The 57,671-nt window shown below is 63.2% G+C and carries 50 protein-coding genes and 1 pseudogene (2 of these 51 cut by a window edge); 18 read left to right on the top strand and 33 right to left on the bottom strand.

What is annotated here, in order from left to right; genetic code table 11:
* The 4 genes from LRK53_RS10415 to LRK53_RS10400 form a co-directional block, all read left to right on the top strand.
* Positions 1–335, top strand: the 3' end of a protein-coding gene (locus LRK53_RS10415; protein ID WP_231378296.1) for a tyrosine-type recombinase/integrase. Its footprint begins 679 nt before the window's first position; only the last 335 of its 1,014 coding nucleotides appear in the window; its start codon lies beyond the left edge, outside the window; it ends in the stop codon at positions 333–335.
* A gap of 306 nt (positions 336–641) precedes the next feature.
* Entirely contained in the window at positions 642–938 is a 297-nt protein-coding gene (locus tag LRK53_RS10410; protein WP_027489496.1) for a type II toxin-antitoxin system RelE/ParE family toxin, read from the top strand.
* 20 nt (positions 939–958) lie between these two features.
* Positions 959–2,074 (top strand): HigA family addiction module antitoxin, encoded by a 1,116-nt coding sequence (locus tag LRK53_RS10405; protein WP_027489495.1) that lies wholly within the window; start codon positions 959–961, stop codon positions 2,072–2,074.
* Between the two features lie 11 nt (positions 2,075–2,085).
* Positions 2,086–2,565, top strand: a complete 480-nt coding sequence (locus LRK53_RS10400) for a hypothetical protein (protein ID WP_027489494.1) — start codon at positions 2,086–2,088, stop codon at positions 2,563–2,565.
* A gap of 69 nt (positions 2,566–2,634) precedes the next feature.
* Here LRK53_RS10400 and LRK53_RS10395 read toward each other — a convergent pair whose 3' ends face one another.
* The gene (locus LRK53_RS10395) at positions 2,635–2,928 is read right to left on the bottom strand and encodes a hypothetical protein (protein WP_027489493.1); all 294 of its coding nucleotides are present in this window, start codon (positions 2,926–2,928) and stop codon (positions 2,635–2,637) included.
* Between the two features lie 90 nt (positions 2,929–3,018).
* On the opposite strand from LRK53_RS10395, the gene LRK53_RS10390 reads away from it, so the two are divergent.
* Positions 3,019–3,636, top strand: a complete 618-nt coding sequence (locus LRK53_RS10390) for a cation efflux transmembrane domain-containing protein (protein WP_051257489.1) — start codon at positions 3,019–3,021, stop codon at positions 3,634–3,636.
* A 137-nt stretch (positions 3,637–3,773) separates the two neighbouring features.
* Positions 3,774–3,971: a hypothetical protein gene (locus LRK53_RS10385; RefSeq protein WP_235642053.1), complete on the top strand. Its 198-nt coding sequence runs from the start codon at positions 3,774–3,776 to the stop codon at positions 3,969–3,971.
* 209 nt (positions 3,972–4,180) lie between these two features.
* On the opposite strand, the gene LRK53_RS10380 is transcribed toward LRK53_RS10385, so the two are convergent.
* The 3 genes and pseudogenes from LRK53_RS10380 to LRK53_RS10370 form a co-directional block, all read right to left on the bottom strand.
* Positions 4,181–4,702, bottom strand: a complete 522-nt coding sequence (locus LRK53_RS10380; protein WP_235642052.1) for a hypothetical protein — start codon at positions 4,700–4,702, stop codon at positions 4,181–4,183.
* A 137-nt stretch (positions 4,703–4,839) separates the two neighbouring features.
* Positions 4,840–5,259: pseudogene (locus tag LRK53_RS10375) on the bottom strand (Tn3 family transposase); the annotation flags it as partial.
* A gap of 238 nt (positions 5,260–5,497) precedes the next feature.
* Positions 5,498–6,436, bottom strand: coding sequence for a DNA-binding protein (locus LRK53_RS10370; RefSeq protein ID WP_235642051.1), 939 nt, complete (start codon positions 6,434–6,436; stop codon positions 5,498–5,500).
* A 108-nt stretch (positions 6,437–6,544) separates the two neighbouring features.
* Here LRK53_RS10370 and LRK53_RS10365 point away from each other — a divergent pair, with 108 nt between their 5' ends.
* Positions 6,545–7,678, top strand: coding sequence for a site-specific integrase (locus tag LRK53_RS10365; RefSeq protein WP_027492012.1), 1,134 nt, complete (start codon positions 6,545–6,547; stop codon positions 7,676–7,678).
* A gap of 165 nt (positions 7,679–7,843) precedes the next feature.
* Here the strand turns inward: LRK53_RS10365 and LRK53_RS10360 are convergent, their stop codons facing one another.
* Complete coding sequence (locus LRK53_RS10360) at positions 7,844–8,743, bottom strand: LysR substrate-binding domain-containing protein (protein WP_235642050.1); 900 nt, start codon at positions 8,741–8,743, stop codon at positions 7,844–7,846.
* 208 nt (positions 8,744–8,951) lie between these two features.
* Here LRK53_RS10360 and LRK53_RS10355 point away from each other — a divergent pair, with 208 nt between their 5' ends.
* Positions 8,952–12,059 carry an efflux RND transporter permease subunit gene (locus LRK53_RS10355; RefSeq protein WP_235642049.1) on the top strand — a complete coding sequence of 1,036 codons (3,108 nt, stop codon included), beginning with the start codon at positions 8,952–8,954 and terminating at the stop codon, positions 12,057–12,059.
* A gap of 302 nt (positions 12,060–12,361) precedes the next feature.
* On the opposite strand, the gene LRK53_RS10350 is transcribed toward LRK53_RS10355, so the two are convergent.
* The 24 genes from LRK53_RS10350 to LRK53_RS10235 all read right to left on the bottom strand — a co-directional run bounded on the left by LRK53_RS10350 (position 12,362) and on the right by LRK53_RS10235 (position 42,194).
* Positions 12,362–15,295, bottom strand: a complete 2,934-nt coding sequence (locus LRK53_RS10350) for a Tn3 family transposase (RefSeq protein ID WP_027492011.1) — start codon at positions 15,293–15,295, stop codon at positions 12,362–12,364.
* A 144-nt stretch (positions 15,296–15,439) separates the two neighbouring features.
* Positions 15,440–17,800, bottom strand: coding sequence for a P-loop NTPase family protein (locus LRK53_RS10345; protein WP_235642048.1), 2,361 nt, complete (start codon positions 17,798–17,800; stop codon positions 15,440–15,442).
* Between the two features lie 160 nt (positions 17,801–17,960).
* Positions 17,961–18,533, bottom strand: coding sequence for a hypothetical protein (locus tag LRK53_RS10340; RefSeq protein ID WP_027492005.1), 573 nt, complete (start codon positions 18,531–18,533; stop codon positions 17,961–17,963).
* Between the two features lie 50 nt (positions 18,534–18,583).
* Entirely contained in the window at positions 18,584–19,084 is a 501-nt protein-coding gene (locus LRK53_RS10335) for a hypothetical protein (RefSeq protein WP_027492004.1), read from the bottom strand.
* A 46-nt stretch (positions 19,085–19,130) separates the two neighbouring features.
* The gene (locus tag LRK53_RS10330) at positions 19,131–20,039 is read right to left on the bottom strand and encodes a restriction endonuclease (protein ID WP_081666561.1); all 909 of its coding nucleotides are present in this window, start codon (positions 20,037–20,039) and stop codon (positions 19,131–19,133) included.
* Between the two features lie 479 nt (positions 20,040–20,518).
* Complete coding sequence (locus LRK53_RS10325; protein WP_185754591.1) at positions 20,519–21,502, bottom strand: phospholipase D family protein; 984 nt, start codon at positions 21,500–21,502, stop codon at positions 20,519–20,521.
* 432 nt (positions 21,503–21,934) lie between these two features.
* Positions 21,935–23,023 (bottom strand): hypothetical protein, encoded by a 1,089-nt coding sequence (locus tag LRK53_RS10320; RefSeq protein WP_185754590.1) that lies wholly within the window; start codon positions 23,021–23,023, stop codon positions 21,935–21,937.
* Between the two features lie 617 nt (positions 23,024–23,640).
* Positions 23,641–24,231, bottom strand: a complete 591-nt coding sequence (locus tag LRK53_RS10315) for a 2-hydroxychromene-2-carboxylate isomerase (RefSeq protein WP_027492000.1) — start codon at positions 24,229–24,231, stop codon at positions 23,641–23,643.
* 257 nt (positions 24,232–24,488) lie between these two features.
* Positions 24,489–25,847: a DUF1329 domain-containing protein gene (locus LRK53_RS10310; RefSeq protein ID WP_027491999.1), complete on the bottom strand. Its 1,359-nt coding sequence runs from the start codon at positions 25,845–25,847 to the stop codon at positions 24,489–24,491.
* A 46-nt stretch (positions 25,848–25,893) separates the two neighbouring features.
* Positions 25,894–27,930, bottom strand: coding sequence for a DUF1302 family protein (locus LRK53_RS10305; protein ID WP_037089195.1), 2,037 nt, complete (start codon positions 27,928–27,930; stop codon positions 25,894–25,896).
* A gap of 70 nt (positions 27,931–28,000) precedes the next feature.
* Positions 28,001–30,454, bottom strand: coding sequence for an efflux RND transporter permease subunit (locus LRK53_RS10300; RefSeq protein ID WP_051257511.1), 2,454 nt, complete (start codon positions 30,452–30,454; stop codon positions 28,001–28,003).
* An 11-nt stretch (positions 30,455–30,465) separates the two neighbouring features.
* Complete coding sequence (locus LRK53_RS10295) at positions 30,466–31,437, bottom strand: WD40/YVTN/BNR-like repeat-containing protein (protein WP_185754589.1); 972 nt, start codon at positions 31,435–31,437, stop codon at positions 30,466–30,468.
* A gap of 92 nt (positions 31,438–31,529) precedes the next feature.
* Complete coding sequence (gene dmpG, locus LRK53_RS10290; RefSeq protein ID WP_027491997.1) at positions 31,530–32,576, bottom strand: 4-hydroxy-2-oxovalerate aldolase; 1,047 nt, start codon at positions 32,574–32,576, stop codon at positions 31,530–31,532.
* A gap of 10 nt (positions 32,577–32,586) precedes the next feature.
* On the bottom strand, positions 32,587–33,492 hold the full coding sequence (locus tag LRK53_RS10285) for an acetaldehyde dehydrogenase (acetylating) (RefSeq protein WP_027491996.1): 906 nt from the start codon (positions 33,490–33,492) through the stop codon (positions 32,587–32,589).
* A gap of 20 nt (positions 33,493–33,512) precedes the next feature.
* Complete coding sequence (gene dmpH / locus LRK53_RS10280; RefSeq protein WP_027491995.1) at positions 33,513–34,301, bottom strand: 2-oxo-3-hexenedioate decarboxylase; 789 nt, start codon at positions 34,299–34,301, stop codon at positions 33,513–33,515.
* A 13-nt stretch (positions 34,302–34,314) separates the two neighbouring features.
* Positions 34,315–35,103, bottom strand: a complete 789-nt coding sequence (gene dmpE, locus LRK53_RS10275; RefSeq protein ID WP_304412565.1) for a 2-oxopent-4-enoate hydratase — start codon at positions 35,101–35,103, stop codon at positions 34,315–34,317.
* Between the two features lie 4 nt (positions 35,104–35,107).
* Positions 35,108–35,950, bottom strand: a complete 843-nt coding sequence (locus LRK53_RS10270) for an alpha/beta fold hydrolase (RefSeq protein ID WP_027491993.1) — start codon at positions 35,948–35,950, stop codon at positions 35,108–35,110.
* Positions 35,951–35,970: 20 nt separating this feature from the next.
* Complete coding sequence (locus LRK53_RS10265) at positions 35,971–37,428, bottom strand: 2-hydroxymuconic semialdehyde dehydrogenase (protein WP_027491992.1); 1,458 nt, start codon at positions 37,426–37,428, stop codon at positions 35,971–35,973.
* Positions 37,425–37,913: a GlcG/HbpS family heme-binding protein gene (locus LRK53_RS10260; RefSeq protein WP_235642047.1), complete on the bottom strand. Its 489-nt coding sequence runs from the start codon at positions 37,911–37,913 to the stop codon at positions 37,425–37,427. Before LRK53_RS10260 ends, LRK53_RS10265 begins: the two co-directional genes overlap by 4 nt.
* Positions 37,913–38,848, bottom strand: coding sequence for a catechol 2,3-dioxygenase (locus LRK53_RS10255; RefSeq protein WP_235642046.1), 936 nt, complete (start codon positions 38,846–38,848; stop codon positions 37,913–37,915). The genes LRK53_RS10260 and LRK53_RS10255 overlap by 1 nt, the downstream gene beginning before the upstream one ends.
* 5 nt (positions 38,849–38,853) lie before the next feature.
* Positions 38,854–39,279 carry a 2Fe-2S iron-sulfur cluster-binding protein gene (locus tag LRK53_RS10250; RefSeq protein ID WP_051257509.1) on the bottom strand — a complete coding sequence of 142 codons (426 nt, stop codon included), beginning with the start codon at positions 39,277–39,279 and terminating at the stop codon, positions 38,854–38,856.
* 9 nt (positions 39,280–39,288) lie between these two features.
* A complete protein-coding gene (locus LRK53_RS10245; RefSeq protein WP_221174182.1) occupies positions 39,289–39,978 on the bottom strand; it encodes an FAD-binding oxidoreductase in 690 nt (229 codons plus the stop codon).
* Positions 39,979–40,237: 259 nt separating this feature from the next.
* Complete coding sequence (locus LRK53_RS10240) at positions 40,238–40,858, bottom strand: SEC-C domain-containing protein (RefSeq protein WP_235642045.1); 621 nt, start codon at positions 40,856–40,858, stop codon at positions 40,238–40,240.
* Between the two features lie 331 nt (positions 40,859–41,189).
* Positions 41,190–42,194 (bottom strand): DNA-binding protein, encoded by a 1,005-nt coding sequence (locus LRK53_RS10235; protein ID WP_081666560.1) that lies wholly within the window; start codon positions 42,192–42,194, stop codon positions 41,190–41,192.
* Between the two features lie 169 nt (positions 42,195–42,363).
* On the opposite strand from LRK53_RS10235, the gene LRK53_RS10230 reads away from it, so the two are divergent.
* Both LRK53_RS10230 and nudE read left to right on the top strand, forming a co-directional pair.
* Complete coding sequence (locus LRK53_RS10230) at positions 42,364–43,527, top strand: tyrosine-type recombinase/integrase (RefSeq protein ID WP_027491985.1); 1,164 nt, start codon at positions 42,364–42,366, stop codon at positions 43,525–43,527.
* Positions 43,528–43,640: 113 nt separating this feature from the next.
* The gene (nudE, locus tag LRK53_RS10225; protein WP_051257507.1) at positions 43,641–44,150 is read left to right on the top strand and encodes an ADP compounds hydrolase NudE; all 510 of its coding nucleotides are present in this window, start codon (positions 43,641–43,643) and stop codon (positions 44,148–44,150) included.
* 168 nt (positions 44,151–44,318) lie between these two features.
* On the opposite strand, the gene LRK53_RS10220 is transcribed toward nudE, so the two are convergent.
* From LRK53_RS10220 to LRK53_RS10205, 4 genes are all read right to left on the bottom strand, one after another.
* The gene (locus LRK53_RS10220; protein ID WP_235642044.1) at positions 44,319–45,542 is read right to left on the bottom strand and encodes an MFS transporter; all 1,224 of its coding nucleotides are present in this window, start codon (positions 45,540–45,542) and stop codon (positions 44,319–44,321) included.
* A 72-nt stretch (positions 45,543–45,614) separates the two neighbouring features.
* Entirely contained in the window at positions 45,615–46,784 is a 1,170-nt protein-coding gene (gene cfa / locus LRK53_RS10215; protein ID WP_027491982.1) for a cyclopropane fatty acyl phospholipid synthase, read from the bottom strand.
* A 122-nt stretch (positions 46,785–46,906) separates the two neighbouring features.
* The gene (locus LRK53_RS10210; RefSeq protein ID WP_027491981.1) at positions 46,907–47,761 is read right to left on the bottom strand and encodes a universal stress protein; all 855 of its coding nucleotides are present in this window, start codon (positions 47,759–47,761) and stop codon (positions 46,907–46,909) included.
* 11 nt (positions 47,762–47,772) lie between these two features.
* Entirely contained in the window at positions 47,773–49,254 is a 1,482-nt protein-coding gene (locus LRK53_RS10205) for a SulP family inorganic anion transporter (RefSeq protein ID WP_081666558.1), read from the bottom strand.
* Between the two features lie 540 nt (positions 49,255–49,794).
* On the opposite strand from LRK53_RS10205, the gene LRK53_RS10200 reads away from it, so the two are divergent.
* The 8 genes from LRK53_RS10200 to LRK53_RS10165 all read left to right on the top strand — a co-directional run.
* Positions 49,795–50,145, top strand: a complete 351-nt coding sequence (locus LRK53_RS10200) for a TraR/DksA family transcriptional regulator (RefSeq protein WP_037089193.1) — start codon at positions 49,795–49,797, stop codon at positions 50,143–50,145.
* Positions 50,146–50,209: 64 nt separating this feature from the next.
* Complete coding sequence (gene pnp, locus LRK53_RS10195) at positions 50,210–52,321, top strand: polyribonucleotide nucleotidyltransferase (protein ID WP_027491979.1); 2,112 nt, start codon at positions 50,210–50,212, stop codon at positions 52,319–52,321.
* Positions 52,322–52,331: 10 nt separating this feature from the next.
* Entirely contained in the window at positions 52,332–53,954 is a 1,623-nt protein-coding gene (gene groL, locus LRK53_RS10190) for a chaperonin GroEL (protein WP_027491978.1), read from the top strand.
* Complete coding sequence (locus LRK53_RS10185) at positions 53,947–54,357, top strand: TraR/DksA family transcriptional regulator (RefSeq protein WP_221174181.1); 411 nt, start codon at positions 53,947–53,949, stop codon at positions 54,355–54,357. Before groL ends, LRK53_RS10185 begins: the two co-directional genes overlap by 8 nt.
* A gap of 52 nt (positions 54,358–54,409) precedes the next feature.
* Positions 54,410–56,020 carry a peptide chain release factor 3 gene (locus tag LRK53_RS10180; protein ID WP_027491977.1) on the top strand — a complete coding sequence of 537 codons (1,611 nt, stop codon included), beginning with the start codon at positions 54,410–54,412 and terminating at the stop codon, positions 56,018–56,020.
* A complete protein-coding gene (locus tag LRK53_RS10175; protein WP_081666557.1) occupies positions 56,013–56,219 on the top strand; it encodes a DUF3606 domain-containing protein in 207 nt (68 codons plus the stop codon). The genes LRK53_RS10180 and LRK53_RS10175 overlap by 8 nt, the downstream gene beginning before the upstream one ends.
* A 36-nt stretch (positions 56,220–56,255) precedes the next feature.
* Positions 56,256–56,477, top strand: a complete 222-nt coding sequence (locus tag LRK53_RS10170) for a hypothetical protein (protein ID WP_235642043.1) — start codon at positions 56,256–56,258, stop codon at positions 56,475–56,477.
* A 130-nt stretch (positions 56,478–56,607) separates the two neighbouring features.
* Positions 56,608–57,671, top strand: the 5' end (the start) of a protein-coding gene (locus LRK53_RS10165; protein ID WP_027491976.1) for a Tn3 family transposase. Its footprint extends 1,894 nt past the window's final position; 1,064 of the gene's 2,958 nt are visible here — the first part of the coding sequence; the start codon lies at positions 56,608–56,610; its stop codon lies beyond the right edge, outside the window.

The following is a 57,671-nucleotide window of genomic DNA, read 5'->3' as shown; positions in this document are numbered from 1 at the left end:
TGGTGCTCGCCCTAGAGGCCTGGATCGAGGCCGTGCAGCTCACCGAGGGCGCTCTCTTCCGCCGGGTATACCGCAACGGTCGCGCCGGCGCCGCGCTCACGCCGGATCAGGTGGCCCGTATTGTCCAGCGGCGCGCGACGCTCGCAGAGCTGCCGGGCGATTGGGCGGCGCACAGCCTGCGCTCAGGCTTTGTGACGGAAGCCGGCCGTCAGGGCGTGCCGCTGGGTGAGGTGATGGCGATGACCGAGCACCGCAGTGTGGGCACAGTGATGGGGTATTTTCAGGCGGGGGCGCTGCTCAGCAGCCGTGCCACCGATCTGCTGGCAAAAAAATGAGGTCAATGCCGGTTCGACGACAGGTGGAGAGTCGGCAGGAATTCATCCAAAAATCGGCAATTCGGCTTCTAAGTTACCGTTTGTAGGAACATTTCAGTTGCCTAGTAGTTCATTCTCGGGCAATTGTGCAGCAGCCTGCTGCACAATTCAGGCGCCCCAGTGACGGTTCATCGGCCTACGGCACTACTTTTCTGGATCGCGGCCTTGCCTGCTCGTCACATACTGCGGTGACATGAAATGACTGCTATTACACTTAGTGTGGTAAGGTCATTGACACAAAAATGAAGGGGCGCTAGGCTCAACATCATGGATGTGGATTTCGAAGACGCCTCGCTCAAGAGGCTTGAGGCGGACCCGGGATTTACGGCCGGCTACGAGGCCGCCATCGTCAAGGCGTTCCGAAAACGGATGCAACTCATCCGTGCGTCGGTCGACGAGCGCGCCTTTTATGCCATGAAGTCCCTGCATTACGAAAAACTGAAAGGAGACCGGGACGGTCAATGTTCGATGCGATTGAACGATCAATGGCGGCTGCTCTTGCGCGTGCGGCAAGACGAGGACGGTAGAACGGTCGTGATCATTTCCATCATCGATTATCACTAACCTTTCCCGAGGATGACCCCATGAACACTGTTGCTGAAATCTTCCCGCCGGGTGAGTTTCTCCGCGAAGAACTGGAAGCTCGCGGTTGGTCGCAGACCGAGCTGGCCGAGATCATCGGCCGTCCGGTGCGGCTGATCAATGAGCTGATCGCCGGCAAGAAGGCGATTACTCCGGAAACGGCCATCCAGTTGGGCGACTCGCTGGGCACCGGCCCGGAGTTGTGGATGAATCTGGAAAGCCAGTATCAGCTGTCCAAGGTCCGCTCTACCGACGGCCTGATTGCTCGGCGCGCCAAGCTCTACGAGCGGTTTCCGGTACGCGAGATGATCAAGCGCGGCTGGATCGAGGCCACCAAGAGCATCGAGGTGCTTGAACAGCAGTTTCTCACGTTCTTCGACGTGAACAGCCTGGAGGATGAGATTCCGTTCTGCCACGCCGCCAAGAAAACCGAGGTCCACGATCTGCCCAGCATGTTGCAGCTGGCCTGGCTGTGCCGGGCTCGCCGCATTGCGTCGGAGCTCGTGATCGCCCCCTACACCGAAGCCGGCTTGCGGCAGGCCCTGCCGCGTCTGTCGGCGCTCTTGTCCGCCCCCGAAGAAACTCGGCATGTCGCTCGGGTGCTCGCCGAGTGCGGCGTACGCTTTGTGATTGTGGAGCCCATTCCGGGCTCCAAGATCGACGGCGCCTGCTTCTGGCTCACCGACGTGCAGCCCGTGGTGGCGCTGTCGTTGCGCCTGGATCGCATCGACAACTTCTGGTTCGTGCTGCGCCATGAGCTGGAGCACGTGCTGCGCCGCCATGGTCGGGAACGCGGATACATCCTGGACCAAGACATGGAAGGGACCGCGGCCGACCAGATCAATGACGAGGAAGTGGTGGCGAACACCGAAGCTGCTGAATTTTGCGTGGCGCAGGACGAGATGACCGGATTTGTGGCCCGCGTGGCGCCATTTTTCGCCGCAGAACGCGTCGTGCTATTTGCGCAGCGCCTCGACGTGCACCCCGGCCTGGTGGTCGGCCAATTGCAGCGGCGACTCGGACGCTACGACCTGTTTCGCAAGTTTCAGGTCAAGGTGCGGCAAGCGGTGACGTCGTCGGCGCTGACCGATGGCTGGGGTATGGTTCACACGGTTTAGAGGAGCGGAACATGTCTGGTTATACGAATGCCGTCAAAGAGTACGTCGAGCGCTACAAGGCCGAGGTCGGATCCGATGCGTTGCTCGATCCGCACGCGGTCGCCGAATGGGCTTTTCGCAACGGCCTTCACAAGCCCAGCGTCAAGACCGTCATCGACGCGATCGCCACTGACATCGCCCAAGTCTTTCGCGAGGAATACCGAGTCGATCGCCTCGGGCGCCGCTATCGCGCCAAACATGCCGCGACTCAGAAACGGGGCACCCAGACGCTATCGCTATGGGCGGATCTTGACGATCCAAACGCGCCCCACACCCACTTCGTCAAATCGTTCGCCCAGCGCCGCCTGCAAATCGTTGGCGACTGCGTGCAACTGGCGACGGACGTGGACGTCTACAACGACAAGCGTTGCCCCACCGTGCCGATCCAGGTCCCGCTCGACTTCACTCTGGACGTGATGGAGTTGCAGCAGGCCGTCAAGAAAGTGGCCTAGTCGAACGGATGAAGTACCCAGCACGACTGCCGGACGTACGTAGCACAGGTTGTTTTAGCGATCAGGTCCTCATTCCACCAGGAGAAGACGCATGGCAAAGAACGAAAAGACCGGCCCTACGGTGACAAAAGCCGCTTCGACGGTCTTGCGCGACCCCGGGGCCAGCAGGGTTGCCAAGTCGTTGGCGGGCAGCGCGCTGGCCCAGGCCCACACGGGCAAACAGTCCTCGCCGTCGACCGCGAAGACCGCCGCCAAAGTGCTCAACGATGGCCGCACGAGCGCGACCACGAAGTCGCTCGCCGGCAGCGTATTGACGCAGAAGACCCGGAAGTAATGGCCGGACTCGTGGACCGAGCTATCCATCGAATGCTCCACAGCGACCGGTATTCATGGGCTGCTCAAGCAAGGTATCCGCGTCCTTGCATTTTTTGGATGTGAAGTCCGGGCAGCGCCATGAGCCAACCGTTTGACGAGGCCAGCGACCATGCTCTCCTGCGACGCACGGTGCTCCTCGTGGCGTTGCTCAACCTCGGCTACTTTGGCATTGAATTTGTCGTGGCCCTTCGCATTGGGTCCGTCTCGCTGTTTGCCGACAGTGTGGATTTCCTGGAGGACGCATCGGTCAACCTGCTGATCTGGACCGCCTTTGCGTGGTCGCTCAAAGCCCGCGCACGCGTCGGCATGGGGCTGGCGGCCATCCTGCTCATCCCTGCGCTCGCCACGCTCTGGGCGGCATGGAACAAATTCCACGCGCCGCTTCCACCGGCACCGATACCGCTGTCGATCACGGCGCTGGGCGCGCTCGTTATCAACCTCTCCTGCGCGTTGATGCTTGCACGTTACCGAGCCCATCGAGGAAGCCTGACACGGGCGGCTTTTCTCTCGGCGCGCAACGACGTCTTGGCCAACATCGCCATCATCGCCGCCGGCCTCGTGACGGTTTTTTCTCCGTCGGCGTGGCCCGATCTGATCGTCGGTCTTGGCATCATGGCGATGAATGCCGACGCCGCCCGCGAGGTCTGGCGGGCAGCTCGGGACGAACATCGCAGCGCGATCGAAGCGGAGTCCTGATCCGTTTTATCGCACGACGAAGCTCCACCCTGACCGACTCATACGGACCCTGCTCCAACCTCTGCCATGGTCAACCAGCGGATGGCATCCCTTGGCAAGGGATGCAAGTTTCCATAGATGTCCGGTTCGGCGTTGCGATGAAGCGCCTCTCGCGCGGCATCGGCAAATCCGGAGTCGCGATGGGCGAGCCGTTCACGGCACAGGACCGCCAGAGCTACGCAGTCACTCAGTGCACCGCGGATCAGTTCGGCCCGACGTATGTTGTCCTGCGTGTCGTCGAAAAGTGCAGCGGCTGCACGAATCGCCGGATGGCCGTCTGCAAGCGCACGGCGTAGCACCCAAGGCGGCAAACGTGCGTGCATTCGCCGCAGAACAAGCAAGGCGCGTATGGCGGCAAGCCGACTGTGTACTCGCGACCCAGCCTCTTCGAACAGCGCCGGCAATGCCTGCAGCAAGGCGGCCCGGCCATATTCTTCAAGGGATTGAGCCGAGATACGTGTAATTTTGACAACTAGAATCGAAATTCCACCGTCAAGGCAACGAGTTAGCCGTTTTTCTTGGCCGCGCGAGCCCGTAGGTCGGCGGGTGTCGCCCGAGGTAACGCGATGAAGTCCCGTTCCGGCATGACCTCATAGTCCTCTTGGAACGGCAGGTACAGCTTGACGACCCACTCCCCCTCCTCCTGCCGCCCTGCATAGGGATGGAGGATTTCCCCGTCCGGCCGGCACCGGTCGAAGCGCAACACGCCCGCGTTTGGATAAGGCTGAGCATGCCGAGCCTCCAGCATGCGCGTCACGACCTCTGAGGGATAACCTGGGTGTGTCATCGTCTGGTGCTCTTTCGAGGCGGCTGACACTGCAGCGGCATTTGTCAGGTGGCAACGCGCGATCTCGTGCTCATCGAACACGACTTCCTTGGCGATGTACGGCGGCCCCTGGTACCAGTTGGGGTCCTTCCGATCGAGCTGGATGGCCAAGATGGTCCGGGTGCCCACATCGGTGCATCGCCACCGGAACCCGGCCCTTGCCACGAATTCCAGGCCAATATGAAAATCCGAGAGCTCCACGGTACCTCCTGCCATGCCATGCCATCGCCGCGCCGCGCCGCTCGAAGCATAGCGAGCACAGTTCGCGTGGGTTGAACGGCCACCGGCCAAGATGGGCTTGCGCAGAATCACCACCCCGCGCCCCTCGCCATGGACGCTCAAGCGGCCAGGGCCAGTTCGGCTTCGTAGGGCTCAGGGACGGCCTCGGCATCGATCAGGTAGTCCCCAAAGCGTTTGATATGGCTGGTCATGTAGGGGCTGAGTGCCGCGACGTCTTCTGCGGTGATCTTCCAGCCCTCCCGCATGAGGGAACGGATGATACGGGTTTGCTCCACGACGTTATGGAAGATCACGGCGTTGGCCACCAGGTCGTTGTACTTGACGGCCTTCTCCTGTTCCACCGGATCGTTGTCGGCGATGATGCCCTCCCCACCAAAGAAGAAGTATTTCGAGAATCCGTTATAGGCCTCGACCTTGTTGGTGGAGGCGGTGATTTGTTCGCGCAGGTCTTGGTCGGAAATGTACTGAAGCAGGAAGAGCGTGCGCACGGCCGAACCCAAGGCACGAAATGCGTGGTAAGGTGTCACCTTAATTCTGGTGCAAATAGTGACACTTCCATGGCTTCCGTATCTCTCTGATTTTGCGGTAAAAATTCGCTGGGCGCTTTGATAAAATCTTTTATTATCAAATAGTTGCTGTTGGCCTATTTTGAAGCCCTAATTCGACCCGGCTAACGACCGTCCGTCGTGATTTTGCTGCAGATAGTGACACCCCGACCCGGGTGCTCGGTCGAGCCGTCTGGCCGGACGCTCATAGTCAACGCGAGGAACGCGCGCGCTGCCGCGCCGATTTCGTGGTCTTCTTCGCCGCCCCCGTACGCTTGCCCTTTGCCGCATGTCCTTGGGCTCGAAGGATGGCCGGCAATTCCTCCAACGCGGCCCACTGGCGCTCCAGTGTCTCGACCCGGGCCCGGTACGCCGCCACGTCTTGCTGTGCAGTGGCCAAGCTGACCCGGAGGTCATCGAGTTCGTGCCGATGCCGCTCACGTTCCACGGTGCGCTCCTTCTCCGCGGCGCTCAGCCGGGTGCGCAGTCCCTTGCTCTCCTGCCGGGCGCGATCCACTTCGGCATGGCTGTGATCTTCGGCGGCACGTAACTGCTGGGCCAGCAGCTCACGTTCGGCCGTCGCCGCCGTTTCCTGCGCCTGCAGGCGCTCCATGACGCTGCGGCATTCGGCTTCCCCTCGCTCATTCCGCGTTTGCAGCGCATCCCGCTGCTGCGTCAGATCCGCCAGTTGGTTGGCTTGCTGCTCGACCAACCGCTGGACGTCGGCCAGTCGTGCCGCCATGGCCGTTTCAGCCTGCTGAGCCTGCGTAAGGGCGTGTTCGAGACCCGTTTGCGTCTGCTGAAACAGCTCCCGATCGCGATCAAGATCCACGCGATCATTGGCCAACTGCATACGCACGCCAGTGACATCAGCCTCTACTACCTCGCGGGCCTGCTGGCAGGCCCGCGCCCACCATTGTCCCGCCAAGGCGGCGATCTCCGAAGGTGCATCGGGGATCGAGGCTACGGCGTGCTGGGCGGTCAAGCGCGCTCCCAGCGCCTGCCACCACGAATCCAGCAGTCGGGTGACGGTGTTCGGGGATCCGGTGCCCAGGTGGGCACGGATCCGCTCCACGGTGGGGCGTTCGCCGGCAGCCACCAGGGCGTCGGCGGCCGTGTGGACCTGCATTTCGGTGATGCCCTTGGCCATGACAGGCTTTCCCATGTGCGAGGTGGTCGGGTTTGATGCTATACAAGCGATAATGGATGCTTATCGCGAGTAGGCATTTTAAATCGTTATATATAGTACATACTACATATGAAAAAGAATGCAAATTTGCTCCTTCCCACTCGGCCACCTCGATGTTCGCCGGAGCAGTTGGCCGCGGAAGCCGCCGCCGCAGTGCGCGAGATCCTCGCCGAAGCGGCCTCGGCGAACACGGCGCGGAGCTATGCCAGCGCGCTGCGGTATTGGGTAGCTTGGTATCAGGGGCGCTACGGCCAGCCCTTCGCCCTGCCGCTGCCGGAGACCGTGGTGATCCAGTTCCTCGTCGACCACTTGGCCCGACGCAGCGAGGCCGCGCTGGCGTGGGAGCTACCGGCGGCCTTGGATGCCGCCTTGGTCGAAGCTGGGCTCAAGCAGCGTCCCGGCCCCTTGAAACTGAGCACGGTCAGCCATCGCCTCGCCGTGCTGTCCAAGGCGCATCAATGGCGGCGCGTGGCGAACCCGTGCGAGCAGCCTGCGGTCCGGCACCTGCTGGCGCGTGCCCGGCGCGCCGCCGTCAAGCGCGGCGAGCGCCCCGCCAAGAAGACCGCGATCACGCAGGCCGAGTTGGCGGCCCTGCTGGCCACCTGCGACGACTCCTTGATGGGCCTGCGCGATCGGGCACTGCTACTGTTCGCGTTCGCCAGCGGCGGGCGCCGCCGCAGCGAGGTCGCGGCGGCCGACCTGAGCGACTTGCACCGGGTCGGTGAGCGCGCTTTCGTGTATCACCTCGAGCACAGCAAGACGCAGCAGGCCGGGCCAAGCGCCACGTCCACGCCGGACAAACCCATCCTAGGGCCCGCAGCCGATGCGCTCGGCGCCTGGCTCGCCGCGGCCCAGCTTAGCGAAGGCGCGATCTTCCGGCGGCTGTGGCGACACCGGGTCGGCGAAGGCTTGTCGCCGGCGTCGGTCGCCGCCATCGTGCAACGCCGCGCTCGCTTGGCCGGATTGGAAGGTGACTTTGGTGGGCACAGCCTACGCTCGGGCTTCGTCACCGAAGGCGGTCGCCAAGGTGTCGCGTTGCCGGCGCTAATGGCCATGACCGAGCACCGCGCGGTGGGCAGCGTGATCGGGTATTTCCAAGCTGGCGGCGTGACCGACAATCCTGCCGCTCGCTTATTGGACGACGCGATTCTGCCGTCTTCAGTTCCACAATCTGGAAGCTGCAGAAACGCCACCGGCGCGTAAGTGGTGAATATATCGTCCGCCCCTTTCCGCCACCGTGATTATCATCAGTGAGACGATGCGGACGCTTCATCCTCGGGTTTCGCCAGATCGTCTTTGCCACGTGACGCCATCATCGACGCATCACGCGCACGGAACCGAAAAGATCTCGTAGTGATTCCGTATGTGTCAGTTTGTGATCGCGTGAGATGCCGTGATCGGGTACTTGTCCCGCTGATGCGCTGCCTCTTCGTGCAGCCACGTGCGGAAGACACGCAACGCGCCATTCTCGGCGCGCACCGCGCGGAACGCGAGGTACCAGCTTTCGTAGCGTTGCGTCGGTATCCCGAACGGGGCGACCAGTCGGCCGGAAGCCAGCGCGTCACTGACGTAGGGCAGTTGCGCCACCAGCACGCCCACACCGTCCAGCGCCGCCTGCACCGCCATCGCGGAGCTGCCGAAGGAGACTTCCCGCAGGATGCCGGCGGGCTTGCCCCCCACGACCTTGAACCACCAAGCCCATTGCTCGCGCAGATGAGACACGACGATGGCGGGTCGCTTGCGCAGATCCGCCGGCTTGCGCAGCGATGGGGCCAGTGCGGGCGTGCATACGGCCACCAGCGTGCTGGCGAACAGTTCCTCGGCGGTGTAGCCCGGCCAGTCGCCGTTGCCGCGACGCACGGTGCAGGTCCAGTCGTCGCGCAGTGGGTTCATCAGGCCGCCGGTGGCGATACGCACCTCGATGTCCGGGTGGTCGCGGTTGAAGGTGGGCAGGCGCGGGATCAGCCAGTGCATCGCCAGCGCCGGCGCCACGCCCACGGTCAGCACCGGGCCGGCGCGCATCGCGCGCACTTCGTCGGTCAGCCGCGCGATGGCCTCGAAGGCGTTCTGCAGGCCGGGCTGGTAGGCGCGGCCCTGGTCGGTCAGATCCAGCCCGTTCGGCAGGCGCTTGAACAGGGGAAAGCCGAGCCGGCCTTCGAGCAGCCGCACCTTCTGGCTGACTGCGGCCGGCGTCACGTGCAACTCGACCGCCGCCGCGGCAAAGCTGCCGAGCCTGGCGGCGGCCTCGAAGGCGCGGAGTTGGTTCAACGAAGGCAATGCGGCCGTCACGACGTCTACCGATAGGTTTTGTGATGCTTAGCCGTGCCTGAAATCGTTCGCCGCGACGGACACAAGCGCATACATTGCTGGCTTGTCGCGTCATGACGGTGCAATTCCAGCCGGACGCTACCGATAGCACCGCTGTTTCTTTCTGACAAGTGCGGCCTGCCTGTCCACCGACCCGGAGTCGTCGCCAGTGAATCTGTCCGCCCCGTTCATCGCGCGTCCGGTAGCCACCACGCTGCTGATGGCGGCCATCGCCGTGCTGGGCCTGATCGTGTTTCCGCGCCTGCCGGTGGCGCCGCTGCCAGCCATCGACTTCCCCACCATCCAGGTGACGGCGACGCTGCCCGGCGCGAGTCCGGCGACCATGGCCGCCTCGGTGGCCACGCCGCTGGAGCGCCAGCTCGGCCAGATCGCCGGCGTCAGCGAGATGACCTCGTTCAGCGCGCAGGGCGCCACTTCGATCACGGTCCAGTTCGCGCTCAACCGCAACATCGACGCCGCGGCGCAGGACGTGCAGGCCGCGCTCACCGCGGCCAGCAAGTCGCTGCCGACCACGATGACCACGCCGCCGACATGGAAGAAGCTCGACCCCGCCGATGCACCGATCCTGATACTCGCGGCCACGTCCTCATCGCTGCCGCTGACCACGGTCGACGACGAGGTCGACAACTTGCTGGCACGCTCGATCTCGCAGGTGTCCGGCGTGGCCGAGGTGGCGCTGGGCGGCGAGCAGCAGCCGGCAATCCGGGTGCAGCTCGATCCGGCGAAGCTGGCCGCGATGGGGCTGACCCTGGAACAGGCGCGCGCCGCGCTGGTCGCCGCCAGCACCGATGCCGCCAAGGGCGCGCTGGACACACCCACCACCGGCTACACCATCGCCGCCAACGACCAGCTCACCGAGGCGAAGAAGTTCGAGCACGTCGTGCTCGCCTACCGCAATGGCGCGCCGGTGCAGGTGGCGGACGTGGGCCGCGCCGTGCGCGCTGCCGCCGACCGCACCGCGGCGGCGTATTACGACAACCAGCCCGCGATCCTGCTGACGATCTACCGGCAGCCCGGCGCCAACGTCATCGACACGGTAAACCGTATCAAGGCGCGCCTGCCCGAGCTCACCGCCAACCTGCCGGCGGGCGTGGAGGTGCATACGGTGCTGGATCGCACCACCACCATCCGCGCCTCGGTGCGCGACGTAGAGTTCACCCTCGTGCTCACCGTCGCGCTGGTGGTGCTGGTGGTGGCGCTGTTCCTGCGCAACCTGCTGGCCACCGTGATCCCGGGCATCACCTTGATCGTGGTGCTGCTCGGCACGTTCGCGGCGATGGGCTGGTTCGGCTTCAGCCTGGACAACCTCTCGCTGATGGCGCTGACCATCGCGGTGGGTTTCGTGGTGGACGACGTGATCGTGGTGATCGAGAACATCTACCGCCATGTCGAGGCCGGCGAGCCCGCGTCGGCGGCGGCGTTGCACGGCACGCGCGAGATTGGCTTCACCGTGCTGTCGATGAGCCTGTCGCTGGTGTTCGTGTTGTTGCCGACGGCCTTCATGAGCGGGGTGATCGGGCGCATGTTCCGCGAGTTCGCGTTCACGGTGATCGCCGCGGTGGTGGTGTCGGCACTGGTTGCGCTGACGCTGGCGCCGATGTTGTGCGCGCGTTGGATCCATCCGGCGCAACGCGCGCCGGGCCTCTGGTCGCGGCGTATCGAGCAGGGTTTCGAGCGGTTGACGGCGGGCTATCGCCGCTCGCTGGATAGGGTGCTGGCGCATGCGCCGTGGATGCTCGCGGGCTTCCTCGCCACGATGGTGCTAGCCGTGGCGCTGGCCTGGGCCATTCCCAAGGGTTTCTTCCCAACCCAGGATACCGGCCTGATCGGCGCGCTGGCGGACGCGGCGCAAAGCGTGTCGCCGGCACGCATGCAGCAACTGGAACGCCGCATCGACGCGGTCGTCGCTACTGATCCGGCGGTGGCGGGCGTGGCCTCGTGGACGGGCAGCACCGGCGGCAACGGCTTCGCGCAGACGCAGAACACCGCGCGCTATTTCATCGTGCTGAAACCGCATTCGGAACGGAAGCTGGCGGCGCCGCGCGTGATCGAACGCCTCAATCACGCCTTGCGCGACATTGGCGACGCCGCGCTGCACCTGCACGCGGTGCAGGACATCACCGTGGGCGGCCGCAGCTCGCGCGGCAACTACCAGTTCACCTTGCAGGACGCGAACCTCGACGAGCTGCGCCACTGGTCGGCGAAGATGCTGGCGGCCATGCATCGGCTGCCTGAGATCGAAGGCGTGGCCAGCGATCTGCAGGATGCCGCGCCGCAACTGGGCATTGCCATCGACCGCGCCACGGCGGCGAAGCTGGGCGTTTCCATCCAGTCCATCGACGACACCCTGGACGACGCCTACGGCCAGCGCCAGATCAGCCAGTATTTCACCCAGGTCGGCACTTATCCGCTGATCCTCGAAGCGACGCCGCAGCAACTGCACCGGCTGGGCTCGCTCGACGATCTCTACGTCAAGTCCACCACCAACAGCACGGTGCCGCTGTCCGCCGTGGTGCGCGTCGACACCGAGGCCACCGGGCCGCTTTCCATCGTCCACCAGGGGCAGTTCCCCGCGGTGAACCTGTCCTTCAACCTGCGGCCCGGTGTCTCGCTGGGACAGGCGGTAGCGGCGATCCGGCAGGCGGCGCAGGCCATCGGCATGCCCGCCGGCGTTGCGCGCAAGTTCACCGGCAACGCGGGCGCGTTCGAGCAGTCGCTGGCGAGTCTCGCGTGGATGTTCCTGCTGACCGTGGTGGCGGTGTACGTGGTGCTGGGCATCCTGTACGAGGACTACATCCACCCGCTGACGATCCTCTCGACCCTGCCGTCGGCCGGCCTCGGCGCACTGGTGGCGCTCGACCTCGCGCACATGGATCTCAGCGTGATCGGTATGATCGGCGTGGTGCTGGTGACCGGCATCGTCAAGAAGAACGGCATCATGCTGGTGGACTTCGCGATTGCCGCGGAACGCGAGCGCGGATTGGCGCCGCGTGAGGCGATCCGCGAAGCCTGCCTGCTGCGTTTCCGCCCGATCCTGATGACCACGATGGCGGCCTTGCTGGCGGGCGTCGCGCTGGCGGTCGGCGGCGGCACCGGTGCGGAACTGCGGCGACCGCTGGGCGTGGCCATCGTTGGCGGACTCGTTTTCAGCCAGTTGCTGACGCTGTATTCAACGCCGGTGGTGTATCTGTACTTGGATCGCCTCCGTGCGTGGCTACATGGGCGGCGAGTGGCCAGCTCCGAGAATGCTGCATGAGTAGCTCCGGCGATACCGTCCGATGTATGTATCTACCCAGATGATCGGAAACTCACGGCCGATTTCGACCCGTTGTCCAGCCGCACAGGTTGATTAACACCGACATGGTGGTCTGTGATTGCAAGCGCCACCGTGGTCAACGCTTACTGGGCATCGTGATTGCTCTCGCTAGAGTACGCGACATCGCGGTGTTGACAGATAGAGAGTAGGGCCGAAGCTTGCAAGTCGCCATGCCAAGTAAGCATCACCACAACTTCGTCGTCCGTGTGCTACTTAGCCGCAGTTGTCGTCACCACGCTGCTTTATCGAATGCCTCGAAGCACAGATCTGACGGGCTGCAGGCCAGGGAGCAGTCGCGCCATATATCGCTCGATGGGGAATACGAACAGCCCCCGGAAATTAATAAGCCCCTCCTGGATGGGAGCGATATGGCGCAGGTTCTCCGGAACGGCATGCGCGCCAATGTCTTTCGGCAGGCCTGCCAGCGACTGCTGCATGCGCGTTGTGGTCCACGCCATCACGATGTTGCTCAACAGCGTGATCGACGACGAGACGCCACGAAGGCGGATGGCGGCATTCAACTGATGCCGCGGCACCTTGCCGGTTTCCAAGGCGTGCTCCAGCACATGAACCCGCTCCCCGTGATTGAGCGTACGCAGTATTTCGCGCCGAAACTCCGGCAGCGTGAACCAACGGCACAGGAAGAGCGTGAGCAGCAACCGTCCGATCTGGACGCCGGCGTCGTACAACGCATCGCCCTTGGCGGCCGAACCGAACCGGGAAAGGATATCGACGGCGCTGGCTTTGCCCATCAGGGTGGAAGCCGCCATGCGCACGCACTCATCCCACACGGCCTCTAACCTCTCGGGGTGAGCGAGGTTCTTGGCGATCACTGCGCTGAGCCCCTCGGGCACCTCCATCTCCGGGGTCACGTACAACTTGTGCGCACTGGCATCCCGCAATCGTGGGCAGATGTCCTTCTGGACGGTCTTGCCCAGGAACATGCTGAATTCGGTCTGCCCGTGCGTATCCACGGCCAACTGCTTGATCGCAACCGTATCCTGGCGGAGCACGCCCTCCAGCGCCACGCCGGCCTGCCGCTCGCCAAGCACGATGGGCTGATCGTAAAAGATGCCCCAGCGGTCATGAATGTGCGTGTAGATGCCGATGGATTTCTTCTTCGTGCGGGGGTCGCGCCGTGCCAAATAGCTGCTCTTGACCGTTTCCCGGCTCATCATGTCCGCTGACGCTAGATCCGCGCGCCCCCAGCTTTCGGCGATCGGATGGCTGTGCATGAATTCGAAGACGGCGGCGTTGGCTTCGCGCAGGCGTTTTTCCTGTGCCATCCATCGCATGCTCTGGTTCACCGCCTGGGCGGAGAGCCCCGGCATCATCCGCGCCGTATCGGCCGCCGACAAGGCGGTGCCATGCGCGAGGAGGCCGGCGTACACCAGTCGCAGTTCATCGACCGAGCGGGGTTCGCGTCCCAGGAGCATCCAGCTGAAACGGGTATGGCTGTCCACTTCCATCATGACGCCCGGCAACTCTTCCGCGCCGATGCGTTCCACGAGGGCATCCCGCAGGACGGACACGCCTTCAGGCACGTCCTCGGCGGCGGCTTTGGGGATATGTATCCCGTGCGTGTCCACGAGGACGTCACCGGCCTTCACCGCCTTGTCCAAGGCTTGTAGCTGCCGCGATACTTCTTTGATCAGCGGCTCGGTGAATTCCTTCGGGTCGCGCGGCAGCTTCAACCGTGCGTAATGCTGCGGCTTGCTCTTGGCCCACTCATCCGCGGGGATTAGCATGCTTTCGCGACTGCGGAAACTGAAGCTGTGTCCAATGTACAGGCTTCCGCTCTTCAGAGCGCGCCGCATCGCCAACAAGGTCGCCACTTCGAACGCCTGGAGCGCACGTTGCCGATCGATGTCCACCAACATGTCGTCCCACACCTTGCCCAAGGCGACCGGTATCTCCTCGGGCAGCGACGGCTTGCGATCCTGATAGATGGCGCGGAGCGCATCCATGGCCTGGATCACCGGATGAGGTGAGGCGCTCTCGAACGGCAGCGCGCACAGCATCTTCAGCAAGGATCGTGAGTTGCGGCTGTTCTGGATCAGCAGTTGTTCACGCGTCAGGCGGGCACGGGTGATTCGCTTGGTGCCGCCAACTTTCTCCACGGCACTCAGCATGGCCTTGCGCAGGTCGCCTTCGCTGAGAGAGCTGTCCAGCGCGAGCTCGCGGATTTCTTTTGCAAAAGCGGTCAGGGTGCGCGCGCGTGATTCGGCGGATTGGGTGACGGCGTCCATGCCTTTCCGCCACAGGTCGGCGATGTGCTGGCGGGTCATGGCGAGAAGACGATCCGTCGCGACGCAGAGCGCGGTATGCAGGAAACACGACACCTCAATGGTTCGGCGCGCGTCGGCCAGGCGCTTACTCACCGAGGGCGGCCGATCAGCCATGGCTTGGGCGTAGTGGCGTTTGATGTGGTCGGACACCGACGGCATGGGGTGAGCGGCGACACCCAATTGCGTCAGGAGCTGGATACGCTCGAACTGTTCCCGAATCTGCGGCAGCGAGTTCCGATGCGGCGCCTGCGCGAGCCATTCCTGCATGGCGAGTCCTTTGCCATCGGGCTCGTGGCAAGCCTGCACCCACGCGGCGAGCATGGTTGCCGGGACATCCTGTTGAATCACGCCCTCAAGTTCGTCCTCGGCCAGCTTCAGCGCCGCAGCGATGGCGCCCTTCAAAGGACGTTCGCCCTCGATCAGGATGCCATGCTCGTAAAGCCAGATGTTGACCCGCGTCATCAAACGATGGCGGTCGAACTCTGACATCACCTCGGTGCGCAGGTAGCGCACCAGAGCGCGACGCTGGTGCTCCGACATGCGCGCGAAACCCAGCACCTCCATGGCCGCATTCTGGTGCGTGAACAGGGTTCGGTGTCGACGATACAGTGATCGCAGCGACGCGATATTCGGCGTTTCGATGCCGAGCGTTTCACCGAGATGCGCCCATAACTCGGCCGGAACCACTTTGACGGCCGTGAGCAAGCTGCCCGTCATCCGGATGAAACCGATCTGCAGCGCCAAGGCAAGCCGATGCAAGCCATCGCGTTTGGCAAAGATGGTGCTCCGTTCCTTGGGCGAATAGCTGAAGAAGGCGTTGAGCTCGAACTGGTTCAGCTCCTTGGGGATGGATCGCAGCCCAAGGTAGGGCGTCTGCCAGTACCGCATGCCTGCCTCCAACTTTGCCGGGGGAGATCAGAGACTAACAGCAACCCCTTGATTTTACGCAACTTATGTTTCCGAGCAAGGTAATATTCCCTTCAAGATCAATGCGATACACGCGCCGGAGAAGCGTCACTATTTGCACCACAATCAAGGTGACACCGTGCTGCGTTTGGTATGCGCGGCCCAATTGTGCCAATCGATTGATCGCCGAGCGTGGCGACGGGCCTCGTCTCGGTCACCAGCGAAGACGTTCGCAAGTGCAAGCGCGGCGTGTTTCCCGCCAGGCCAGCCAACATGGGTCGCGGAAAGCCGTCGCAAAGCTTCGGGGTCGCCTACGACTGCGGCAAGATCAGGATGCTCGTAGAGGAAGCGATCGGATCGCTCATGGCCCGCGGCAACAAGCGACGCTTCCAGCAGCAGGCGAAGAAGATCGTCGCGCCGATTCAACTGTCCCGCCAATGCAATCGCGGCAGTGATCCGCGACAGACGGATGTCGCGTACGCTTACCTGTGAAGCGCCTAGGCGAACACGCAGGTCGTAGGCCAGCCGGATGAGCTGATCGGCATCGCGTAACGAGGTGAGCAACGTGGGCAATGCCCGGGCTGCATAGTTTGAAGTGAGCTGGCGTTCTTGGAGAGCAGCAATAACGCGGTCTCGACCGGCTTGGCTCGCACCGTAGCTCGATCGGATCAGGGTCTCGGTCGGTTCATCGCGGAACATCAGGCCGTGTGGCGTTCGCTCAAGCAAGGGGGCAAGATCGGCCGCGAAGCTTTCAACCTGCTCCGCGATCAAGCCGTGTGCCGCAGCAAGCTCTCCAATGGGAACCGGGGGCGCGAGCAAAGCGACACCAGTAAGCAGCAGATCAATGTCCGCATCGCTTGCACCGCGAGCACGTGCAGCTTCGCGCGCTTCGGTGAGACGCTTGCGAAGCAGCACGTCGAGCAGATCTTGCGACTCTCCCGGGGCGTCAGGGAAAGACACGGGATCAAACGGTCGTCCGGTCGCAATCAAGTGGTCGAGACAGCGTGGATTGCGACCGGACCGTGTCAGCAAAGCGGCGATCTCGTCGTCCGACGCGTCCGGTACGCGCCGCCCTACGAGGGAACGCACTTCCGCGTCAGTGAACAGTGGAACTGCGAAAGAACGGTGCGAGGCATCCCCAGTTGCCAGCGCGAGCCGTTCAGGCCGGCACGATGCGACGAGGCGAACACCGTCGATCGGATCGACGCTGATGCTGCGCATGAGAAGGTGTGCGAACGATGATGTCGCGGTATCCCGCGCGGCCAGCCCGGCGTGGTCGATCGCGTCAAGCACCAGTGAAACACATGCATCGCTGCGAGTTCGCCGAGCTGTTTCCACCGACTGCGCAAGCCGTCGGCGGAACGCTCTCAGCAAACCCGTTACGTCCGACACGGGCAACAGAATGTCGCACAGGCCCTGCCCAGCCATGAGATTGGCAAGGTGGACAAGCGTCCTTTCTGGTAGGTGCCGGCCGTCGGCAGGATCCCGCCAGCGACCGGCACCGAAGCCATCGAAGAGCACCACGGGGCCATCCGCTCGCAATCGATCGGCGAGGCCTTGCATCAAGACCGTCTTACCCATACCGCCCGCCGCATGAACAACGAGAGGCAGTCCGGTTTCACGTGCGAGGGTTGCAATGTCGCCAAGGACGTCGCGCTGAATGACGACCTCTACCTCGGGAAACGCGTCAGGCGTGGGATATAGCCGATCCTCGTGCTCCACTTCCAACTCAGCCAGAACCGCTACCCGATCAACTCGCTTGTCCGTCTCGCTACCGGGGCCGGCCTTGATCCTGATGAGATTCCGCAGCTTGAGCAGGCGCTTTTCCGCATCCGGATCCCCTGGTTCGCTCCATGCGGCGAGCGTTGTGGAGATCGCACGCTCCGCCTCGGTCAAGCTTCCCTTGCTGCCGACCAACTCCAATCGCCGCAGCAGGTCAGCAACGGGATGAGGGTAGTCTTTCAGAGCTTGCGCGATCCGGCCTGCTTGGCGGGCTATATCGCCGGCTTCTTGGGTGCCCGCGACAACGGCCAAGATTGCCTTTCCTAAGTTCTCGTGGATGGGCCTGTTCGTGGCAAATTCATATCGGACCACGGCGATAACATGGGCTTCGCCATGCGTTGCTCGAAGCTCGGCATCGGTCGCAGCAAACTTGGCAAGGGTCGACGCCAAGTCTGCAGCTCGAACGGCCGTTTCGGCGCTTGCGATCGAGTATTTGAACTGAACGACCGTGACTCGTTGCGCCCGTGCAACATCGATGGCACCGTGGTACCTGACAAGATCGGCAATCTCAACCGCGCCGGTTCCCAAGCTCTGCTCGTCTCGTTTATCGAAACCCTCGAGCGTGATAGCGGTAAGGTCGGTCGACGGCGGCAGGAGTTCAAGTGCGGTGCGCGCGGCCCACGCTTCATGGAAGGCATGACCCGCCTTTGACGCTCGGACTTTGTCGATTTCTATGGTTGCCGCGTCACCATCGTCATCACTCATGATAGGTTTGATTCCCGTAGTCAAAGTGGTCGTATCGATACAATCTCAGCTCATTCCAGATCGCCAACGAAAATGAGCGCTTCGGGCCGATGGAATTTCACCACTTGGTACAAGTGCATGAAGTGCCGGTGGGCGTCGCTGGCAAAAACCAGATCATGGCCTAGCCGAGCCCATGCAAGCGCTTCGCAATCCTCTCTATGTGATCGACCAAGCGAGCGATCTCGGCATTGTATTGAGCCATGTCGGGAACACGTTTCTTGGCGAACAGCTTTTGCAATGCCTTAGCATCCAATGCGACCTCACTGCCGGCTCCCTCGAAAGCCAGCCGCTTAACGAGATGCTCGTCTTCGCCTTTCTCCTTCAACTCTTTCACCAAGGCAAGAATCCGCTCACCCTTGGTCTCCTTGCGATCAGCCAACGCCGAACTATCAATACTCGGGCCTTCGGCTTCGACGCGCTCGATGCCAGTGCGTAGATCGGCCGTGATGCGGTGCCACAGCTCCTGTTGGCGCTCAGGGGACATGTTCCAGTGCGTGCCGTTCGTGTAGCACCATGAAATCGGAATCAGACGCTTCAGGGTTTCTGGCAGCATTTCATGCGTCTGAATAACGCCGACCAAGAATGAATCCAGCGCGCGATGGTCGCCATAGGGCTCCTGCCCCGAACAGTGTGCAAGGAAGCGTAGGTTGGTTGCAGTGGTTTCGTCAGCAAACTTGAAATCGCGATATTCCATGGTCTCCCATTCCTCTGCTCAGTATTTCCGCTAACCGAATGCAAATCGAGTCAGGACTCAGACTCCCGTATGGGCCTCACGATAATGCCTACTTTTTCGTATCGGGCCAACGGGTTCACGCCGTCCCAATCATCAGGCATGCACTTCACCAGGCCCGCTTTTCGGAGCGCTTGGTCTTCTTCGGTCGAGATCACCGCAGTCGCCCGGCAAAACTTCACGCGCTCGGCTAATTCCTCAACGCTCGGTGGCAGATAGCGAGTGCAGAGGTCGATCACATAGGCAATGGGTACGATGTGATCCTTGACCGGCACGGCCCCCGTCTTCACGGTCTGAGCACCCGCGTCAGAGATATAGCGTGTGTATGGGCCAGAGGTCAGCGGCAACTTGGCTGCCTTCTCCGTGGCTTTCCGTACCAGTTCGCGCACTGCATAGGTTGTGGCGCTGTTCGGTGGCCGCTCGTTCAACAGGTGCACCGCCAACTCGATCAGGTGCCAGAACGCTTCTTCATTCGTGGAGCGAGTCGTTTTACGGCGAATGTTGGCGGTGTTCAATGGACGCATCCTTGTGAGATCTATCGGCAAAGGTGACGCGGCGACGCTAGAACAAGTCGCGCACCCGGATGAAGGGGTTCCCGGTCTCAGCTGCCCGCCGCACCTTCTTCGCTAGGACATCGACCAAGCTGAGACGACGGCTGAGCGTCTCGTATAGATCCAATCCATCTATGCACACCACCGGCTGGCCACGGCCGAATGCCTCCAAGCCATCTACCGAAAACCCACTCTCGCTGACGAACAAGCCCCTGCTCCAAGTTGCCTTATCGCCCACCTTACCGGCGAACGCACGCAACGTAGCGGCATCCACGGGTGCGCTCTGCCACTTCGCCTCAAGTAGATAGGTGTCGTGGTGCAGAACGAAACTCCCATCGATCTGCTCGCCGGTGTTCCGAAAGCCACCCCGTGCTGCAAGCGAGAACGCATCGAAAAGATTGGCCAGAAACTTCTCGAAGGCATATCCACGGGGCTGCGGTGCCAGAGCCGACAGTGCCATCAGTTCCGCTTCAAGTTCCGCAAATCGCGCTACCGCCAAAGCTTCTGGCGCGCTCGGCACAGCAGGTGTCCTTCCCGCGACGGGATCGGTTGCAAGTGAGCTAAGGAACGCCGCGTCATGAAGCTCTGAAATCTTGAACTTTAGACCCAGGAGAAGCCGATTTAACTCCTCCACCTCTTGGCGGGTCATTGGTCCGGCCCGACCACGCCATGTCATCGACTGGGCCACGACTTCTTGGATGAACGAACAGAACTGACCACGCCGCTGCTCAATTATCCAAGTCAGCAAGGCCACGATGCTTGGTTCCTTACTGCGGCCTTCCGGCCAACCCTCAAACACCTCAGTACGCTGAGCGGCCAAAGGAAATGACGTGTTGATGTTTCCACTGGCTGGGAGGTAGCTGTAGAGGTGTTTGGCCAGTACCGCAACAGCGGCACGTTCGCTCAAGGTCAGCGCCATGGTGTCTTCCTTAGAATCTCATCCAAAGGATACGCGCTGGTCGCGATGAGAGGCCAGTCAACGACCTGAGCTTCCTTGCCCTTGGCCAGCTCAGCGAGGTAAGTCCTCATGAAACCGGATTCCTCCAGTGCACGCTTCAACAAGTCACCGGTGCCGGCGTTGGCAGACTAATGAGGCATCCTCCTCCACTGACAAGCCCGCGATCTTCCGGGGTCGATTCTCGCGCTCCTGATACAGTTAATCCGCCTGAGCCCGCGCTTTCCTCCTTTCGCTCGCGCACAAAAGGCTCGGGCTGAAAATCCACAAACAGGAAGGAAGGGCTCTAGCGCCGATCCCGCATTCGGGCCAGTTCATTCGCAACGAAAGCTGCTGGTGGATCGAAGAAGTTGAACAGTACGTAGAACGGCCCAAGCAGCAGAAGTCCTTCTCGAGTAGAGTTTTTGCCGAGCACGCGATGTTTTAGGCGCCCTAGGCGAGCTTCACCCTGCCTGCTTGAGGTAGGGTACGAACTCATCAATGGGCAGACACACGCCGGTACCGCCTCCCCGGAAGTGGTGCCGGTACATGGGATCCTCGACGCACATGCGGGCGGCGCGGGACCACCGACGTGGTTGGATTAGTTTGTACCGGCCGTCGATCAGTTCCACCTTGCTGACATAGATTGCCTCGGTCACCGGATCCATCGCAAACCGTGGATTATCCGGTGTTCTCCAGACATCCTCGAGCCAGGTACTACCGTCCTCTTCGAGGATGAACGAGATGACATTGGCCCGTTTCGGCATCGTCGGCCAACGCTGCCAGTAGCCGATGGTGCTGTGCAGCTCTTTAGAGAGGTTCGCCGCCTTCTCTACGACCTCATCATCGGCATCGAGCCAATCGATGGTCACATGCAGTGGTATGGCGCCATCCTTGTATGTGCCGTCGATCAACGCATTGAGCAGACTGGACGCAGGCGGCTTTGCCACTGCTACCTCCTGATCGGCGATATCCAGGAGCAGGTTTGCGATCTGCTTGTTAGACAGATCGACACCCTCCGCAGCCAACTCGCGCCACCACTCCAACCACGGAAGCGCAGCATCGGCGGACGCCGCCCACATTGCCGCCTCATGATTTCCAGCATCTGCGCTCGATCCATGCCAAAGTCCGGCCGCCGTAGCGTTCGCAGATCCAACAACAACGCCACCGTCGCCGATATATACCTTGGCGTGTAGACGATCAATCGATACGACCGAAGCACCTCGCTTGAGCATGTCCCGTATGGCCGCTGGGTCGCACGCACCCGAACGGAGGTCACACAGCACGGCCAACTTGCCATTGAGCAGGCCGGTACCGAAACCAAGTGCAGCAAGGGTTCCTTTCGTCCAGTATGGCGAGGCGATGTATGCCGGAGAGGAGCCCTTCAGCACCTTTGCAACGCACTCGCGTATTGTTGGCCCATCAGTCAGCGCAACTACCCTACTCATGACGATCCTGTATGTGTGAAGGCTGCGATCGTACTCTCTGGAGATTCCGCGCACGCAGATGTGACTGTCCGTGGGCCAAAGCCGCAATTTGACCCTCCCTGGTCGCCGCGTATCGAGCGCTGCGACGCGCAGCGCGGAGAGTGCACACAAACTTGCCCCTGTTGGCACTAGCAATTTCAAGAAGGCTTCGGCCCACCCGGTTCCGCCGTCCGCTTGGGGTCGTGGGCTGCCTCGGTTACCCCCGATAACACAGGCGAATCGCCTACGAAAGCGGGGCGAACCAGTCCTCGGTAATGGCTTGCTAGTCGGTGTATATCGTAAGCGGTCCACGAGCCCCCAGAGCGTTGGCGACTTCACGAGGCGACCGCCCCCCGGTTCCACGCACCGCGCCTGAAAGCTTCCAAACGCGGTGGCGGCCCCGGATCCCCTGCGCTACTTGCAATTCGTCGGATCAGTTATACAAATGACCCTGCGGTGCTGTTGGACAATGAGATCCGATTGTGCCTTGAGCACTGCCGCTTTGCTTTCTGGTGTCTGGGTGTCGGCGGCCTCCCGTATTGCGTCGACGACGTCGGCAACTCCGGTTGTGTGCTGGTATCCGCTCGATTTGACCCGGCCCGAATCGTCCATGGCGACGGTAAAGGTCTGGCTACCAAAAAGTCTCGCCTTGGGAATCGGTAAGTCGTGCGTGTCGTGTTTTGGAATCAGGACGGTAGCCGTTTTGTCAGGTTCTTTTTTGTCTCCGCCAAGCTCTGCAATTGTCAATGTGACAATGCCCATGTCCTGAACCTTCAGGGTTTGAGGACTCCGCTTCTTTTGCTCAGGGGTGGGATCCCAGCTTCCACCGGCATCATCTGACTTCGTATCGCTCAGGCTTAGTGTGAAAGAAGGAATCGCTCCCGCGGTGATGACCTCTTTGTAGAGGGACATGGATTCGGCGTCTGCCTCAAGCGTAATTAGGCCGTGAGCGCCGAGTTTGTCGGCATTGAGAACGTACTTGTAGATGATCGAGATCGGTTTGCCGTTCCCAAGATTTGTCACCTTCTTGCAGATGGCTAATTGACCTTTCGGTTGTGTTGCGGGAGCAGGCGCTCCTTTGATTACGCTTGGCGAAGGGTTGTAGGTCAGCCCAAAGGGAATTTGCGACAATGTTGCCGCGGCGGTAATAGCCGCCTTGAAGATCGCGCCACCCTGCCCAGTTGTGGTGCTGTTGATGCCCTGCAGGCGACCGTCACTCATGTAGTCAATCTTGAAATTGGAGTCGGCCACTTTGGAGTTGATGTTTTGCAAGTCGATCGCTACATCGTCCGCTGAATTCATGTCTGCAAAATACTTCGTCTCGACGGCTGGATCGCTGAGGCTGACTAGATAATCTCCAGCGGTGGAACAGCCGAGCGTTTGGGTTACGGTGATGGTCGTCTCCCAGTTCGTCAGGTGGTATTTGTACGTGACCGGGGGCGATGCAGCGCAGCCCGTGAGCAGTGCCACAGCGATGGCAATTACAACGCATTTGGGTTTCATGTGGCCTCCTTTCGTCATGACTACAGCGGACGTGGGGTTCGCGTGGATGTCAAACTGCGTCGTGCGTTCCGTTACAGGCGGAGGAGGACGGCGACTGAGCAGACGCCTGGCGCCGAATGCGGGCGCCACTTGGCATCCCATGCCAACTGGATCATCGGATGACCAGACTGAGAATTCCCATCCCATCAAACGCTTCCTAGGCCAGTGCCACGCTTGTCACGCCGCGGCATTGCACCGCGGCCCCTTCGCACAGCAGATTTAGCTCCTTCAGGAGGCCCAGTGCAAGGCGCTGAAATGGAAGTGATGTTGAAGCGTCCTCGTTTTTCCAAGTCACCAGAAAACAGACGCCCACCCTACCCCCGATAACTTGCCCTAATCGCCCTGCCCCAGTGGCAGATCCCGGCCAGAAGTGGCTGGTTAACGCTTGAGCTGCGTGGCGGCTTAGCCGTCCGCCTCAAGCGCCAAATGGCCCTAAGGCGGTGAAGGCTCCTGGAGGACCACGTGGGAAGCATCAGCAACATATTTCCCAATCTGGGACAAAGCTCATTTCGTGCTTTCTTGTCGCTCCGTGACGCGGTTAGAAATACTGCCACGATACGCATAAGGGGATTGAGGTGTCAGAGGCGGGCCAGGCGCAATTCAGTCAGATGCTCGCGTACGAAATCGATGCGGTCCTGCCCCCAGTAGATTTCCTCGCCGACCATGAAGGTGGGAACCCCGAAAATGCCGTGCTCCTGCGCCCGCCTCCAGTTTTCTTCCAGCACCCCGTAGCGAACCGGATCGTCGGCGGCGGCGGTCGCGGCGCCTCGATCCAGGCCCACACGTTCCGCCACCGCCAGCAATACATCCAGGTCGCCGATGTCCTGGCCTTCGGCCCATTCCGCGCGCATGACCTCGATCACGTAGGGCCGCAACCGCCCCTGTTCCTGTGCAAGCAGGGAAACGGCGCCGGCGCGCGTCGGGTCCGTGGTCCTGGGCGGCGGGTTGTAGGGAATGCCCATCCGCCGGGCAAAGCGGCTGACATCCTGCCGCGCAAGGGGCACTTTGAACTTGGCACGCTCCGGTGGCGACCGGCCGCTCCAGCCGCCCAGCGGGAGCCACACGAGGTTCACATGGAACTCGTCCAGTAAGTCGAACATGCGCTTGGAGGCCAGGTAACAATAGGGGCTGCGAAAGTTGAAGAAAATCTGCAGATCAACCGCTTGCATCGTTCATCTCCATGATGGCCAAACGCTCGGCCAATTGGTGCTCCGGACAGGACACTTGGATCAGGCTGTGGTGACTTTCGCCCACACGATCACATCATCAATGACCGGCCTGCTGCGCGGTGTTGCAGTTATCGCCGGGCAGAACGACCTGTCGACAGCAATCTTCCCGCCGCGCTCAGCCGGTGTGTCAGCGAGCGGAACCGTCCGTCCGGAAAAGGATGGAGGTCGCACGCGACCTCCACCTCTACCGGATGATCTCAGTCACCGCCTCCCGAATCACGCATGTTCTGCACCTGGAACAGGCTGGGCGGATTCAGCTTGTACGAGATCTGGCCCTTGAAGTGACCAGTGGTGCAGTGCATCGCCTCCAGGTCGACCATCGAGAACGCGTCGTCGATCGGGATGCCCGAGTGCTTGTTGATCGGCAGGTGGAAGTCCGGGTCGGTCTTGCCGATGATGAAGCTCTTCCACAGATTGCCCTTGCGGTCGTAGATCAGCGTACGCGATAGCGCACCGGTCTGCGCATCCACATAGAACAAGCGTTTGCTGACCGGCGACCCGTTGTTGACCGGCACGGCTTCCAGTTCGTAGGTCTTGCGCAGCTGCCAGGTGATCTCCGGGAAGCAACCGCCCTGGCCACCGAACGCGACGAACTTGTAGCCGTCCGGCTGCGGGAATTCGTCCGACAGCTTCAGCTCGTTGTGGTAGTACAACGGCATCAGGATGTTCTTGGCGCCCTTGTAGGTCCACTTCATCTCCGCCACGCGGTCGTTGTAGCCCTCGAAGTCCTGGATCATCAGGTCCGAACCGAGGAACGAGTCGGTGGTCTGCCCGGTAGGCAGCCGCCGCACGCGCCGCTGGAAGCCCAGGTAAAGATAGGCATCGTCCTGCTTGCGGTCGTCATCGTAGCGCTGGATCAGCAATTGCGTATTGCGCACGTCGTCCGGACTCAGCACCTTGACGTAGATGCCGCGGTACAGCTCGGAGGGGTTGGGCGTGACTTCCGGAATCGGCGCATCCTCGAACCGGTGCTTGTAGTTGAGGAAGTTGAACTGAAAGTCGATGACGCGCTCCACCTGCCCCGTCTTCATGTTCCGGTATTGCCAGTAGAACGGGTTGATCGTGCCGTTGTCGCCCCAGTTCACCCCATGCAGGAAGTTCCAGGCCAGCTTCAAGCCTGCCTGCGGGTCGTCCAGCGAAGGCTCTTGCGGAAACGGCCGGCCGGAAACGTAGCCTTCGAGCTGCAGCGTCTTGGGATCCAGTTTGACGTTCTTGTAGCTCGCCTTGGTCGCGTCACGGAAGCTCTTGGTCAGCAGTTCCGAGAAGGTCGGCCGGGTTTGCACCTTGTACCAGCCGTTCTTGACGTAGGTGTACATCGCCGGGTCCAGCATGCCCTTGTAGGTTTCGACGTTGTCCTTGTCGATGACCACGCCCGGGGTGTAGCCCGGGAAGGTCGGCATGCCCTTGGCGTAGGGGTTGAACGAGGCATCCACGACCGGATCGCCGGTCGGGCTGTTGTTCTCGACGTAAGCACTACCCTGCTCGGCGGCGATGGCCGCCACCGACGACAGCGCCAGCAATGCGGCGAGCATGGATGCGAGTGGTTTGGTGTTCATGACGCCTCTCCTGGAGAATGTGGTGTTGACGCGTTCCGCCTGCCGCTCAGAAACTGGCGCGCAGCTTCACGAAGAGCTGGTTTTCCTTGCCCGCCGTGCCCAGCGGGCCGGCGCGGAACCGCCCCAGCGGTTCGAAGCCGCCCAGACCGTAGGAGCCGTCGGTGAATGCCTGCGGAGGGTTTGCGCCGGTGAACGTGGTGAACGGCGCCCAGGGATTGCACGAGCGGCAATCGTCGAAGTTGTAGCGGCTCAGGTCGTTGTAGTGCAGCAGCGCGCCCGCCGTGAGGCTCAGGTGGTTGTTGACTAGCCAGTTCACCGACGGGGAAATGGTCCCGGCGTTCGCCTTCCAGTCATGCGCGAACAGCAACTGCGGACTGAGGCGGCCATTCATGTAAGTTGGCTTGATCAGCAGGGTGAAGGTGAGGTCGTTCTTCCAGTCGGGGATGCCGGTCGGCCCGAGCGGACTCTGGCCGCGCTGGTAGTCGAAGATGTGCTGGAAGAACAGCTGGGCGGAAATCAGCGTGGCCTGGCGCCCGCTGATGCCGGGGATGAAGGTCAGCCGGTCGATGCCGAGCACCGAACGGAACACTGGGTTGCGGGAGTACAGGTTGGGCCGCAGCGTGTTGGAGAACTCCTCGCCGGTGGTGTACGCGCCCTCGAAGCGCACGGCCGACTTGGCCCACTCCCACTGGTAGTCCAGCGAGCCGCCGATCAGATTGATCCGCGGGAACACCATGTCGAACGCAATCAGGCTCCGCACCGGTATGCCCGGGATGGGCGACCCGGTGTTGCCGGGCTGGCCGGTGAAGGCGTTGGTCGCTGCGCCGTTGATCGAGTGCAGGCTGGGCAGCTGCGAGCGGTAGGTCAGCGCGTTCAGCGAAAAGCCCAGCGTGCCGCCCGCCGAGACGCCTTCGAACTTCAGGCCGATCGGCGAGTTCTTCAGCGTCCACGCGGGCATCTTCACGTCGCGGATGCCGATCTGGTGCGGGCCGAAGTCGGTGGCCGCGTACATACCCGGCGTGCCGGGAGGCACCGGGGCAAAGTTGGAGACGGTGCCGCCGTTGTCCCACAGGTTCTTCATGCCGCGGAAGAAGCAACCGGCATCGAGGATCGCGTTGGGCGTGCCGCACTGGCCGAGGTTGTTGGGGCGGAATTTTTCCATGTTCCAGACCAATTGCAGGTTGGACTCCTGGAACCACTTCGACGCGCCCATGCGGTATTCGACCGTGGCGATAAACATGGGAATGCGCGCATCCTCGAGCTCGTCGTAGATGTTGTTGCGCGAATAGTCCACCGGATTGATCACGTCGAGCACGCGGAACAGGTCCGTCCGCCCCCAGATCACCTGCTGACGACCGACCTTGACGAACACCGACTGCGTCGGCGAGAGCGGGATGTTGCCGCTGGCATAGATCTCGCGCAGGAAGTCGAAGCGATTGTTGAACTCCGGCAGCTCCAGGTCGTGCCTGCTCAGGTTGCCGTAACCGCCGAAGTTGGCGCAGCCGCGTGAATCCACGTTGCAGGGCCATACCGGCACGCCGAACTCGACGCCGCCGCGCGTGGTCGAGTGCCAACGCTGGCCCAGCACCTGCATGCCCTGGTTGGGGTTGTAGTTGGGCGCATTGGGATTGGTGGAATTGATCCCGAAGGCGTTCGAGGGTGGCAGCCCCAGCGCGGTCGCCTCGGCCTGGTTGATGCCGCCGCCATGCGGAACGAATGCCTGCGAGAGGTTCGGGAACGGGTTGCCGGGGATGCCGGCGAAGACGGGCGACGCTGTATTCTGCAATACGATCGGCCCGCCGGCCTTGTCGCCGTATTCCTTGTCGTTGAGGCGGTAGACACCGTCATAGGTGCCGCGCAAGGTGGCGTGGAATTTCCAGTGATCGGACAATTTCTTGTCCAGGGCGAGCTGGAACGTGTTGCGTTCTTTCGACAACCCCACCGTATTGCCGGTGTAGTCCTGGCCGCGGACCTGGGTTTCGTTCTCGTAATACCCGTGCACGATCCAGCCCGTCGAAGACGACTGCGCACGAACAAGGCACGGCAACGACAACGAGGACACGCCGGCGATCGCAAGGATCATGCTGCTTTGTAAGGCTTTCAATTTCACCTTCATCGGTACCCCCTCCCCCTCATGTAGGTTGGTGTGGACTTCACGCGGTTCTTGATTCCGCGAGCCGCGCCTCCCCGGGCGCCTCCCGCGTGACGCACGTTTCCTGGTCGGCGTGCTGGTGGATCTCCCAATCGCTGGCGCTGGCGTGCGTGACGAAGTGTGGGCGCAACACCAGGCACCAGGCGGGCACGATGAACATCGCCGCCAGCGCATTGAGGACGAGCATGAACGACAGCAACAACGCGGCATCGGACTGGAAGCGCAGGTCCGACATGAATATCCACAGGGCCACGCCGGCCACCAGCGTCACCGCGGTGAAGCTCACCGCGTAGCCGGTGGTGCTGAACGCCTCGATCACCGCCCGTCGCAGGTCATGGACGCGGCTCATTTCCTCGCGGATGCGGTCCATGAAATAGACCGCGTAGTCGATGCCCACGCCGACGCCGACGGCAATCACCGGTACCGCATTGACGTCGATGCCGATGTCCTTCCAGCCCATGTAGGCATAGGTCAGCACGGTGGAGAACAGCATCGGCACCACCATCAGTACGCCTGCGTGCAGCGAGCGGTAGTACGCGGTGACCAGCAGGAAGGCGATCAGCATGACCAGCGGGATGATCACCACGTTGTCGCGGTCGATCGCCTGGTTGGCCGCCGCGGTGACGCCGATGATGCCGCCGGCCAGTTCCATCGACAGCCCTTCCACACCCGGCGCGATGGCGGCGATGCTGCGGCGCGCCTGCGCCATCGCGCGGTCGATGGTCACCGCGCGATGGTCCTTGTAATAGAACACCACGTCGGCCTCGTCGCCGGCCGGGTTGACGAACTCCTTCAGCGCACCGGGCACCGGACTCGATGCCATGTACGCGAACATCAGGCCGCCTGCTTCGCGCGCGCCGTGCGGGATCTGCGCCCAGCGCGGATCGTTGTAGTGGGTCAGCCGGTTGACCTGGCGCACTACCAGCGGCAACGCCTTGGTGCCGCCGGTGTCCGGGTCGAGCATCATGTCGGCCTGCAGCGACTCGATCGCGTGCATCGCCTGCGGCTGCTTGAGCCCGTTCGGCTTGTCCGTGCGCACCAGCACGTGCAGTTCCTCCGAGCCGGGGAACGCGGTGTTGATCGCCTTGGTCGATAGGTTGTAGTCGTGGTTGCGTTTGAGCAGCGGCGAGCCGGGTTCGGAGTCGCCGATCTGCACATGTGCGGCGTAGTAGCCACCCACCACGAACAGCAGCACCATCACGCCGAGGATCGTCACGGCGCCGCGCTGGTTGCCGCCGGTGCGCGCCATGAAGGCGCCGAGCGCAGCGCGAATCGCATGGTTCTTGTTCTGCGTCTTGCGCGGTGCGGGCAGCACCGTCAGCGCCAGCGGCACCATGAAGTGCACGGTGAAGATCACCGACATCGCCCAGAACCCGGCCGACAGGCCCAGCTTGTGGTCGAACGGCACCGTCGCCAGCACCAGCACGCCGATGCCCAGCGCATCGACGATGATCGCCAGTGAGCCGGGGCGGAACAGCGCATCGAGCGCGTTGCGCGCCGCCTTGCGGCCGTCGTGCACCAGCTCGAACTCCTCGTAGTAGCGCGCGACCAGCTGCACGCCGTGCGAGGTCGCCCGGGCCGCTATCAGGAACGGGATCGGCATCGCCAGCGGCTCCAGGTTGAAGCCGCACAGCGCCATGAAACCCAGGCCCCAGATCGTCGACAGGCTGATGCCGACCAGCGGCAGCAGCACGCCGTAGAAGCGCCGGAAGTACAGGATCAGCAGCGTCGCCAGCAGCGCCAGCGTACCGAACAGGATCGCGATGATCTGGTCAAGGTAGGTGTAGACGTAGCCGATCAGCACCGGGTTGCCGGTGGTGTGGATGTCGTAGCCCGGCGTCGCCAGGTCGGCGCGCAACTTGACCAGCGCGTCGATGAAGCTGCGGTAGTCGATCTCCCCTTCGGTCAATCGCGCACGGATCAGCGCCGAGCTGAAATCGGGCGAGACCAGCAGGCCGTAGACCTGCGGGTTCTCCACCACGTCCGCCTTGAGCGCCTGCATCGCCGCCGTGCTGGTGGCCGGGTTCTGCGGGTCGTAATACGGCGTGGAGACGATGCTGCCGTCGTTGGCCAGGTGGGTCGAGCGCACCGTGCGGTGGGTCAGGCTGGAAACCTGGTTGTGGTCGACGTGAGGCAGGCTGTCCACGCCCTGGGTGGCCTTGTAGATCAGCGTCAGCGCCTGCGGATTGAAGATGGAGCCATCCCTGGCGTGCACCACCATCACCATCTGGTTGGCGCCGCCGAAGTTCTGCTTGATGCGGTTGTAGGTCTGGATGTACGAGCTGCTTTGCGGCAGCAGGTCGTTGAAGTCGGTGTACATCCGCAGCTTCGGCAGGAAGCTGGCGAACACCGCCGTCACCAGCAGGATCAGGCCGAGTACGATTTTCGGATTGGCAAACAGCCATTGCTCGCCGCGGATCAGGATTCCAGTAATGGCGTCACGGATTTTTTTCATGATGGGCGCCCTCAATCGGCCTGGTGGTTCGGACTGAGCCGATGCAGGTTGTCGCCGCCGGCGACGAATACCCCGCCGGACGGGAGCAGTGTCAGTGCGGTCAGCTCGCCCGAACCCGTACCCGCATCGCCGGTGTCGACGTCGGTCCAGGCGCCGGCGAGCCAGCGGATCACCCGGCCGTCTGCGCCGACACCCCAGGCCGCGTCGCTTGCCCCGTTCAAGGCGTAGATCGGCGCCTTCGCCGGGTTGTCGACGGCGATCCAGGTCGCGCCGCCGTCGGACGTGCCGAACAACGCGCCCGCCACGCCACTGACCCAGCCGTGGTCGCGATCGCGGAAATACATCGCGTAGGGATAGAAGTCCGGCGGCAGCGGTGCCGACAGTGCCCAGTGCGCCCCGGCGTCCGACGTCACCGCCACGCTGCCGAACTCACCGACGGCGATGCCATGCTGCGGATCGGAGAAGTGCACGCTGCTCAGGATGGCGTCCTTGTCCAGCGCCGTGGACGCCCAGGTCTTGCCCCGATCCTTGCTCGAAGCGATGCCGGTGCGACTGCCCACGACCCATAGCCGATTCGTGCCATCGCAAGTCATGGCGACGGGATCCATCTTGGTGTCGATCGGACGTGCCACCCATTGCCCGCCCTGCTCCACCCACACCCGGCGGTGGAAATCCAGCGCCACCGGTGTGCCGTCGGGACAGGCGCTGATGCCGATGATCGACGCCGGCTGCGGCAGTTCGGTGCGCGTCCAGCTCTTGCCCTCGTCCTGGCTGGCGAGCAGCACGCCGCCGAGCGTGCCGGCCAGCAGCCGGCCCTTGGTCGCCGCCACCGCATCGAACTGGTCGGTGCGATGGATCGATTTGGCGCGCTCGGCGGCCACCGCGGGATCGCCGTGGTCGGCCTTGGTGCACGCGGCCAGCGTGACGGCGAGCAGAGCCGTCAGTGCCGCCACGCACAGATGTTTCATCTCGATGAGTTGCATGTTTCCCCGCCCTCGACGTGCGTTGCACGGCGCCCGGTGCGCCCCGTTCCCCCACCCTGGCCTGCGGAGCGGCGGCGCCGCCCCGCGCGCCGCTATGCCGCGGTGCCGGTCTTGCGCACGCCGCGCTCGCGCGCCATGCGGAAGGCGGTGTCCTCGATCATGTCCTCCTGCCCGCCGACCATGCCGCGCCGGCCCATTTCCAGCAGGATTTCCCGCGCCGGCACGCCGTACTTCTCCTCGGCGCGCCAGGCAAAACCGAGGAACGAGCCATAGACACCGGCGTAGCCCAGAGCCAGCGCATCGCGGCCGATGCGCTGCGGCGTTTTCTTCATCGGCACGACCAGGTCCTCGGCAACGTCCTGGATCGCGAACAGATCGACCCCGGTCTCGATGCCCATCAGGTCGCACACGGTCACAAAGACCTCCGTCTGCGTGTTGCCCGCGCCCGCACCCAGCCCAGCGCAGGACGCGTCGATGCGGTTGGCACCGGCTTCCACCGCGGCCACGCTGTTGGCCACCCCCATCGAGAGGTTGTTGTGGCCATGGAAGCCCAGCTCGGTTTCCGGGCGCAGCGCATGGCGCAGCGCGCCGATCTTTTCCTGCACCTGCGCCGGCAGCATGTGGCCGGCCGAATCGGTCACGTAGATGCAGTTAGCGCCGTAGCCTTCCATCAGCTTGGCCTGCCCGATCAAGCCCTCGGCCGAGTTCATGTGGCTCATCATCAGGAAGCCGACGGTGTCCATGCCCAGCTTGCGCGCTTCGGTGATGTGCTCCTCGGCCACGTCCGCCTCGGTGCAGTGCGTGGCGATGTAGATGCTGCGCACGCCCAGATCGTGCGCCATCTTCAGGTGCGTCACCGTACCGATGCCCGGCAGCAGCAACGCGGACACCGTGGCGCGCTTCATCAGCGGGATGACCGTGGACAGGTACTCCTCGTCGGAGTGCTTGCCGAAGCCGTAGTTGACCGAGCCGCCGCCAAGGCCCTCGCCATGGGTGACCTGGATCAGCGGGATGCCGGCCTGGTCCAGCCCGGTGGCCACGGTAGTCATCTGCTCCAGCGTCATCTGGTGGCGCATGGGATGCATGCCGTCGCGCAGCGTGACGTCGTGCAGGGTGATGCGGGTCTTGTTCGAGTTCATGGTGCGGTCCTCAGGCCACTTGCAGGCTCAGCGAGCCATCGAGAATGCGTTCGGCGAACATCTCCGCCGTACGCGTCGCCGCGGCGGTCATGATGTCCAGGTTGCCGGAGTACTTCGGCAGGAAATCGCCCAGCCCCTCGACCTCCAGGTAGATCGAGACGCGGTTGCCTTCGAACACCGGGCCCTGCACGACGCGGTAGCCGGGCACGTACTTCTGCACCTCGCTCACCATCTGCTGGACCGACTCGGTGATGGCGCGTTCGTCGGGCGCTTCCTCGGTCAGGCAATACACCGTGTCGCGCATGATCAGCGGCGGCTTCGCGGGGTTGAGGATGATGATGGCCTTGCCCTTTTTCGCGCCGCCCACCTGCTCGACGGCGCTGGCCGTGGTGACGGTGAACTCGTCGATATTGAGCCGCGTGCCGGGGCCGGCCGAGCGCGAGGACACGGTGGCCACGATCTCGCCATAGGCCACCTTCTGCACCCGCGACACGGCCGCCACCATCGGCACGGTCGCCTGGCCACCGCAGGTGACCATGTTGAGGTTCATCTCGCGCTGTTCGGTGTGCTTTTTCAGGTTGATCGACGGCACGCAGTAGGGGCCGATCGCCGCCGGCGTGAGGTCGATCATCATCACGCCGAGCGCGGTGAGCTTGTCCGAGTTCGCCTTGTGCGCGTAGGCGCTGGTGGCGTCGAAGGCGATCTGTACGCCGTCGGCCGCAACGTATGGCAGCATGCCGTCGACGCCCTCGGCGGTGGTCTTCAGTCCGAGGTCGCGCGCGCGGGCCAGGCCCTCGGACGCTGGGTCGACGCCGACCATCCAGACCGGCTCCAGCACTTCGGAACGGCGCAGTTTGTAGAGCAGGTCGGTGCCGATGTTGCCGGGGCCGATGATGGCGCACTTGATCTTGTTCATTGTCCGATTCCTTGCATGGCTCAAACGAAACGCATCGACACGCTGCCCAGGTCCTGGAAGCGCACGTGGATGGCATCCCCGGCGGCTACCGCAATCGCCTCCGTGGCGCCGCCGCTCATGATGAAAGTGCCGGCCGGCAGCTCTTCGCCGCGGGTGGCCAGGTGGTTGGCCAGCGCGGCCACCGCCACCGCCGGATGGCCCAGCACGGCCGCGCCCGCCGCCATCGCCACGACTTCGCCGTTCTTCTCCATGACCAGGCCCAGCGTGCGCAGGTCGAGTCCCTCGACGTCACGCGCGACGCTGCCGACGACGAAGCGGCTGGCGGAGGTGTTGTCGGCGATCACGCTGGCGAGGTCGAAGCGGAAGTTCTCGTAGCGCGAGTCGATGATCTCCACCGCCGCCACCACGAAATCCGTCGCCGCAAGCACCGCGCCGGCATGGCAGCCGGGGCCGCGCAGCGGCTGCTTCAGCACGAAGGCGATCTCGGCCTCGACCTTCGGATGGATCAGCTCCGACACCTTGATCTCGTCGCCGTTGGCGACGCTCATGTAGTCGAACAGCAGGCCGAAGCATGGCGTGGCGACGCCCATCTGCTTCATCTTGGCGCGCGAGGTCAGGCCGGCCTTGTGACCGGCGACGCGCGCGCCGCGTGCTTCCTTGCGGCTGCGGATCGCCGTCTGGATGGCGTAGGCGTCGTCCCAGTCCAGCGCCGGGTGCGCGTCGGTGATCTTGGCGACGGCGTGCGCATGCAGTTCGGCATCTTCGAGATGCACCGCCAGTTGCTGGATGGTTTGTTGGTCGAGGGTCATGGCGTCGTGCTCATCAGGCGAAGCGCACCGAGCAGCTGCCGAGGCCGCCGACGCTGCAGTGGAAGGAATCGCCGGCCACGACTGGCATCAGCGGCGACTGCGAACCGGACAGGATCACCTCGCCCGCCTTGAGCGGGATGCCGAGCGTACCGAGCGTGTTGGCCAGCCAGGCCACCGCGTTGACCGGCGAGCCCTGCACCGCGGCACCGGCGGCGGTCGACACGACATCGCCGTTCTTCTCGACCACCATGCCGGCGACGGCGAGATCCAGCCCGCGCAGCGAGCGCGGCGTGCCACCGAGCACGAATACGCCGCAGGAGGCGTTGTCGGCGACGGTGTCCTGGATCTTGATTTTCCAGTCCTGGATGCGTGAATCGACGATCTCGAAACACGGCAGTACGAAGTCGGTGGCGCGCAGCACGTCGGCGGCGCTGATGCCCGGACCATTGAGGTCGGCCTTGAGGATGAACGCCACCTCCGCCTCGGCCTTGGGCGCGATCAGCGTGTCCACCGGGATCGGCTCGCCTTCGCTGTAGACCATGCCCGACAGCAGCTGGCCGAAGTCCGGCTGGTAGACCTTGAGCATGTTCTGCACCGCTTTGGAGGTGACGCCGATCTTCTTGCCGACGACCGTCTCGCCCTGCTCGATGCGGCGCTCGATCATGCGCAGCTGGATGCGGTAGGCGTCGTCGATGTCGATGTCCGGCACGCGGTCGGTCAGCGGCGCCACCGCGCGGCGCGCGGCCAGCGCCTCGTACAACTCGTCGCCGTGCTTGCGGATGTCCTGCGGTTTCATGGCCATGGCGTCACGCGGCCTCGTCGAGGAAGTCGGTGACCAGGCGCGCGAACCGTGCCGAGTGCTCGATCTGGGTCCAGTGGCCGCACTTGCCGAACACATGCAACTGCGCGTTCGGAATCCAGTCGGCCAGGGTGAGCGAGGTCGCCAGCGGCAGCACCTGATCCTCGCGGCCGTGGATCACCAGGGTTTCGTGCGGCAGCGCGCGGATGTCCGCCGTCGGCGTGCACAGCGCATCGACGCCGCGCTGGCGCGGCGCCGGGAACATCGCCGAGAACGATTCCTGGAAGCCGGGCCGGATGCTGGCGCGGTAGCGCAGCTCGGCCAGTTCGTCGGTGACCAGCGCGCGGTCGTAGGCGAACAGATCCATCATCTTGCGCATGTTCTCGAACGAAGGCTGGTAGCCCCAGACTTCGTCCAATCCCGGCGTGATTTTGAACGGCACGCCGGCAGCGCCCATCAGCACCAGCCGGCGCACGCGCTCGGGATGGCGGACGGCCACCGCCAGTGACAGCGCACCGCCGAAGGAGTTGCCGACCAGGTCCACCTGTGGCAGCTTCAGCGCGTCCATCACGCCGATCGCATGGGTGACCCAGTTGTCCATCGTGTAGTGGTAACCGGCGGGACGGTCGGTGAAACCGAAGCCGACCATGTCCGGCGCAACCACGCGACGGCGCTCGGCGAACGTCGGCATCACCGGCCGCCAGTTCGCGAACGCACTGACGCCGGGGCCGGAGCCGTGGATCAGCAGCAGCGGCACGCCCGCGGCGCTACGGTTGAGGTCGTGGTAGTTGGTGCGGATGCCGGCGGCGACGATGTCCTGGCCGATTTCGGGATTGCTGTGGGCGTTCATGTCGGGTCTCTGGATGGCGGTCAGGCGTACTTGATGCAGACGTTGCGCAGCTCGGTGTAGAACTCCAGCGAGTGCACGCCGCCTTCGCGGCCGATGCCGCTCTGCTTGCTGCCGCCGAACGCGGTGCGCAGGTCGCGCAGGAACCAGCTGTTGATCCAGGTGATGCCGACGTCGATCCGGCCGGCGACGCGATGCGCGCGGCCCAGGTTCCCGGTCCACACCGTGGTGCACAGGCCGTAGGGCGTGTCGTTGGCGAGAGCGACGACTTCGTCCTCGCTGTCGAACGGCGCGATGTGGCAGCACGGGCCGAAGATCTCCTCGCGCACTACCGCCGAGGTCTCGGGCAGTCCGGTCCAGATCGTCGGCTCGATCCACGAGCCATCCTGCAGCGCGGCCGGCATCTTCGGCACGCCGCCGCCGGTGACGATGGTGGCGCCGTCAGCCTTGGCGCTGGCGTAGTAACGCAGCACCTTCTGCTGGTGCTCCTTCGAGATCAGCGGGCCGATGCCGGTGGCCTTGTCGTCGGGCACGCCGGGTTTCATCGCCTCGGCTTTCTGCTTCAGCGCGGCGACGAACCTGTCGAAGATCGGCCGCTCGACGTAGACGCGCTCGGTGCCCAGGCAAACCTGGCCGCAGTTGACGAAGGCGGCGCGCGCGATGCCGTCCACCGCCGCATCGAAATCCGCGTCGGCGAACACGATGCCGGCGTTCTTGCCGCCCAGCTCGAACGACACCGGGCGCACGCCTTTCGACGCCGCGGCCATGATTGCCTCGCCGGTGCGCGTCTCGCCGGTGAAGGTGATCGCGTCGACGCCGCGGTGCGTGGTCAGGAACTCGCCGGCCGAATCCGGGCCGAGCCCATGCACGACGTTGTAGACGCCCTTCGGCACGCCGACCGCGTTCATCACCTCGCCGAGCAGGGTCGCGGTGGCCGGGGTTTCCTCGGACGGCTTGACCACCACCGTGTTGCCGCAGGCCAGCGCGGGGCCGACCTTCCAGGTCATCAGCAACAGCGGCAGGTTCCACGGGCAGACCACCGCGATCACGCCGCGCGGCTTGCGCACGGCGTAGTTCAGCGCAGCGCCACCGTCGGGCGTGGCCATCTCGAACGTTTCCGTCGGCACGTTCTTGATGACGTCGGCGAAGATCTTGAAATTGGCCGCGCCGCGGGGGATGTCGATATGGCTGGCCATGCTGCGCGGCTTGCCGGTGTCGGCGACCTCGGCCTCGAGGAAATCGTCGAAGCGGCGGTTGATCTCGTCGGCCACCGCGTACAGCAGCTCGACCCGCTCGGCCAGCTTCAGCGCGCCCCACGGCCCGTGCAGTGCCGCGCGCGCCGCGCGTACCGCCTGGTCCACCTCGGCGCGGCCGGCTTCGTGGACCTGGCCGATCACGCGGTTGTCGACCGGGTTGCGGTTCTCGAACTGGCGCTGCGTGGAGACCCAGCCGCCGTCGATGAAATTCTGGAATTGCTTCATGGCGCGTTCTTCTTCGTTCGGGCTTTTGAGAGATTCATGGGAAGGGCGTCCAGGCCCGCGTGCGCGATCGCCTCGTCCTGCGCCTCGCTACCACCGGAGACGCCGATGCCGCCGATGCGCTGGCCGTCTTCGAGCACTGGCAGGCCGCCGCCGAAGGCGATGAAGCGCGGCCGCAGCACGATGCCCTCGCGCACTGCGGCGGAATGCTCGGCCAGTGCCTGCGGCCAGCGCGAGGTGGGCAGGCCGAAACTCGCGGCGGTGTAGGCCTTGTCGATGGCGATCTCCACCGAGTGCAGCGGCGCGCCAGGCATGCGCAGGAACGCGGCCAGCACGCCGGCCGGATCGACCACCGCCACATTGACGCGTACCCGCATGTCCTGTGCGGCCTGCGCGGCTGCGACGACCAGCGCCTGCGCCGCTGGCCAGTCGATGCAGCGCTGCAACACGCTGCACGACGGCACCGCCTGCGGCATGCCGGCATTCATCAGGTGTAGACCTCGGTGAACGAGGCGACCAGGTCACCGGTGTGGTAGAAGATGCCGCTGCCGAGGCGGTCCTCCGACCACACCGTCACCGGCCGGTCGCGTTGCGCCAGGTAGCCCAGCCCGGCGAAGGTCTCGTTGCGGTTGCCGCTGGGGTCGAAGAAGTAGATGGTCTCGCCGCGCGTGATGCCGTGGCGCGTCGGCGCGACGTCGATGCGCACCTTGTTCTTCGCCATCACGTCGGCGGCCTTCAGCACGTCGTGCCAGGAGTCCAGGAAGAAGGCGATGTGATGCAGGCCGTTGCGCGGGCCGCCGACGAACGCGATGTCGTGCGGCGTAGTGGAGCAGGCCAGCCAGGTCGCCGCCTGCACGTTCTTGTCCGGCCCCACCAGCACGTGCTCGGTGAGCCAGAAATCCAGCACCTCTTCCATGAAGCGCGTGTTGTCGGCCACCCGGTTGATGCCGGCCTCGGGGTTCAGCTCGCACATCAGCAAGGTGTGGTCCAGCCAGTGCACGCCGGCACCACGCAGCGAGTCCGGCCACGGGTCGGGATTCAGCGAGCCGACATCGGTGCCGAGCTGCTCCTTGCTGGCGAACAGCCGCATTTCGTGGCCGCTGGGCAGGTGGAACTGCAGTATGCGGCCGGTATCCGGCAGGCTGCCCGCCGGCAGCATGGTGGCCTTGATGCCCCAGGCTTCGATCTTCGGCTGCAAGGCGTCCAGGTCGCTCTCGGCACGCACCTTGTACGCCACGTGGTCGAGCCCGGCACGGTCGGATGCAGTGAGCACCAGCGAGTACTTGTCCCACTCGTCCCAGCACTTGAGATAGACGCGCCCGGCGGCGTCCTTCATCGTCACCCTCAACCCCAGCACGTTGCCGTAGTGCTGCAGAGCGGCGTCCATGTCCATCACCCTGATGCTGGCGTGGCCTATGCGCATGACACTCATCGTTCGTCTCTCCCATGGTCGTTTCGTGTGGGTGCCTGCACGGCGATGCACCCTGCTGCTGTACGGGTAAGGTTTCGGTGCAACTTGCCGACGACGTCGAGGATCACGTCGGTCTCCGGCGCCATGCGGCAGGCCAGCGTGTAGCCCGTCGCTTCCTCTTCCGCGCTCACATGGGCCCGGCTGATCGCGCCCAGCTGGCGTACGTGCCCGGAAGCCACACGCACCTTGCACACGCCACAGCCACCGTTGGTGCAGCCCACCGGGATGCCCTTGCGACCGAGCCGCAACATGCCGCACAACAGGCTTTCGTCGCGCCGGCAGAGGTAGCTTTCGCCGCTGCAGGCGACGGTCACCGTCAGCTGCAGCGACGACGCGGGGGCGTCGCCGCACTGGTTTCCGTAAGTTGCCGCATCGGTTCGCATCGGCATCTCCTACAAGGCCCGGAACAGCGGGCTGCGCCGCGCCGACGCGGCGGCATCGGCGGCGGTGATGAATTTCTCGGTGTAGATGTCGCGCTCGAACAAGCGGCCCTGCATCAGCGTCGCGATGCAGGCCTCGATCATCGGCGGCGGGCCGCACAGGTAGGCCTGGTGGCCGCGGAAATCCGCGCTGGCGCCGCCGTCCTGGCTGAAGCGCCGCTTCAACTCTTCATGCACGAACCCCCGTGCACCAGTCCACGGATCGTCGTCGGCAAGGTTGGACAGCACCGGCACGTAGTGCAGCCGAGGATGCCTGCGCGCGAGCTGCTCGAAGTGGTCGGCGAAATACAGCTCGCCGCGGTCGCGCGCACCCTGGAACAACCAGATGTCGTGTGCGAAATCTTCGGCCAGCAGGTCGGCCAGCATCGACTTCGGGCTGGAAAGCCCCGAGCCGCCGGCCAGCAGGATCACCGGCAAGCCGGCTGACTTGCGCACGAAGAATCGGCCCATCGGCACGGTCAGATGCAGCCGGTCGCCAGCCTTCAACGCATCGTGCAGCCAGCTCGTGGCGGCACCGCCTGGCACCTTGCGCACGTGCAGCTCGATCAAATCCTCGCCCGGCGCATTGGCCAGCGAAAACGCACGCGGCCCATCGACGCCCGGCAGGTGAAGGTTGAGGTATTGGCCAGCCTGGAATGACACGCTCCGGTCCGGACGCAGCCAGATGCCCTTGACGGTGGGTGTCGGGGTCCGGCCGAGATACGCGTAAAAATAGGACACTCCGGCTGAAAAACAATTTCAGCCCAAGGAGTTAGCTCAAGAACGTCTTGGCGCCAGTCTAGGCGCGGGGATGCAGTACTCAGTATCCATTGGAGGTATAGCCGGGATTCTGGATATCTTCGCAGAAATGCAGCTAAGTAGCTGTGTTGACGCGAGTATCTAGGCAGTAATCACACCAAAGCTACTCATTGAAGAGGCGCTCGAAGCCAGGCCCATGACAGCGCTTGTACTTGCCGCCCCTCCCGCACAGACAAGAGTCGTGGTCGCGGAGGCCCGCTGAAATGGACTGACCAAGAAAACTCTGCGCCCTCATCAGCGGCTCGATTTCATGCGCTGGAACGCTGATCTGCCCGTATTGGTCGGTGCGCTCGCCACGATTCATCACCTGGACGATGGCCTCGGACGCCTTGATGAAGTGGCGAACGAGCAAGTCGTCTCGTACCGGCAACCTGACGTTATCAACAACAACACCGGTATACGTGCGACGTGCGTCGGGTACGAACAAGATCGCAGCCTCTCCGTGCGGCTTGGGTGTGATGTCGACGAGCTGCCCCTCGGGCGCAACCCAGACGGCATGAAACTCCGCCTCGACCATCACATGCGGCCACTCCCATATCTGCCAGCCGCATAGCATACGTCCACCGGCACGCGAGATCTTGGCCGCCACATTTGGGAAGCATTCGTTGACCACGGCGTCGGCGTCGGGTTGAACCGTTAGATAGGCAGGGTTTCCCCCCGGAACCACTTTCGCGATCAGTTGTTGGATATGTCGGGTGATATGCGGGGGCGTCGTGGTTTTCAAGCAAGCAGATTCCAAAGTCGAGGGTGACCCCATGCTGGGGATCGCGCGGAGGTAAAATTGGGCCAAGCCCTTCACTATCGGAGCCAGTCTCATGCCCCATCCAACAACGGCTGTGCTGCGACGAATAGACGGTTCGTGGCTTATCGAACTGCCCAACGATATGGTTCGGTCAGTTGGTTGGACGGAGAATCAATCGATCTTCCTTCACCGCGAGTTGGCCGACGGCGTCTGGCTTTCCGCCCAAGACGAATCGGCAACGCTTACGGAACTGGCGGCTTACGCTGAACAACTCCCGGGGCGCTGAAGCCAGAGGCATTGAAAAGCCTCTTTGTCACTGCCCTTTGGCGCTCTTCTTGGAGTCCACACGTCTCTTCCGCTGGGCAGGTTTGCGCGTATCGTCGGTACTTTTCTTTGTACCCGCGGCCTTGGCAGCCAGCAACTGCAACGCCAGTTCCATCCCATCGATTTGCCCGCGGTTCGACAGCACTTGCCGCGTCAAAGTCTGCCGTTCGTTCTTGAGAGCTTCGATCTGTGCGCGCTGTTGTTCGAGCTTTTGAAGCTGTTCGCGGTAGCGCAAACGCAATTCGGTAAGCTCCGTTTGCTGCTCCTCATGTCGCCGCTGAGCCTTGGCCAGCGCCCTTTCAGCGTGACGTTGCCCTTCGCGTGCTTCGTCGATCTGCCGGAGCATGTGGTCCTGCGCCGCTTCCAGTCGCTGGGTGGCGGTACCGAGTTCGGTCTGAAAGGCCAGGTCACGCTCGGCAAGACGAGCCTGAAATTCGGTGGCTTGCTTCTCCCGGGCCGCAGCTGCTGTTTCCTGCTGACGCATGGACTCCGTACGCAAACTGGCGATTTCCTGCTGCAACGCGTGGACTTGGCCCAGCGCATCGTTTTTGGTCGCACTTTCAGCGACCAAGTGCTGCTGCAGTTCATCTAGTTGCTCGCCGAGTTGGGCGACTTGCTGCCTTCGTTGCTGTTCATCGACCATCGCTGCATCGCGCGATGCCGCGGCTTCATCGCGTTCACTTTGGGTGGAGGTCAACTCCGCTTCCAGCGCTTCCCTCTGTTCGGCAAACGTCCGCTCTCCCTGTTCCACAGCGGCGACCCAAAGCGATCGCATGGCGTCGGCCACCGCAGGTGGCAAATCCGCTCCGAGTGCATCGACCTTCGTTCGCTCGTCCTTCCACAACTTCAACTCATCATTGATGGTGGTTCGGCTGCCCTGCTGGATGGCCGCATAGATCTGGTCGACGGTGATTTCGTGGGGTCGTTTGCCGCCGGCAACGAGCTGGGCAGCGGCTTCACGGGTACGTTGGCGGGTATCGCTGACACGGCTCATGGGTAGTTCCAGTCGCTCGGAGGGTCGAATTAGAAGGACATGATAAATGTATATTACAGTATTACGTTATACTTGTAATGATTTATCCTTGAAATTTACGATAATTGGTATAATCACAGGTCTTTTCGCTGTACCCTGCGAACTTCATGCGCAAAAACATCGGAAAGCCATGAGCCATGTCGCTTTGAGTCTGGCCGCGCCATCGGGCCTGCCGCCCACCCTTTCCGGGCAGGCCGGCACCAACCGGGCTACCGCGGGTGCCACGCGACAGATTGCAGCCGATGACGACGTAGCGGCCATGGGACTCTGGCTGGCCGAATACCACGACTCGCCGCACACCTTTCGCAGCTACCGCAAGGAAGCCGAGCGGCTTCTGCTCTGGTCCGTGCAAGTGCGTGGGAAGCCGGTGTCCAGCCTGACACGCGAGGATGTGATCGCTTACGAGGCCTTTCTGGCTGATCCGCCTGCAGCTTGGTGCGACGATGGGTTGGCCCGTCGGGGCGAGCACCGGCGCTTGCTCGCGGGCCCCTTGGGAGAGCGCAGTCGCCGGCAGGCGTTGGGCATCCTGGCCGGGCTGTTCAACTACCTCGTGCGGGCCGGCTACCTCGCCGGCAGCCCGTTTGTCCTGCAACGTCGCCGAGCGCGCCGTGGCGCCCGTCGCACGATGGAGCGCTATCTGGATCGGGCGCTCTGGGACGATGTCCTGCGGGCGCTGGACGACTGGCCCCGTGCTACCGAGCGCGAACGCCAGCGCTACGAACGCGCTCGCTGGGTGCTTCGCTTCCTGTATGAGTCCGCGCTTCGAGTCTCGGAGGCGGCCGCGGCCTGCGAAGGCGACTTCCAACGTATTCGTGGCGCGTGGTGGCTGCGCGTCGTTGGTAAAGGCGGCGTTGAGGGAGAAATCCCGCTCAGCGACGCATTGATGGCGGACTTCGCGCGCTATCGACGCTTCCATGCGTTGGCGCCGTTGCCCGTTGAAAACGGACGCGTGCCAGCCATTCTGGGGATCGCCGGGCGCTCGTCGTCACTGACCTCCACCGCGGTCTATCAGATCGTCAAGGACACGTTCCGGCGCATCGCCGACGCGCTGGAACCGGAGGACAGCGATAAGGCGACCCGCGTGCGCCGGGCGTCAACCCATTGGTTGCGCCATACCGCCGCCACGCATCAGGCGGAAGCCGGTATACCGGTGCACCATATCCAGCAAAATCTTCGCCACAGCTCGATTGGCACCACCTCTATCTATCTGCATGCGGAAGCGGATGCGCGCCATGCCAGCACCACACAGCCGCGCCCGCTTCGGTCGTCGCGCGCAGGAGAAAACCCTGCATGAACGATCGCGACAAGAGCCAGGACCTACGGGAGCCCGCCCGCCCTTCAGCGTCCGCGGGATTCACTTCAACGGCCGGCGTTAGCGTCAGGTTACCGCGGATTGAACAGTCGGAAATGGTCGAGGTGGGCTATTACTCGATCGAGCATTTGAAAGTGGAATTCACCAACGGTATCCGACGCGACTTCCATCGATTGCACAGTCAGGGATACGGCTCGGTGATCATCGCCGCGATCCCCGAGCCGGGCGTCGTTCTGCTGATCCGTGAATATTCGGTGGGTGTCCACGCGTATGAGCTGGGTCTCCCCAAGGGGCGCATGGACAAGGGAGAAAGCGTTGAGGACGCCGCGAACCGGGAGCTGAAGGAGGAAGTCGGTTTCGGCGCACGGCGTTTGACCTGCCTTCGAACCTTGTCCCTCGCGCCCACCTACATGAGCAACCGGACCCATCTGGTTCTCGCCGAGGATCTCTACGAGGAACGCCTGCCGGGCGATGAGCCGGAGGAACTGGAGGTCGTGCCGTGGCGCCTGGACCAGTTGGGCGACTTGATGCTGCGCGACGATTGTTCCGAGGCGCGATCGATTGCCGGGCTCTTCATGGTTCGCGAGTATCTGGCCACTCGCTGAACGATGTCTGCGCGGCCGTGGCATTGGGCAGGTGTGAACTGCAAGGCGTCGGCGCAGGAACGGGCGTTCGCCACGCTGGCCATCCTATCGGTGGTGACGCTGTGTTCCACCGCGATGCTGAACTTGCGAGGAAATCTTCGGTAAGCATTTACCGGTCGCTGAGGCTCTTCACGCTCGGCATTCGCGCAACCGCACAGCACGTGAAGCCATCGCCATGGCGAGTGACGCCACCATGCACCAGAGCGCCATCCACAGCATCTGGCCAGGTAGCGGCAGCCCCAGGTCGATCAGCACGCCGGTGAGTCCCGGGCCGAGCGCTGTGGCCAGCACCATGGCCGCCACGATGATCGCGCGGATGCCTCCCAGGTTGGCCAGGCCGTAGACCTCCGGCCACAGGGCGCCGAGCAGGGTCTGCGTGAAGCCGTTGCTGATACCCAGCAAAAACATGAACAAATAAATGCCCCACGCCGGGGTGACCAGCCCGACTGCGGCGGATGCCACTGCCAGGGGCGCCAGGAAGAAAGGCAGCAGGCGCAAGGCACCGAACCGGTCGATCATGTGGCCGCATAGCAAGCCGAACAGCACGGTCGTCACGGCCATCACGGGAAACGCGGCTGCGAAGACCAGCGGGTCATAGCCGCGCAGCGCGATCAGGTACCCCTGGTGGAAAAAGATGGTGGTGCCGATGAACGGTGGCGCTAACGTGCCTGCCAGCAGCAGATAGAAGACGGGGTCCCGAACCACTTCACGCCGGGTCCAGTCGCGCGCCGTGCGTTGCCGGCCGGCATCGAGCTCGTGGGAACGCGGCACTCGCTCGATCCGCAACAGGCCGATGATGAGCGGATACCCGACGAGCATCAGCAATGCGGCCGAAACCAGCCAGGGAGTGCGCCAGCCGCCCAGCTTGACCATCAGCACGACCGCCACCGGCAACAGCGCCGAACCGGCCTGCACTCCCGGCACGATCAGCGCCATGGCGCGGCCCCGGTTGGCATTGAACCACCGTCCCACTTCGGTGAAAGCGATCTCGGTCATCATGCCCTGGCCGAACAACCGCAGCAGGTAGAGCGCAAACGCCAGGACGATCACATGCGGCGCCACGCCTACCAATACGCAGGCGATCGCCAGGCCAACAATGGAAAAGCGCGCCACCTTCCATCCCGGCATAAGGTCCAGGGTTCGACCTGCCCACGGCAAGGTCAGCGCGCTGGCCAGCGTGGCAACCGTGTACAGGCCGCCGAACTGCCCGTCCGAAAGATGGAACTGCGCGCGAAGGTCGGTGCCGAACAGCCCCACGAAGAAGGTCTGCCCGAAGGACGAGAAGAACATCAGGAGGAACCCGCCGCCGATCCAGCGCAGGTTTTCCCGGACAAAGCGGGCGTGATCTTTCAAGAATAGGTGCATTCAGAGCCGACGGTGCCCATTCTGGGGCCGTGCGCTCCATGTGCCAACCCGTGCAATCGCTCAGGAACACCGCCGATAGCCGCCCTCGATCCCCTGGCGCGACAGCACCCATTGCCACAGCTGAATGTCGCGCGCACGGAAGGCGCCTGCGCATGACAGCAGGTAATAGCGCCACTTGCGGTGAAACACTTCACCCAGCGACTCGGCAAACTGCGGCCAGGCGGCCTCGAAGTTTTCATGCCAGGCCATCAGGGTGCGGTCGTAGTCGGCACCGAAGTTGTGCAGATCCTCGACCACGAACAAGCCGTCCATCGCATCGCCGATCTGGCCGATCGACGGCAGATCGCCGTTGGGGAAGATGTGCTTGTCGATCCATGGATCCGGCGTACTGCGGCGCTGGTTCTTGCCGATGGTGTGCAGCAGGAACAACCCATCGTCCGCGAGGCAGCGCGCAGCCACTTCCATGAAGGTGCGGTGGTTCTTGCGGCCGACGTGCTCGAACATGCCCACGCTGACGATGCGGTCGAACGACTCGTCCACCTCGCGGTAATCCTGCAGGCGGAATTCCAGCGGCATGCCGGTATAGCGCTTTTTTGCCCATGCCACTTGCTCTTTCGACACGGTCACGCCGACGCATTGCACGCCATAGTGCTCGGCGGCAAAGCCCATGAAGCTGCCCCAGCCACAACCGATGTCGAGGAGGCGCATGCCCGGTTTGAGCTTGAGCTTGCGACAGATGAGATCGAGCTTGCCCTCCTGCGCTTCGGCCAGGGTCGCGGCGTGCTTCCAGTAGCCGCAGGTGTAGGTCATGCGCGGATCGAGCATCGCCTCGTAGAACGCGTTGCTCAGGTCGTAGTGCTCTTGGCCCACCCGCCAGGCGCGACGTCGGGTCTGGCGGTTGAGCAGCTTGGCCTTCAGCGCGTGGCCGAGCATACGCACAGGCTGCACTTTCTCGGCCAGCCGCGCGCGCAGCAGCTTGTAGAAAAACTGGTCCAGCTGCGGCGCGTCCCACGCGCCTTCCATGTAAGCCTCGCCCAGCCCGAGGTTGCCCTCGGCAAGTGCTCGTTCCAGCACGCCGTCGGCATGCAGTTGCATGTCCCACGGGCGGATGCCGTTGATTTCGATGTCCGCCTCGGCAATCAGTTCGCTGACTGCACTGGAGGCTCGGGTGATAGGTGGTGTGTAGGTTCCGCTGCCCGGAGTGTTGGTCGTGGTGGCTTCATCAAACATGGTGCTCCTTGCGCCGCGCAGAGACGGCTTTTTTCAAGTCATGGGAGAGTCCTGTGGCAAGGTGGCGTGGCCGCTAGGGCGGCGTGATATCAAGCGAGATGGGAAAGCTGATCGGCATGGGCTCATCGCACCAGGAGGATCGGTACCAGGCAACTGCGCACCATGGTGGTGGTGGTACTGCCCACGATCAGCTGACGTACGCGCGAATGACCATAAGCGCCCATCGTTACCAGATCGATGTGATGGGACCGCACGTAGTCGGCGATCACAGCATCCGCGTGGCCCGGGATGGTCTCGGCTCTGATCGCGATGCCCGCTGCGTCAAGCAGCTCGCGCGCCCAGGCCATGTGCGCGGCATGGGCCGGCGATTCGGCGCCCGCCATGACCAGATGGCACTCGAGTCCGGCCAGCAACGGACTGTGGGCGGCCAGTTCGACCGCCTTGCGTGCACTGGCGCTTCCGTCAAACGCAATCAGCAGGCGCTCGATCGGCTTGAAGACGCGGGAGGCGACCAGGATCGGGCGATGGATCGCGCGCACCGCTCGCTCCAGGCTGCTACCCAGATGCAGCTTGGCCATATCCGCCGATGCCCCGCGCTTGCCGATCACCAACAGGTTGTAAGTGGGCTCGAATTCCACCAGGGCATCGATCAGATCACCATGGCGCAAACGCTCGTGTACGTTGGCCGCGCCTTGCTGGCGCGCTCGTTCGGCGGCGCTGGAGAGCAAGGCATGACCGTGCTGCAGCGACAACTTGCTGCGCTGTTCGTCCAGCGTGGCGAGCTCCGACAGCAGGTCGCTCTTGGCACCCAGCCCGATGCTGCCGCTGAGATTGGAGGTTTGAGCACGCTCGGGATGGCGCTCCAGCGTGTGCATCAACTCCAGTTGGGCATCGAGCCGTCCGGCAGCCCAGACAGCGTGATCGATCACGCTTTGCGTGTAAATCGAATCGTCGAGGCAGGCGAGCAAGGTTTTCATGGCGTTTCTCCTCAATGACCCATCAGGCTTTCGACGGCGTCGGGCTTGTCGTGAATGGCGAGGCGATCGACGATCGTGGCGCTGGCCTCATTGAGCCCATGGATGTCGACCATGGTGCCCTCGCGGCGGAATTTGAGCACCACCTTGTCCAGGGCGCTGACGGCAGTGAGGTCCCAGAAATGCGCGCGGCTGACGTCGATGCGTACCTGATCGAGCGCCTCGCGGAAATCGAACGCTGCGATGAACGTCTCGGCCGAGGCAAAGAACACCTGGCCCGTGACGCGGTATTCGCGTATGCGTTCATCGGTATTGAGCGCCGACCCCACATGCAGCACACGTCCCACCTTGCGCGCAAAGAACAACGCGCTGAGCAGCACACCCACGATCACGCCCTTGGACAGATCATGGGTTGCCACCACGACCACCACCGTCGCGATCATCACCACGCTGGAGGACTTCGGATGCAGTTTGAGGTTCTTGATCGAGGACCAGCTGAAGGTACCGATCGAGACCATGATCATCACCGCCACCAGCGCCGCCATCGGGATCTGGCCCACCCACCGGCTGGCGAAGACCACCATGATCAACAGGAACACACCGGCACAGAATGTCGAGAGCCGTCCACGGCCACCGGATTTCACGTTGATCACCGACTGGCCGATCATTGCGCAGCCGGCCATCCCGCCAAACAGGCTGGCCACGATGTTGGCCGTGCCCTGGCCGATGCACTCGCGGCTCTTGTTGCTGGAGGTATCGGTGAATTCATCGACGATCGAGGCCGTCATCATCGACTCAAGCAAGCCCACCACGGCCATCGTTGCCGAATAGGGCAGCACGACCATCAACGTGTGCCAGTTGAATGGCACTTGGGGTGACAGGAAGGTCGGCAGGCTGGTCGGCAGCGTCCCCATGTCGGCCACGGTGCGTACGTGGACACCGGCCAATACGGTGAAAAGGGTCAGCACGATGATGCAGATCAGTGGTGACGGAATCACCTTGGTGAAGCGCGGCACGCCATAAATGATGATCAGACCAGCCACCACCAACGCATAGACCCGCCAGTCGCCACCGGCCAACTCGGGAAGCTGGGCCATGAAGATCAGGATTGCCAGCGCATTGACGAAGCCGGTGATCACCGAGCGCGAGACGAAGCGCATCAGTACGCCCAACTTGAACACCCCGGCCAATATCTGCAGCACGCCGGTCAGCATGGTGGCGGCCAACAAGTACTGCAGGCCATGGTCCTTGACCAGGGTCACCATCAACAGCGCCATGGCGCCCGTGGCGCCGGAGATCATGCCTGGCCGACCACCCACGAAAGCCACGGTTGTGGCAATGCAGAACGCCGCGTAGAGCCCGACCTTGGGGTCGACCCCGGCAATGATCGAGAAGGCAATCGCTTCGGGGATCAGCGCGAGCGCCACCACGATGCCCGCAAGTACGTCGCCACGAATGTTGGAAAACCACTCCTGACGGAGGTTTCTCAATGTCATAAATTTGAAATCCGAATAGAAGCGGGCAGCACGCGCGAACGCGGTGCTGGTGGGTGCTTGGCAGGGATAGCGCTCAACTGCGAAAGCAGGAGCGAGAAACGTGCAGAGGGTAGCGACGCCTAGGGTGGCGTCATGCGACCGGCGCGAGGCGCGGCGAGTGCAGAAATGCAAAAGATCGAAGGCATCCGCCCAGCATAGCAGAAAACGAGTCACCCGGTCGCTGGTTGGCACCCCCCGATCACGGGTGTAGCCTTTGTGGGATTAAACGACGCGCAAGCTCAAGGCTTCACTGTCAATGGTGGCAGTGACTCCGTCAGGCGCCCATGGCGAATCCTTGTCGGTGAATGTAATGAATAGCTGCAACGCCTCTCTTCTGTTCTGCCGTGCCGCATCCTGCGGTGTCACGGCCTTGGTCGGCCAGGCCCGTCCAATCTAGGTAACACCTCCAAACCCAACCTCCTGTCCGTTCATCCCTTGTGGTGATCGGTGGTCTTGGGCGATGCGTGTCATGTCCGCATCGCAATCGTTTTGAGGTGTGCCATGAACCATGAGCAACTCATCCGGCACTGCGAAGAGCAGCTGTCACTGATCAAGCAGTTTCTCGGCATCGCGCTCGATCCGCTGCCCGACGACGAGGCTGCGAATGCACTACTCGTGCAAATCCAGCTGCCGTACCGCTCGCTGCTGCAAAGCGCCTCGCACGCAAACCTGGTGATCCAGAGCAAGCGCGTCGATGCGGCGCTTGATCGGATCATTCACGACGCGTTCGGCTACTGCTGCCACTGCGGCGACGATATCGACGAAGCCAGGCTCCGTTGCGATCCGCCCACACCGTTCTGTATCGATTGTCTCGAAGCGCGCGCCGAGCAGAAGAGCCGCCTGTTCGGTTGAGTAGTCGTGCATCGCAGGTCGGGACGGGCGCCCGCTTCTTCACCTCTTGTCAGGAAATTCGTTCATGAAAAAGACACTCAAGGCCTTGGCGTTCGGCAAGCACGAACTCATCATCGAGACTGGGGCGGTCGCCCGTCAGGCATCGGCTGCCGTTACCGTACGGCTGGACGATACGGTGGTGCTCGTCACGGCAGTGGCCGACAAGCGCCTGTCACCCGGGCGGGACTTTTTCCCGCTCACCGTCAACTATCAGGAAAAGTTTTACGCGGCAGGACGCATCCCCGGCGGATTTTTCAAACGCGAGGGTCGCCTGACCGAGAAGGAAACCCTGGTGTCGCGCCTCATTGATCGCCCGATTCGACCGCTGTTCCCAAAGGAATTCCTGCACGAGGTGCAGGTGGTCGCCACCGTGATGTCGCTGAACCCGGAGGTGGACTCGGATATCCCGGCCCTAATCGGTGCTTCGGCAGCGCTGGCCCTCTCCGGCGTGCCGTTCGCCGGACCGATCGGCGCGGCACGCGTGGGCTATTGCGGCGGCGAGTTTGTGCTCAATCCTACTCAAACCGAGCTGCGGACATCCGAACTGGATCTCGTCGTGGCTGGGACATCCAAGGCGGTCTTGATGGTCGAGTCGGAAGCCAGTCTGCTTTCCGAGGGCATCATGCTCAGCGCGGTGATGTTCGGTCATCGTGCCATGCAGCCGGTGATCGCCGCCATCCGCGAACTGGTCGCAGAGGCTGGCGTCACGCCATGGTCGTGGACGGTGCCTGCGCGTAATGAAGCATTGACCGATCGTGTCCGCAGTCTGGTGGGACTCAGTCTCGTGGAAGCCTACGCCATCGCCGACAAGGGCGAACGCCAGGCGGCTGTTCGCGCGGCCCGTGACGCGATGCTGGAGGTGATCGATCAGGAGAGGGAGTCCCATGGCTGGACCAGCCAGCAGGCCATCGCGGCATTCGAGGACCTCGAACATCACACCGTGCGGCAGCTCGTGCTGGAATCGCGCAAGCGCATCGACGGCCGGCGCCTGGACGAGGTGCGACCTATCCACATCGACGTACACAATTTGCCGCGACCCCACGGTTCGGCCATGTTTACCCGGGGTGAGACGCAGGCCATCGTGACGGCCACGCTGGGCACCGGGCGCGACGCACAGCTCATCGATGCGGCCGAGGGCGAATCGAAAGAACTGTTCATGCTGCACTACAACTTTCCCCCGTACTGCGTCGGCGAGGCCGGATTCATGGGCGGCCCCAAGCGCCGGGAGATCGGCCACGGCCGGCTTGCCAAGCGCGGCCTCAAGGCGGTGTTGCCGTCCTTCGATGATTTTCCGTATGTGCTGCGCGTGGTGTCGGAAATCACCGAGTCCAACGGGTCGAGTTCGATGGCGTCGGTGTGCGGTGGATCGCTGGCACTGATGGATGCCGGCGTGCCATTGAAAGCGCCGGTCGCCGGCATCGCCATGGGTTTGGTCAAAGAGGGTTTCCGGCACGCGGTGCTGACCGACATCCTGGGCGATGAAGATCATCTGGGTGACATGGACTTCAAGGTCGCCGGCACCCGCGGCGGCGTGTCCGCGTTGCAGATGGATATCAAGATCGACGGCATCACCGAGGAGATCATGCGTGAAGCGCTGGCCCAGGCGCGCCAGGGACGGCTGCATATCCTCGATGAAATGGACAAGGCCCTCGATCGGCCACGCGTTGAGCTGAGCGAGTACGCGCCGCGGCTGGTGACCTTCCGCATCTCGCCCGACAAGATTCGTGACGTGATCGGCAAGGGCGGTGTCACGATTCGCTCGATCACCGAGGAGACCGGCGTCACCCTGGACATCCGCGACGATGGCACTGTGGTGATCGCGTCGCGCGACGCGGCGGCCACTGCCAGGGCACGGGCGCGGGTGGAACAGATCACCACCGACGTCGAGCCGGGCAGCGTCTACGAAGGCCGGGTCGCCAAGATCATGGATTTCGGCGCCTTCGTCACCATCCTTCCCGGCAAGGATGGCCTGGTGCACATCTCGCAGATCGCCGAAGACCGTGTCGAGTGTGTGGCCGATCATCTCAGCGAGGGCGACCTTGTGCGGGTCAAGGTGCTGGAAGTCGATCGCCAGGGGCGCATACGGTTGTCGATGAAGGCGCTTGCCGAACCGGCGACGGTTCCGGATGTTGCCTGAGGGCGCAGACATGCCAGGCAAAGACATTCGCTACGACATCGACGCCATGTTGCTCATGCTCAAGGGCGTCAACACCCTGGCCAATGCGGTCAAGGTCACTCTCGGCCCCAAGGGCCGCAACGTGGTGCTGGAGAAGAGCTTCGGCGCCCCCACGATCACCAAGGACGGCGTGTCCGTGGCCAAGGAGATCGAGCTGGCCGACAAGTACGAGAACATCGGCGCGCAGATCGTCAAGGAAGCGGCCTCCAAGACCTCCGACGTGGCCGGTGACGGCACCACCACCGCCACCGTGCTGGCACAGGCCTTCATCCAGGAGGGCCTCAAGGCCGTGGCCGCCGGGATCAACCCGATGGATCTCAAGCGCGGCATCGACAAGGCGGTGATCGCCGCCGTCGGCGAGCTGAAGAACCTGTCCAAGCCGACCGTCGACGACAAGGCGATCGCCCAGGTCGGCACCATCTCGGCCAACTCCGACGCTAACATCGGCGACATCATCGCCACCGCGATGAAGAAGGTCGGCAAGGAAGGCGTGATCACGGTCGAGGAAGGCTCGGGCCTGGACAACGAGCTGGACGTGGTCGAGGGCATGCAGTTCGACCGCGGCTACCTGTCGCCGTACTTCATCAACAACCAGCAGAGCCAGCAGGTCGAGCTGGACGACCCGTACATCCTGATCCACGACAAGAAGGTCTCCAACGTGCGCGAGCTGCTGCCCGTGCTCGAGGCCGTCGCCAAGGCCGGCAAGCCGCTGCTGATCGTGGCCGAAGAAGTCGAGGGCGAGGCGCTGGCCACGCTGGTGGTCAACACCATCCGCGGCATCGTGAAGGTCGCCGCCGTCAAGGCGCCCGGCTTCGGTGATCGTCGCAAGGCGATCCTGGAAGACATCGCGATCCTCACCAACGGCCAGGTCATTTCCGAGGAAGTGGGTCTGTCGCTGGAGAAGACCACGATCAACGATCTGGGTCGGGCCAAGCGCATCGTCATCACCAAGGAAAACACCACCATCATCGACGGCGCCGGCGAAGCCGAGCGCATCCAGTCGCGCATTGGCCAGATCAAGGCGCAGATCGAGGAGACCTCCTCCGACTACGACCGCGAGAAGCTGCAGGAGCGCGTGGCCAAGCTGGCCGGTGGCGTGGCGGTGATCAAGGTCGGTGCCGGCACCGAGATCGAGATGAAGGAAAAGAAGGCCCGCGTCGAAGACGCCCTGCACGCGACCCGTGCGGCGGTCGAGGAAGGCGTGGTCCCGGGCGGCGGTGTCGCGCTGATCCGCGCGCTGAAGGCAGTCGAAGGCCTGAAGGGCGACAACGAAGACCAGAACCTCGGCATCGCGATCACCCGCCGCGCGCTGGAAGCGCCGTTGCGTGCGATCGTCGCCAACGCCGGCGAAGAGCCGTCGGTGGTCCTGAACAAGGTCAAGGAAGGCACCGGCAACTTCGGCTACAACGCGGCGACCGGCGAGTTCGGCGACATGGTCGAGATGGGTATTCTGGATCCGACCAAGGTGACCCGCACCGCGCTCGTCAAGGCCAGTCAGGTCGCCGAGCTTTGGCTGACCTGCGGCGCGGTTGTTACTGAACACCCCTCCGACGCAACGGCCGCCGATGGCGCCCAGGAAGCGCTTTATGAGTGAGCAAGAAATTTCCGTGTCCGGCGCCCATCCCACCACCGATCGCAGAACCTTCTGTCATGAAATGGCGAACGTCCTGTTGCAGAAGCGCCTCGATCTGATGGAGACGATCGAGCAACTGAAGGCGTCCGGGGGCACCGTCGAACTGGATCAGACCCTGCAGGGCCGGCTGAGTCGAATGGACGCCATGGCGCAGCAGCAGATGGCCAAGGCCGGGCACACCCGTTTGACGATCGAATTGCAACGCATCAGTGCTGCGCTCAAACGCTTTGAAGAGGACCGCTATGGCGTCTGCTGTCGCTGCAAGGAAGACATCCAGGCCGAGCGCCTGATGGCTGACCCAGCGGCACCGTTCTGCATGGGATGCGTGGAGGAGATTGCCGAAGAAAAGGCCGACCGCCCCTAGACGGCAAGGCGTATCGACACGTTCCCTTCCACCCTTGGCATGCCCGTTTCCAATGAACGTCTCCCAGAACAGTCCCGCCCCCCGCAAGACCTTCGCCATCATCAGCCACCCCGACGCCGGCAAAACCACGTTGACCGAAAAGCTGTTGCTGTTCGGCGGCGCCATCCGCCAGGCTGGTAGCGTCAAATCGCGCAAAACGACCCGTCATGCTACCTCGGACTGGATGGCCCTGGAGAAGGAGCGCGGTATTTCGGTGACGTCCTCGGTGATGCAGTTCCCGTATGAGGGCACGATCGTCAACCTGCTCGATACGCCGGGTCACGCCGACTTCTCCGAGGACACCTATCGCGTGCTGACCGCGGTGGACTCGGCGCTGATGGTGATCGACTGCGCCAAGGGCGTGGAGGAGCGCACGATCAAGCTGATGGAAGTGTGCCGGCTGCGCGACACGCCGATCATGACCTTCATCAACAAGCTCGACCGCGAGGGCCGCTCACCGATCGAACTGTTGGACGAAGTGGAGTCGCTACTCGGCATCGCCTGTGCGCCGGTGACTTGGCCGATCGGCATGGGTCAGCGACTGAAGGGCGTCTACCATCTGCTGCTGGATGAAGTGCACGTGTTCGAGCCGGGCAAGAATTTCACCCGCCAGGACTCGATGATCTTCCAGGGCTTGGAGCACCCGGAATTGGAGGCGCGTATCGGGACGGACACGTTGCGCGAACTGCATGGTGAATTGGAGCTGGTCAAAGGCGCCTCCCATCCGTTCGATCCCGCAGCCTACCGGGCCGGGCGGCAAACTCCGGTGTTCTTCGGATCGGCGGTCAACAATTTCGGGGTGCAACTGCTGTTGGACTTCTTCGTCGCCCACGCCCCCGGACCACAGCCGCGTGAGGCGATACCGCGGCGAGTCTCGCCTACGGAAAAGTCCGTGACGGGGTTCGTTTTCAAGATCCAGGCCAACATGGACCCGCTACATCGCGACCGCATCGCGTTCATGCGGTTGTGTTCGGGGTGTTATCACCCAGGCGTCCGACTGCGGCATGTGCGCACCGGCAAGGACGTGCGTGTCAGCGATGCGCTGACCTTCATGGCCTCCGAACGCGGCCTGATCGAGGAGGCGTGGCCCGGCGATGTCATCGGTCTCCATAACCATGGCACGATCGCGATCGGCGACACCTTCAGTGAAGGCGAGATGCTTCAGTTCACCGGCATTCCGCATTTCGCCCCCGAACTGTTTCGGCGGGTGCACTTGAAGGATCCGCTGCGTCTGAAGCAACTGCACAAAGGCTTGCAGCAGCTGAGCGAGGAAGGTGCCACGCAGTTCTTCCGATCAGTCGCCAGCAACGACCTCTTGCTGGGGGCCGTAGGTGTGCTGCAGTTCGAGGTCGCCGCTTACCGCCTGGCGCAGGAATACGGCGTGCACGCGCTGTTCGAACCCACGAATGCGATCACGGCCCGCTGGGTCCACTGTGACGATAGCGATGCGCTGGAGGAATTCAGCGCCAAGAACGCCCACCAGTTGGCGCGGGATGCGGCCAATGCCCTGGTGTATCTGGCCACCTCGCGGGTCAACTTGCAGATGACGCAGGAGCGCTGGCCGCAGATTCGCTTCGCGGCGACCCGCGATCAATCCCTGGTCGAGGCCGCAATTCATGCCTGACCGGATACCGAAGCCGCCTCATCCCCCGCAGGACGCGGACTACCACCTGCCCAAATGCTTGTATCGCGTCGAACTGGATGATCCCTACGAGGTTCGCTACTGGACACGGCTGTACAAGATCACCGAGGAGGAACTGCGGGCACTGGTGGTTAAGTTGGGTAGCGATCGCAACCGCATTGAGGATTATCTGAGCCTGTGAAAAGCTCAAACGTTCCTGATCGCCGGAGAAACACCCATGCCTCCATCAGACGATGATCGTTTTGGACTGCCCGCCAGTGCGTTCGAGGCGGCGCTGGACAGCCATGGACGGGATAACCCCACGATCCGGGCCGGCATGTATGTCCCGACCCGGCATGAAGTGGCCACGCTGGAGGCGGCCGCACTGACTTCGCTCGTGATCGACTGGATGTGGGAAAGCCCGTCGGAGCTGATACCGAACAATGAACAGATTTGGTGATCTGCGTGCCATTTTGCGCTCAAGGCCGGACGCGGATCAGCCAGGCATCCGGCAACTTGTCGCGGCATGCGACGACTATCTAAACGTGTGATGGAACCGGCGCCTGAGCGCCGCTATCGGCTAGGTCACCATGGCATCGATCGAAAGGACGGCATACCCGCGCTTCAAACGTCATCCTTCGGCCGATGAACTCGAACAGGTCTACACCCCCACCGATGACGAGCTCTCGCTGGCTATCAAACAGGTTCGCGAACCCACCCGCCGCCTGAGCTTTCTGCTCCTGCTGAAGGGATTTCAGCGACTGGGTTACTTTCCCGTCGTCGATGACGTGCCCCTGGCGATCATGCGATGCGTTCGCGATGCCTTGCGCCTGAGCGGCCATGCGCGCCCGGCGACGCTGGAGTCGCGCACGCTTTACCGATACCACGCGGCCATCCGCCGTCGGTTGGGCGTGACGGCCTACCGAGACCGCGGCATGCACGTCGCTGCCCGTGCCATGGGGGCGGCCGCGCAGGTCATGGATCATCCGGCGGATCTGATCAATGCATCGATCGAGCAGCTCGTTAAAGACAAGATCGAGCTGCCGGCCTTCAGTACGCTGGATCGGATGGCACGGCGCATTCGTGCCTTGGTCAACCAGCGGCTGTTCAACCTGGTCCAGCAACGCCTGTCGCCATCCGATATCAGCCAGTTGGACGCGTTGCTCGATGTCGAATCCGGCCGCCGCCAGAGCCCGCTTCAGCTGATCAAGCAACTACCCAAACGCTCTTCGCTACAACATTTCCAGCGATTGATTGAACATATTGCCCGGCTTTCGAATTTGGTCGGTGAGGCCCACCTCCTGGTCGGCGTACCCGAAACCAAGATCAAGCATTTTGCGGCGGAAGCGAAGGCGTTGGATGCCGCCGAATTGCGGGATTTCGGCGCGCCCAAACGCCACCTGCTACTGCTCAGCCTCATACACCGCGCACGCATTCAGGCGCGGGACGACCTGGCGGGCATGTACATCAAGCGGATGAACAATCTGCATCGCCGTGGCAAGGAGGAGTTGGAGCGGCTGCGTGTTCGACATCGCGAGAAGACCGAGGCCATCGTCGCCACTCTCACCGACGTGATCCAGGTGCTGGACACGCATCCGAGCGATACCGAGGCGGGACGGGAAATCCGGCAACTCCTGAGCAAGCGAGGTGGTAT

It is taken from the genome of Rhodanobacter thiooxydans (assembly GCF_021545845.1).
Classification (GTDB): Bacteria; Pseudomonadota; Gammaproteobacteria; order Xanthomonadales; family Rhodanobacteraceae; genus Rhodanobacter.
Note: the sequence above shows the minus strand (reverse complement) of the source record. Positions and strands in the feature narration are given on the sequence as shown.

Bases quoted from the DNA above. Each gene is read 5' to 3' on its own strand.
- LRK53_RS10250 (WP_051257509.1), bottom strand. From the start codon at position 39,279: ATGCGAACCGATGCGGCAACTTACGGAAACCAGTGCGGCGACGCCCCC.
- LRK53_RS10345 (WP_235642048.1), bottom strand. From the start codon at position 17,800: ATGAGTGATGACGATGGTGACGCGGCAACCATAGAAATCGACAAAGTC.
- dmpG (WP_027491997.1), bottom strand. From the start codon at position 32,576: ATGAACTCGAACAAGACCCGCATCACCCTGCACGACGTCACGCTGCGC.
- LRK53_RS10325 (WP_185754591.1), bottom strand. From the start codon at position 21,502: ATGAGTAGGGTAGTTGCGCTGACTGATGGGCCAACAATACGCGAGTGC.
- LRK53_RS10295 (WP_185754589.1), bottom strand. From the start codon at position 31,437: ATGCAACTCATCGAGATGAAACATCTGTGCGTGGCGGCACTGACGGCT.
- LRK53_RS10285 (WP_027491996.1), bottom strand. From the start codon at position 33,492: ATGAACAAGATCAAGTGCGCCATCATCGGCCCCGGCAACATCGGCACC.
- LRK53_RS10310 (WP_027491999.1), bottom strand. From the start codon at position 25,847: ATGAACACCAAACCACTCGCATCCATGCTCGCCGCATTGCTGGCGCTG.
- pnp (WP_027491979.1), top strand. From the start codon at position 50,210: ATGAAAAAGACACTCAAGGCCTTGGCGTTCGGCAAGCACGAACTCATC.
- LRK53_RS10330 (WP_081666561.1), bottom strand. From the start codon at position 20,039: ATGGCGCTGACCTTGAGCGAACGTGCCGCTGTTGCGGTACTGGCCAAA.
- LRK53_RS10170 (WP_235642043.1), top strand. From the start codon at position 56,256: ATGCCTCCATCAGACGATGATCGTTTTGGACTGCCCGCCAGTGCGTTC.
- LRK53_RS10365 (WP_027492012.1), top strand. From the start codon at position 6,545: ATGAAAAAGAATGCAAATTTGCTCCTTCCCACTCGGCCACCTCGATGT.
- LRK53_RS10185 (WP_221174181.1), top strand. From the start codon at position 53,947: ATGAGTGAGCAAGAAATTTCCGTGTCCGGCGCCCATCCCACCACCGAT.
- LRK53_RS10260 (WP_235642047.1), bottom strand. From the start codon at position 37,913: ATGAATGCCGGCATGCCGCAGGCGGTGCCGTCGTGCAGCGTGTTGCAG.
- LRK53_RS10210 (WP_027491981.1), bottom strand. From the start codon at position 47,761: ATGAAAACCTTGCTCGCCTGCCTCGACGATTCGATTTACACGCAAAGC.
- nudE (WP_051257507.1), top strand. From the start codon at position 43,641: ATGGTCGAGGTGGGCTATTACTCGATCGAGCATTTGAAAGTGGAATTC.
- LRK53_RS10350 (WP_027492011.1), bottom strand. From the start codon at position 15,295: ATGCGGTACTGGCAGACGCCCTACCTTGGGCTGCGATCCATCCCCAAG.
- LRK53_RS10370 (WP_235642051.1), bottom strand. From the start codon at position 6,436: ATGGCCAAGGGCATCACCGAAATGCAGGTCCACACGGCCGCCGACGCC.
- LRK53_RS10410 (WP_027489496.1), top strand. From the start codon at position 642: ATGGATGTGGATTTCGAAGACGCCTCGCTCAAGAGGCTTGAGGCGGAC.
- LRK53_RS10400 (WP_027489494.1), top strand. From the start codon at position 2,086: ATGTCTGGTTATACGAATGCCGTCAAAGAGTACGTCGAGCGCTACAAG.
- LRK53_RS10265 (WP_027491992.1), bottom strand. From the start codon at position 37,428: ATGAAGCAATTCCAGAATTTCATCGACGGCGGCTGGGTCTCCACGCAG.
- dmpE (WP_304412565.1), bottom strand. From the start codon at position 35,103: ATGGCCATGAAACCGCAGGACATCCGCAAGCACGGCGACGAGTTGTAC.
- LRK53_RS10235 (WP_081666560.1), bottom strand. From the start codon at position 42,194: ATGAGCCGTGTCAGCGATACCCGCCAACGTACCCGTGAAGCCGCTGCC.
- LRK53_RS10205 (WP_081666558.1), bottom strand. From the start codon at position 49,254: ATGACATTGAGAAACCTCCGTCAGGAGTGGTTTTCCAACATTCGTGGC.
- groL (WP_027491978.1), top strand. From the start codon at position 52,332: ATGCCAGGCAAAGACATTCGCTACGACATCGACGCCATGTTGCTCATG.
- LRK53_RS10390 (WP_051257489.1), top strand. From the start codon at position 3,019: ATGAGCCAACCGTTTGACGAGGCCAGCGACCATGCTCTCCTGCGACGC.
- LRK53_RS10405 (WP_027489495.1), top strand. From the start codon at position 959: ATGAACACTGTTGCTGAAATCTTCCCGCCGGGTGAGTTTCTCCGCGAA.
- LRK53_RS10385 (WP_235642053.1), top strand. From the start codon at position 3,774: ATGAAGCGCCTCTCGCGCGGCATCGGCAAATCCGGAGTCGCGATGGGC.
- LRK53_RS10315 (WP_027492000.1), bottom strand. From the start codon at position 24,231: ATGCAAGCGGTTGATCTGCAGATTTTCTTCAACTTTCGCAGCCCCTAT.
- cfa (WP_027491982.1), bottom strand. From the start codon at position 46,784: ATGTTTGATGAAGCCACCACGACCAACACTCCGGGCAGCGGAACCTAC.
- LRK53_RS10200 (WP_037089193.1), top strand. From the start codon at position 49,795: ATGAACCATGAGCAACTCATCCGGCACTGCGAAGAGCAGCTGTCACTG.
- LRK53_RS10175 (WP_081666557.1), top strand. From the start codon at position 56,013: ATGCCTGACCGGATACCGAAGCCGCCTCATCCCCCGCAGGACGCGGAC.
- LRK53_RS10320 (WP_185754590.1), bottom strand. From the start codon at position 23,023: ATGAAACCCAAATGCGTTGTAATTGCCATCGCTGTGGCACTGCTCACG.
- LRK53_RS10180 (WP_027491977.1), top strand. From the start codon at position 54,410: ATGAACGTCTCCCAGAACAGTCCCGCCCCCCGCAAGACCTTCGCCATC.
- LRK53_RS10300 (WP_051257511.1), bottom strand. From the start codon at position 30,454: ATGAAAAAAATCCGTGACGCCATTACTGGAATCCTGATCCGCGGCGAG.
- LRK53_RS10255 (WP_235642046.1), bottom strand. From the start codon at position 38,848: ATGCGCATAGGCCACGCCAGCATCAGGGTGATGGACATGGACGCCGCT.
- LRK53_RS10305 (WP_037089195.1), bottom strand. From the start codon at position 27,930: ATGATCCTTGCGATCGCCGGCGTGTCCTCGTTGTCGTTGCCGTGCCTT.
- LRK53_RS10270 (WP_027491993.1), bottom strand. From the start codon at position 35,950: ATGAACGCCCACAGCAATCCCGAAATCGGCCAGGACATCGTCGCCGCC.
- LRK53_RS10230 (WP_027491985.1), top strand. From the start codon at position 42,364: ATGAGCCATGTCGCTTTGAGTCTGGCCGCGCCATCGGGCCTGCCGCCC.
- LRK53_RS10340 (WP_027492005.1), bottom strand. From the start codon at position 18,533: ATGGAATATCGCGATTTCAAGTTTGCTGACGAAACCACTGCAACCAAC.
- LRK53_RS10395 (WP_027489493.1), bottom strand. From the start codon at position 2,928: ATGGATAGCTCGGTCCACGAGTCCGGCCATTACTTCCGGGTCTTCTGC.
- dmpH (WP_027491995.1), bottom strand. From the start codon at position 34,301: ATGACCCTCGACCAACAAACCATCCAGCAACTGGCGGTGCATCTCGAA.